Annotated in this window: 48 protein-coding genes and 1 pseudogene (1 of these 49 cut by a window edge); 28 read left to right on the top strand and 21 right to left on the bottom strand. The window is 67.0% G+C overall.

The window, feature by feature from the left end:
* Positions 1–2206: the 5' portion of a hybrid sensor histidine kinase/response regulator gene (locus AC1RQC_RS01490; protein ID WP_492882316.1), read on the bottom strand. The gene continues 1097 nt to the left of window position 1, outside the view; only the first 2206 of its 3303 coding nucleotides appear in the window; the start codon lies at positions 2204–2206; the stop codon falls past the left edge of the window.
* Positions 2207–2702: 496 nt separating this feature from the next.
* Here AC1RQC_RS01490 and AC1RQC_RS01485 point away from each other — a divergent pair, with 496 nt between their 5' ends.
* Complete coding sequence (locus AC1RQC_RS01485; protein ID WP_492371663.1) at positions 2703–3071, top strand: hypothetical protein; 369 nt, start codon at positions 2703–2705, stop codon at positions 3069–3071.
* Between the two features lie 180 nt (positions 3072–3251).
* Here AC1RQC_RS01485 and AC1RQC_RS01480 read toward each other — a convergent pair whose 3' ends face one another.
* The 8 genes and pseudogenes from AC1RQC_RS01480 to AC1RQC_RS01445 all read right to left on the bottom strand — a co-directional run bounded on the left by AC1RQC_RS01480 (position 3252) and on the right by AC1RQC_RS01445 (position 11819).
* Positions 3252–4724, bottom strand: coding sequence for a SidA/IucD/PvdA family monooxygenase (locus AC1RQC_RS01480; protein ID WP_492882315.1), 1473 nt, complete (start codon positions 4722–4724; stop codon positions 3252–3254).
* Positions 4721–6097 carry an LLM class flavin-dependent oxidoreductase gene (locus AC1RQC_RS01475; RefSeq protein WP_492882314.1) on the bottom strand — a complete coding sequence of 459 codons (1377 nt, stop codon included), beginning with the start codon at positions 6095–6097 and terminating at the stop codon, positions 4721–4723. Before AC1RQC_RS01475 ends, AC1RQC_RS01480 begins: the two co-directional genes overlap by 4 nt.
* 37 nt (positions 6098–6134) lie before the next feature.
* Entirely contained in the window at positions 6135–7487 is a 1353-nt protein-coding gene (locus tag AC1RQC_RS01470) for an LLM class flavin-dependent oxidoreductase (RefSeq protein ID WP_492882313.1), read from the bottom strand.
* Complete coding sequence (locus AC1RQC_RS01465; RefSeq protein WP_492808630.1) at positions 7484–8731, bottom strand: acyl-CoA dehydrogenase family protein; 1248 nt, start codon at positions 8729–8731, stop codon at positions 7484–7486. Before AC1RQC_RS01465 ends, AC1RQC_RS01470 begins: the two co-directional genes overlap by 4 nt.
* A 33-nt stretch (positions 8732–8764) precedes the next feature.
* A complete protein-coding gene (locus tag AC1RQC_RS01460; protein ID WP_492371668.1) occupies positions 8765–9109 on the bottom strand; it encodes a DUF3088 domain-containing protein in 345 nt (114 codons plus the stop codon).
* Between the two features lie 32 nt (positions 9110–9141).
* Positions 9142–10329, bottom strand: a complete 1188-nt coding sequence (locus tag AC1RQC_RS01455) for an acyl-CoA dehydrogenase family protein (RefSeq protein ID WP_492371669.1) — start codon at positions 10327–10329, stop codon at positions 9142–9144.
* 165 nt (positions 10330–10494) lie between these two features.
* The gene (locus AC1RQC_RS01450) at positions 10495–10938 is read right to left on the bottom strand and encodes a VOC family protein (protein WP_492371670.1); all 444 of its coding nucleotides are present in this window, start codon (positions 10936–10938) and stop codon (positions 10495–10497) included.
* A gap of 164 nt (positions 10939–11102) precedes the next feature.
* Positions 11103–11819, bottom strand: a pseudogene (locus tag AC1RQC_RS01445) (SGNH/GDSL hydrolase family protein).
* A gap of 81 nt (positions 11820–11900) precedes the next feature.
* Here AC1RQC_RS01445 and AC1RQC_RS01440 point away from each other — a divergent pair.
* Positions 11901–12371 carry an SRPBCC family protein gene (locus AC1RQC_RS01440; RefSeq protein ID WP_492371672.1) on the top strand — a complete coding sequence of 157 codons (471 nt, stop codon included), beginning with the start codon at positions 11901–11903 and terminating at the stop codon, positions 12369–12371.
* Positions 12368–13837, top strand: a complete 1470-nt coding sequence (locus AC1RQC_RS01435; RefSeq protein ID WP_492882312.1) for a DHA2 family efflux MFS transporter permease subunit — start codon at positions 12368–12370, stop codon at positions 13835–13837. Before AC1RQC_RS01440 ends, AC1RQC_RS01435 begins: the two co-directional genes overlap by 4 nt.
* 45 nt (positions 13838–13882) lie before the next feature.
* Here AC1RQC_RS01435 and AC1RQC_RS01430 read toward each other — a convergent pair whose 3' ends face one another.
* Positions 13883–14152: an acyl-CoA-binding protein gene (locus tag AC1RQC_RS01430; protein WP_150983548.1), complete on the bottom strand. Its 270-nt coding sequence runs from the start codon at positions 14150–14152 to the stop codon at positions 13883–13885.
* Positions 14153–14352: 200 nt separating this feature from the next.
* Here AC1RQC_RS01430 and tsaB point away from each other — a divergent pair, with 200 nt between their 5' ends.
* From tsaB to AC1RQC_RS01410, 4 genes are all read left to right on the top strand, one after another.
* Positions 14353–15120 (top strand): tRNA (adenosine(37)-N6)-threonylcarbamoyltransferase complex dimerization subunit type 1 TsaB, encoded by a 768-nt coding sequence (tsaB, locus tag AC1RQC_RS01425; protein WP_492808625.1) that lies wholly within the window; start codon positions 14353–14355, stop codon positions 15118–15120.
* Positions 15121–15221: 101 nt separating this feature from the next.
* Entirely contained in the window at positions 15222–15707 is a 486-nt protein-coding gene (rimI, locus tag AC1RQC_RS01420; RefSeq protein ID WP_416050501.1) for a ribosomal protein S18-alanine N-acetyltransferase, read from the top strand.
* Positions 15704–16675: a uracil-DNA glycosylase gene (locus AC1RQC_RS01415; RefSeq protein ID WP_492882311.1), complete on the top strand. Its 972-nt coding sequence runs from the start codon at positions 15704–15706 to the stop codon at positions 16673–16675. Before rimI ends, AC1RQC_RS01415 begins: the two co-directional genes overlap by 4 nt.
* Entirely contained in the window at positions 16650–17816 is a 1167-nt protein-coding gene (locus AC1RQC_RS01410) for a DUF1853 family protein (RefSeq protein WP_492808622.1), read from the top strand. Before AC1RQC_RS01415 ends, AC1RQC_RS01410 begins: the two co-directional genes overlap by 26 nt.
* 140 nt (positions 17817–17956) lie before the next feature.
* Here the strand turns inward: AC1RQC_RS01410 and lplT are convergent, their stop codons facing one another.
* Positions 17957–19276 (bottom strand): lysophospholipid transporter LplT, encoded by a 1320-nt coding sequence (lplT, locus tag AC1RQC_RS01405; protein ID WP_492371677.1) that lies wholly within the window; start codon positions 19274–19276, stop codon positions 17957–17959.
* Positions 19277–19737: 461 nt separating this feature from the next.
* Between lplT and alr the strand changes: the two genes are divergently transcribed.
* From alr to AC1RQC_RS01380, 5 genes are all read left to right on the top strand, one after another.
* A complete protein-coding gene (gene alr / locus AC1RQC_RS01400) occupies positions 19738–20853 on the top strand; it encodes an alanine racemase (RefSeq protein WP_492371678.1) in 1116 nt (371 codons plus the stop codon).
* Between the two features lie 120 nt (positions 20854–20973).
* On the top strand, positions 20974–22335 hold the full coding sequence (gene radA / locus AC1RQC_RS01395) for a DNA repair protein RadA (RefSeq protein ID WP_006161974.1): 1362 nt from the start codon (positions 20974–20976) through the stop codon (positions 22333–22335).
* Between the two features lie 76 nt (positions 22336–22411).
* Positions 22412–22993 carry a hypothetical protein gene (locus AC1RQC_RS01390; protein ID WP_492371679.1) on the top strand — a complete coding sequence of 194 codons (582 nt, stop codon included), beginning with the start codon at positions 22412–22414 and terminating at the stop codon, positions 22991–22993.
* Positions 22994–23018: 25 nt separating this feature from the next.
* Positions 23019–23672, top strand: a complete 654-nt coding sequence (locus tag AC1RQC_RS01385) for a GNAT family N-acetyltransferase (protein WP_492371680.1) — start codon at positions 23019–23021, stop codon at positions 23670–23672.
* 59 nt (positions 23673–23731) lie between these two features.
* On the top strand, positions 23732–24217 hold the full coding sequence (locus AC1RQC_RS01380) for a disulfide bond formation protein B (protein ID WP_006161979.1): 486 nt from the start codon (positions 23732–23734) through the stop codon (positions 24215–24217).
* 81 nt (positions 24218–24298) lie between these two features.
* Here AC1RQC_RS01380 and AC1RQC_RS01375 read toward each other — a convergent pair whose 3' ends face one another.
* Positions 24299–26245 (bottom strand): ATP-binding cassette domain-containing protein, encoded by a 1947-nt coding sequence (locus AC1RQC_RS01375; protein WP_492371681.1) that lies wholly within the window; start codon positions 26243–26245, stop codon positions 24299–24301.
* 256 nt (positions 26246–26501) lie between these two features.
* On the opposite strand from AC1RQC_RS01375, the gene AC1RQC_RS01370 reads away from it, so the two are divergent.
* The 10 genes from AC1RQC_RS01370 to AC1RQC_RS01325 all read left to right on the top strand — a co-directional run bounded on the left by AC1RQC_RS01370 (position 26502) and on the right by AC1RQC_RS01325 (position 38178).
* Positions 26502–27596 carry a MurR/RpiR family transcriptional regulator gene (locus AC1RQC_RS01370; protein WP_492371682.1) on the top strand — a complete coding sequence of 365 codons (1095 nt, stop codon included), beginning with the start codon at positions 26502–26504 and terminating at the stop codon, positions 27594–27596.
* 5 nt (positions 27597–27601) lie between these two features.
* Positions 27602–28555 (top strand): isoaspartyl peptidase/L-asparaginase family protein, encoded by a 954-nt coding sequence (locus tag AC1RQC_RS01365; protein WP_492371683.1) that lies wholly within the window; start codon positions 27602–27604, stop codon positions 28553–28555.
* A 93-nt stretch (positions 28556–28648) separates the two neighbouring features.
* Positions 28649–30538 (top strand): dipeptide ABC transporter ATP-binding protein, encoded by a 1890-nt coding sequence (locus AC1RQC_RS01360; protein WP_253928213.1) that lies wholly within the window; start codon positions 28649–28651, stop codon positions 30536–30538.
* A 23-nt stretch (positions 30539–30561) separates the two neighbouring features.
* A complete protein-coding gene (gene gsiB, locus AC1RQC_RS01355; protein WP_492808616.1) occupies positions 30562–32109 on the top strand; it encodes a glutathione ABC transporter substrate-binding protein GsiB in 1548 nt (515 codons plus the stop codon).
* 154 nt (positions 32110–32263) lie between these two features.
* Entirely contained in the window at positions 32264–33184 is a 921-nt protein-coding gene (gene gsiC / locus AC1RQC_RS01350; RefSeq protein ID WP_416048798.1) for a glutathione ABC transporter permease GsiC, read from the top strand.
* A gap of 11 nt (positions 33185–33195) precedes the next feature.
* Entirely contained in the window at positions 33196–34113 is a 918-nt protein-coding gene (gene gsiD / locus AC1RQC_RS01345) for a glutathione ABC transporter permease GsiD (RefSeq protein WP_183031225.1), read from the top strand.
* 13 nt (positions 34114–34126) lie between these two features.
* Positions 34127–35194 carry a DmpA family aminopeptidase gene (locus AC1RQC_RS01340; protein ID WP_492826373.1) on the top strand — a complete coding sequence of 356 codons (1068 nt, stop codon included), beginning with the start codon at positions 34127–34129 and terminating at the stop codon, positions 35192–35194.
* Between the two features lie 13 nt (positions 35195–35207).
* A complete protein-coding gene (locus AC1RQC_RS01335) occupies positions 35208–36020 on the top strand; it encodes a M55 family metallopeptidase (protein WP_492882310.1) in 813 nt (270 codons plus the stop codon).
* Between the two features lie 137 nt (positions 36021–36157).
* On the top strand, positions 36158–37003 hold the full coding sequence (locus AC1RQC_RS01330) for a hypothetical protein (protein ID WP_492882309.1): 846 nt from the start codon (positions 36158–36160) through the stop codon (positions 37001–37003).
* Positions 37004–37098: 95 nt separating this feature from the next.
* Positions 37099–38178, top strand: a complete 1080-nt coding sequence (locus AC1RQC_RS01325; protein ID WP_492808610.1) for a M14 family metallopeptidase — start codon at positions 37099–37101, stop codon at positions 38176–38178.
* Between the two features lie 91 nt (positions 38179–38269).
* On the opposite strand, the gene prmB is transcribed toward AC1RQC_RS01325, so the two are convergent.
* The 6 genes from prmB to dapC all read right to left on the bottom strand — a co-directional run bounded on the left by prmB (position 38270) and on the right by dapC (position 43495).
* Entirely contained in the window at positions 38270–39163 is an 894-nt protein-coding gene (gene prmB / locus AC1RQC_RS01320; protein WP_183031221.1) for a 50S ribosomal protein L3 N(5)-glutamine methyltransferase, read from the bottom strand.
* Between the two features lie 25 nt (positions 39164–39188).
* Positions 39189–40340 (bottom strand): succinyl-diaminopimelate desuccinylase, encoded by a 1152-nt coding sequence (gene dapE, locus AC1RQC_RS01315; protein WP_492882308.1) that lies wholly within the window; start codon positions 40338–40340, stop codon positions 39189–39191.
* Between the two features lie 98 nt (positions 40341–40438).
* Positions 40439–40786, bottom strand: a complete 348-nt coding sequence (locus AC1RQC_RS01310; protein ID WP_150983508.1) for an ArsC family reductase — start codon at positions 40784–40786, stop codon at positions 40439–40441.
* 23 nt (positions 40787–40809) lie between these two features.
* Positions 40810–41169: a hypothetical protein gene (locus tag AC1RQC_RS01305; RefSeq protein WP_492371689.1), complete on the bottom strand. Its 360-nt coding sequence runs from the start codon at positions 41167–41169 to the stop codon at positions 40810–40812.
* A gap of 197 nt (positions 41170–41366) precedes the next feature.
* Positions 41367–42194 carry a 2,3,4,5-tetrahydropyridine-2,6-dicarboxylate N-succinyltransferase gene (dapD, locus tag AC1RQC_RS01300; protein WP_043346976.1) on the bottom strand — a complete coding sequence of 276 codons (828 nt, stop codon included), beginning with the start codon at positions 42192–42194 and terminating at the stop codon, positions 41367–41369.
* 83 nt (positions 42195–42277) lie between these two features.
* Positions 42278–43495 carry a succinyldiaminopimelate transaminase gene (gene dapC / locus AC1RQC_RS01295; protein ID WP_492808685.1) on the bottom strand — a complete coding sequence of 406 codons (1218 nt, stop codon included), beginning with the start codon at positions 43493–43495 and terminating at the stop codon, positions 42278–42280.
* A gap of 213 nt (positions 43496–43708) precedes the next feature.
* Between dapC and AC1RQC_RS01290 the strand changes: the two genes are divergently transcribed.
* The gene (locus AC1RQC_RS01290; RefSeq protein ID WP_492371690.1) at positions 43709–44689 is read left to right on the top strand and encodes a DMT family transporter; all 981 of its coding nucleotides are present in this window, start codon (positions 43709–43711) and stop codon (positions 44687–44689) included.
* 13 nt (positions 44690–44702) lie between these two features.
* Here AC1RQC_RS01290 and AC1RQC_RS01285 read toward each other — a convergent pair whose 3' ends face one another.
* Entirely contained in the window at positions 44703–45578 is an 876-nt protein-coding gene (locus AC1RQC_RS01285; RefSeq protein ID WP_492808604.1) for a ferritin-like domain-containing protein, read from the bottom strand.
* A gap of 451 nt (positions 45579–46029) precedes the next feature.
* Between AC1RQC_RS01285 and smc the strand changes: the two genes are divergently transcribed.
* The 4 genes from smc to def are packed head-to-tail and all read left to right on the top strand — an operon-like array spanning position 46030 to position 53639.
* On the top strand, positions 46030–49545 hold the full coding sequence (gene smc, locus AC1RQC_RS01280) for a chromosome segregation protein SMC (RefSeq protein WP_492882307.1): 3516 nt from the start codon (positions 46030–46032) through the stop codon (positions 49543–49545).
* Positions 49542–50930, top strand: coding sequence for a cell division protein ZipA C-terminal FtsZ-binding domain-containing protein (locus AC1RQC_RS01275; RefSeq protein ID WP_492371693.1), 1389 nt, complete (start codon positions 49542–49544; stop codon positions 50928–50930). The genes smc and AC1RQC_RS01275 overlap by 4 nt, the downstream gene beginning before the upstream one ends.
* A gap of 52 nt (positions 50931–50982) precedes the next feature.
* Positions 50983–53109: an NAD-dependent DNA ligase LigA gene (gene ligA / locus AC1RQC_RS01270; protein ID WP_492882306.1), complete on the top strand. Its 2127-nt coding sequence runs from the start codon at positions 50983–50985 to the stop codon at positions 53107–53109.
* Complete coding sequence (gene def / locus AC1RQC_RS01265; protein WP_492371695.1) at positions 53106–53639, top strand: peptide deformylase; 534 nt, start codon at positions 53106–53108, stop codon at positions 53637–53639. The genes ligA and def overlap by 4 nt, the downstream gene beginning before the upstream one ends.
* Positions 53640–53667: 28 nt before the next feature.
* Here the strand turns inward: def and AC1RQC_RS01260 are convergent, their stop codons facing one another.
* Complete coding sequence (locus tag AC1RQC_RS01260; protein WP_492826360.1) at positions 53668–54612, bottom strand: LysR family transcriptional regulator; 945 nt, start codon at positions 54610–54612, stop codon at positions 53668–53670.
* A gap of 170 nt (positions 54613–54782) precedes the next feature.
* Here AC1RQC_RS01260 and AC1RQC_RS01255 point away from each other — a divergent pair, with 170 nt between their 5' ends.
* Positions 54783–55934 carry a hypothetical protein gene (locus AC1RQC_RS01255; protein WP_492808595.1) on the top strand — a complete coding sequence of 384 codons (1152 nt, stop codon included), beginning with the start codon at positions 54783–54785 and terminating at the stop codon, positions 55932–55934.
* Between the two features lie 235 nt (positions 55935–56169).
* Here the strand turns inward: AC1RQC_RS01255 and AC1RQC_RS01250 are convergent.
* Positions 56170–57427 (bottom strand): pseudouridine synthase (locus AC1RQC_RS01250; RefSeq protein ID WP_492882305.1); only part of this gene is annotated, 1258 nt, incomplete at its 5' end.

The raw sequence follows: 57427 nt of genomic DNA, 5'->3' as shown, positions 1-57427 counted from the left end.
CGCTGCTTCCCAGGCCAGGATCGCTGAACACCCGGATGTCCCCATGCATCAGCCTTGCCAGGCGCATGCAGATGGACAAGCCCAATCCGGCGCCGCTTACCGTATGCATATTGCTGTCGATCCGGTAGAACGGGGTGAAGAGTTCCGCTTGACGTTCCCGCGCGATCCCGACCCCCGTGTCCACCACCTGGAACACGAGCGTCACGCCATCGCGCTCTGCTGAATCTTGCCGGACGCGGAGAATCACGTGACCGGTTTCGGTAAATTTGATGGCGTTGCTCAGGAGATGGTTCAGTATTTGCTGAATCCGCATGGTGTCGCCACGCAGGTGCTCAGGCAGATCGGGCGCAACGCAGGCGTACAGGAGCAGGCCCTTTTGCCGGGCGCTGGCGGCAAAGCGGCTGACGCTAGCCTCCACCAGCGATAGCAGGCAGAAGTCGTCCGCCTCGACTGACAGCTGCCGCGCTTCGATCTTGGCGATATCCAGGACGTCGCTGATGATTTGCATCAGTATTTCCGACGAGTTACGGATCGTCTGGACATACTGCCTCTGCGTGTTGCCGAGGCCGGTGAGATCCAGGAGTTCCAACGCGCCCATTACGCCATACAGCGGCGTCCGGATTTCGTGGCTCATCGAGGCCAGGAAGGTGGTCTTGGCCTCGCTCGCGTTGTCGGCGTCCTGCTTTCCCTTGGCCGGGGCGCGTTCGATTTCCTTGCGTGCGCTGATATCGGCAAACGCGCACAGCAGCACGGCTTGACCACGGTAGCGGGTCGGCGCGAAAGCCAGGGAGAGCGGCCTGCTGCCATCGCCCCGGATTTCCTCGATCGCGCCGGGCAGGGTAGCAGCAAGCACTTGCGTGGCCTGGGAGGCATTGTCGAGAACGCACTGCAGGTCCTGGTGCGTATCCAGGTCCGGATCCAGGTCCGGATCCAGGTCCGGATCCAGGTCCGGATCCAGGTCCGGATCCAGGCCCGGGTCCAGGTTCAGCCATTGCTTTGCCAGATGGTTGCCGAACAGCGCCGTTCCGTCCGCCCGGTTGTATAAGCACAGCGCCACAGGCGCGGTCTCGATGAGCGCGTGGATGAATGAGTCGGTTTCCGCCAGCCGCTCGTGCGCCCGGCGCGCTGGCACTACCACGCGCCGGTTGTGCCAGCGGACGAAGGACAAACCGCCGCCCAGCCCGAATAGCACCAGCATTGCGAGGATGACTGGCAGGCCCTTGTTATGGCGGAAGAAGGTCGGATAGCTGATGCGATATAGCGCGTGCCACGAGCCGCTCGGGTCCTTTAGCCGGAAGTACAGTCCATCGGCGGCAAAGCTAACGCCATCCGCCTTCGATGCGGGCATCGGCGCCTTGCCTGCAAAGGCGGTGCGGGCCTTGTCTTCCAGCCAGAAATCGTCGTAGCCGGGTGTTTCCAGAGAACCCCGAACACTGCCAATGCTATCCAGGTTCAACAGCGCGGCAGCGTAGAGCGTATCGTTCCCGGATTGCGTCTCTCGCGGTATGGCCGCCGCGGCATCAAGAGGCAGGACGGCGAGCATCTTGCCTGCCCCCCCGGCCGCCGGATCTGCGCGGAGCCAGCTGACAGCCTCCGATGCAACGTCGCGCCCGCCTGCGTGCGTGCCGGCATGCTGCGAGCCCATCGAGAACACCACGCCGTACTCCTCGGACCTGTTGTCCGAATTGGAGCGGAACGCCTGCATGCCGACACTGGTATCGGCGTGCGTCGCGATCAGGAAGACATCTGCCGGAGGATGTTGGGATGCTGCCCAGTACGCGCTGTAGTAATCGAAAAAAAATGTGCCAAACCGGAGCACGGATCTGTCTTGCGGAGGACAGTCCGCCGTGCCCCTGCAGGCAATGCTGAACATGACCGACGTGCGCGGAACCCGCGCCTCGAACAGCATCACGCCGCCATGGACGCTCGAATCGATGCGCCGCAGCTTGACATCGCCCGTGTAATCATCGGGATGCAAGCTCTGGACTCGCGTGCGCAGGCGTATCAGGAAGGCCTCCTGCTCCCGGATATAGCCAGTGAGTCTGGAAAAATGGATGGCGATCCGTTCTTCCTGATCCTCCACAACGCGGAACATGCCCCAGCCAAGCGTGCCGGCCAACATCAGCGCCAACGGAATGACGACGAACAGGACGAGACTCAGTTGCCTCTGCATGCGGGCAAGGTGGCGGATCGGACTGCTTTCCATTAGCGCGGCAGGTGGTGAAAGGCATCGTGTCTGCGATGGATACCCGGGGAAATTGGAAACCTCTACGGCAGCACCACGCTGCAGCCCGGTGTGGCCGGCATCGCGCACACGCCAAAGGACGGAGAATGGCCTGCTCTGCCCCGAGCAATACATAAGCGTCACTGGACGTGTCACTGAAAGTGGGGCAACTCGATGTGTACACCAGATCCGACGATTGCTCAATAGCCCCGGATCATATCCCGGCATGCAGGAAGGGCCCGGACGATGCCAGTTGACGGCAGATCGTGATGGCGGCAGCGGGGCTCCGGCTGACTTGCGTGGCAGATCGGCAAGGTGACTGTGGTGACTGCTGCGCTGGCGAGGACCTGTGCTGAGCTTGCAGCCTTCTTTCTCTGCTGATCTTGGAGCCTATCCACGGGACTCCCTGCAGAATTTACGCCAAGTCCTTGGCGTGCTAGATTGGCGCCTTGATGTCTTGCCATCACGGAGCCGACCCATGCGAACGCCAACAAGGCAGCAAGCCTATGACGAGGCGAAGCGATTTATCGAGACCATCGGCCTGCGAGATGCGCAGGCGCTACGGCACAAGTTTGGCATTTCCAGCGCAGTGGCCGAAGAGATTTTCGAGTGCATCGATGAATACTTCGATGAGGGGGTGATCCTATCCATTGCGCCACTGGAGGTGGCCTTTGATTCGCGTACGCAGAAAAGGCCATGCATTGATGTCTATGAAACCAATGAAAAGGCATTAGGAATGGAGTGTGTACTCTTTGAAAATGGCAGGCCCGGTGAGGCTATTCTCCATATTGAAGTTTCAGAAGACAACGAAAAACTGGATCTGTACTACAAGTACATTGGATCTTGATGGGATTTCTGGCTTGATCTCTTCAAGTTCTCGACGCTTCGGGCAAGCCGCTATCCAAGCAGTGGCGCATCGACCTCTACCTGCCGTTCGAAAGCTACAACCCGCCATATGGGCGCACGCGGCATCCGCTTGACGCGGCACGCACCCCAGGCGGGTCGTCCGATGGCGCTGACAGCCGCCTCAAGCCGCAGCGAGCGCTGCGCCCGCGGGCTTCCAGACCGCGCCAGCATAAAACTCCGCGCCAAAATCCGCCGGCACGTCTCCACGAATCCGCTGCTCGTGCAGCGCCAGGTCGGCCAGCAGCAGATCCCGGCTGATGCGGGCGACCGAGGCCGGAATATCGCGCCGCATGCTGGGCACATCGCCCAGCGGCACGCCGACGCTGGCAAAGCCTGCTGGGTTATGCACGTGGAGATTGCGTAGCCACGGCGCGGCACCCGGTGTTTTCTCAAGGTACTCAAGGCCGCTGCCCAGATAAGGCGACGCGGCGAGTTCGTCGTCGCGCGCATCGGCCGGAGGCTGGTAGCGGTCGCGCCAGCGCAGGATATGCGGCGCAATGTCGGCCAGTTCCGCCCGCGCCGACGGATCCACCAGGTAGCCCGTGCCGGCAATCGCAAAGTCGAAGCGAAGGGTCTGCCCTTGCACCTCGGTGACGATGCGGCCGGACTCCACTTCGGCGGCGCACAGCGAGGTGCTCAGGTGCAAATGGAACTGCGGGAATTTGAGCGCCCGCTCCACCGAGTCGGCCGGTGGCGTGGATCCGGCGCGCCGATAGCGGATGGCTTGCTCCCAGCGCGTGGCATCGGGCAGGGCGTGGTAATTGTCGTAAAGGCCGGGGTAGGCGCGCACGCGCGATACCGGCGTGGCGGCGATATGGTCGCGGCGCGCGAACAGGTGCACGGCGGCCGCGCCGGATTCCAGCGCCACGGCGGCGGCGTCGAAGGCGGAGGCCGCCGCGCCCAGCACGGCTACCGTCTTGCCACGCAGCGCGCCGAAGTCGATGGCATCGGCCGTATGCGCGGCCAGCCCGGCGGCCACGGCCTGCGACAACACAGCGGGCACGAACGGCGCGCCATTGCCGGCCACGCCATTGGCCAGGATGACCTTGCGCGCAGTCTCGACGCGCGGCTGCCCATTCACGTCAAGATGCAGCCGGAAGTGCTGCAGCGCGGCGCCGGTTACGGGCTCGATGCGTACCACACGCGTGGCGTAGCGCACCGGCACGCCGAGGAAGTTGCGGTACCAGTCCAGGTAATCGGCCCAGTCCAGGCGCGCAATGCGGTCGATGGCGGCATAGGCCTCGGCGCCGTGCCGCGCTTCATACCAGGCCTGGAAGCCCAGCGTCGGCAGGCCGAGCTCCGGCCCGACCAGGTTCTTGGGCGTGCGCAGCTTCTGCATGCGGGCGCGCGTGCGCCAGACGCCGGCCAGCGCACCGTCTGGCGCGGCGTCGAGCACCGTCACGCGGCCGATGCCCGCGCGGCGCAGCGCGAAGGCATAGGCGCTGCCGCTCTGGCCGCCACCAACGATGGCCACGTTGTGGTCGATGCCGGCATGGTCCGGCACCCAGTTGTCGGGCGCGGGGCCGAGCAGGCGCAGCGTTTCGCGCGCGAGGAAATCGGGATCGGAGCCGGGGAAGGAAGAGGTTGTCGTCATGCTGCAGCGGCAAGGGTTGAGGCGGCGGGCCTGGAGGAAGCGGCTGGATGCGCGGGGCGCTTGAGCCCAAGGTGCTCGCGCAGCGTGCGGCCGTCGTACTCCGCGCGGAACAGGCCGCGGCGGCGCAGCTCAGGCAGCACCAGCGCGATGAAATCGGTGAGTCCGCCCGGCAGCACCGGCGACATGATGTTGTAGCCGTCGGCGCCGTATTTGCGGAAGCGCTCCTCGAGCTGGTCGACGATCTGCCCGGGCGTGCCGATCACCTGCCAGTGGCCGCGCGCACCCGCAACGCGCTGGTAAAGCTGGCGGATGGTCAGGTTCTCGCGCCGCGCAAGGTCGATCACCAGGCGCTGGCGGCTCTTGCTGGCATTGGTCTCGGGCAACTCGGGAATCGGGCCGTCGAGCGGATAGCCTGACAGGTCGAAGCCGCCCGTCAGGCCAGACACCAGTGCCAGGCCGACCACCGGGTCGATCAGCGCTTGCAGTTGCTCGAATTTCTCTTTGGCTTCGCTTTCACTCTGGCCCACCACCGGGAATACGCCGGGCAGGATCTTCAGGTCATCCGGCTCGCGCCCGTAGCGGGCGAGCCGGCCTTTGACGTCAGCGTAGAACGCCACGGCATCCTCCACCGTCTGCTGCGCCGTGAACACGGCTTCGCCCGTGCGTGCGGCCAGTTCCTTGCCGGCTTCGGAGGAGCCGGCTTGCACCACGACCGGATGGCCCTGCGGCGTGCGCGACACGTTGAGCGGCCCCTGCACCGAGAAATGCTTCCCCTTATGGCCCAGCACATGGCGCCTGGCGGGCTCGTAGTAGCGGCCGCTGGCCTTGTCGCGCAGGAAGGCATCGTCCTCCCAGCTGTTCCACAGCCCGGTGACCACATCGGCGAACTCCGCCGCGCGCTCGTAGCGCTCGGCGTGGGCGAAATGGTGGTCGCGGTTGAAGTTGCGCGCTTCGTGCTCGTTGGATGAGGTGACCAGGTTCCAGCCGGCTCGCCCGCCCGAGATATGGTCCAGCGAGGCGAACTTGCGCGCCACGTGATACGGCTCGTTGAAGCTCGTCGAGGCGGTGCCGACCAGGCCGATGCGCTGCGTCACCGCAGCCAGCGCGGACAGCAGCGTAATAGGCTCGAACTGCGCCTGGTAGCTGTGCGCGGTACGGCTGAGGAACTCGACATCGTCGCCGCGCGTGCCTACGCCGTCGGCCAGGAAGACCAGATCGAACTTCGCCGCCTCGGCGGCCTGGGCGAGCGCGATGTAGTGCTTGAAGTCGATGCCCGCGTCGGCCTTGGCATCGGGATGGCGCCAGGCGGCGATATGGTGGCCGCTGGGGTAAAGGAAGGCGCCCAGGCTGAGGAAACCGCTACGTTGAGCCATGATTGCTTATCGATTGCTTATCGGTTGTTGAGGGATATCAGGCGGCTATGCGTGTGCCTTGCCGGCCCTGCGGCCGTGCCAGCCCCAGGTGCTCGCGCAGCGTGCTGCCTTCGTACTGCGTGCGGAAAATGCCGCGCCGCTGCAGGATCGGCACCACGCCGTCGACAAAGTCCTGCAGCCCGTCGGGCAGCGCATCGGGCATCAGGTTGAAGCCATCGGCCGCGCCGTGGCGGAACCAGTGCTCGATGTCGTCGGCAATCTGCTCGGGCGTGCCCACGATCACGCGGTGGCCGCCGCCGCCCGCCAGCTCGCGGATCAGTTCGCGCACGGTGTAGCCATGGCGCCGCGCCAGCGCGAGCGTGGCGTTGAAGAAGGTGTGGTTGCCATTGCCGTTGGCGGGCAGGGCGAGGTCGTCCGGCAGCCGCTGGTCCAGCTTCAGGCGGTCCGGCGTGATGCCGAGCGTGCCAGCCAGCCGCGCCAGGCTGTAGTCCCAGGGGATCAGGTCGATCAGCTCGTCGCGCCGCCGGCGGGCCTGGGCTTCGGTGGCGCCGATGATGGTGGTCAGGCCGGCCAGCACCTGCACGGCATCGGGCCCGCGCCCAAGCGCTTGTGCGCGCGCCTTGAGCTCGCGCCCGTAGGCCAGCGATTCCTCGAACGATTGGGATGCCGAGAACACAGCCTCGGCATGGCGTGCGGCCAGCTCGCGCCCGTCGGCGGAGCCGCCGGCCTGCACCACCACCGGATGGCCTTGCGGCGAGCGCGGCAGGTTGAGTGGCCCCTGCACGCTGAAATGCTCGCCCTGGTGCGCAATCGGCTGCACCTTGGCGGTGTCGACGAAGCGGCCCGATGCCTTGTCGCCGATAAAGGCGTCGTCCTCCCAGCTGTCCCACAGGGCCTTGACCACGGACGTGAATTCGGCCGCCCGCGCATAGCGCTGCGCGTGGTCCGGCGCCGCATCGCGCCCGAAATTGCGCGCCGACGGCACATCGGCCGTGGTGACCACGTTCCAGCCGGCGCGCCCCGCGCTCACATGGTCTAGCGTGGCGAAGCGCCGCGCGATGTTGTAGGGCTCGTTGTAGCTGGTGGACGCCGTGCCGATCAGGCCGATATGCGTGGTCGCTGCCGCGATGCTGGCCAGCAGCACCGTGGGTTCCAGCGCCGGGATCGGGCGGAAATGAATCTGGTCGACGATAGCGGCGTTGTCCGCCAGGAACACCGCGTCGAGCCTGCCGGCTTCGGCGATCTGCGCCACGCGGATGTAGTGCCGCACGTCGGTAAAGGCGGCGGGATCGCTGTCGGGCAGCCGCCACGCCGAGGGCACGAAGCCCGAGTGCAGGATGTTGATGTTGAGGTGGAGCTGGCGCTGGCGCGCCCCGTTCGATGCACTCATTGGTAGGTCCCCGGTTCCGGATGGCCTTCGCCCAGCACCCAGCGGCCGACATTGCGGGTCTTGTACTCGGACGGGTTGTGCAGGGTATGGATGCGCACGTTGCGCCAGAAGCGGTCCAGGCCGGTCTTGCGCACCGCCGAGCGCGCGCCCGTGACCTCGAAGATCTCGCTGGAGACCTGCAGCGCGACCTCGCCGGCCAGCACGTTGGCCGCCGCAATGGCCACGGCTGCTTCGCCGCGCTCCTCGGCGCTGAGCGCTTCGCCGCGTGCGATCACGGCGTCGAGCGCGAGCAGCGCGCGGTCGGCCAGCGCGGTGGCGGCCTGGGTCTTGACCCAGAGCTCGCCGTATTGCCGGCGCACCCACGGGTCGTCCACATGGCGCTCCACGCCAGAGTGAATCCATGGGCGCGACTGATGCACCGTGTATTCACGCCCGGCGCGCAGCGCGCCTTGCGCCGTGCCGATGAACACATTGAGCAGCACGCTTTGCTGCTGCAGCGGCGTGACCGTGCGGTAGGGCTCGGCCGGCGCGCCGGTGGGGTTCAAGGGCACCGGCTGCCCGAGCACTTCGCTCTCGTGCACGCGCACACCCTGGTAGGTGACGCGGCCACTGCCGGTCTGGCGCTGGCCGATGCCGTCCCAGTCGTCCTCGATCACGATGCCTGCGCGGTCCGCGGGAATCGCGGCAAAGCGGCGTTCGCCGCTGTCGGCGTCTTCCCAGGCAATCGCCAGGAAGTCGGCCACGTGCGAGCCGGAGGTGAAGGGGCGATAGCCGTCCAGCACGAACCACTCGCCATCGCGCCGTCCAAACAGGCTCCTGGAAAAGCTGTTCGCCGTGTTGCCCCAGAACCAGTTGCCTTCGGCCGAGCGGCGCCACAGGCTGGCGGCCTTCTCCGGTGCGTTGCGCAAGCGCGGGCTCAGCAGGCTGCTGTAGTGATAGCCGAACAGATGGCCGAGCGAGCCGTCCACCTGCGCGAACAGGCGCGTGATGCGCAGCACGGTCGACCAGGTTTCGCCCTGGCCGCCGACTTCGCGCGGCAGCAGCAGCGTAAGCAGGCCGTGTTCCTTGAGCAAGCGGATCTGCTCGGCGGGTTTCCCGCCGGCCTGGTCGCGGGCGATGGCGTCGTCGGCGAAGCGCTCGCGCAGCGAGACCGCGCGGGCGATGAAGGGGTTGCCGGTGTCCGGCTCGAACAGCGCGGGCGCTGGTTCGCCCGGCGTGTGAAGAAAGGCGACGTTGGCGGTCATGTTGGGTCTCGGTCGGTAGCCGTCATCGAAGGCTCAATGCACCTTGGCAAAGCCATGGCGCTCCGCCAGCAAGGCAAGGATGCGGCGGGTATCGGTGACGAAGCGCAGTCCGCCATGCCGCTGGGCGTCGGCAGGTGCCGGCGCGGCGTCGCCCAGGATCAGCACCGGCAGGCCCTGGTGCGCCTCGCCCAGCAGGGCGGCCACCGCCTCGCGCGGTCGCGCAAACGGCTCGCGTGAAATGTCCAGGCGCGCTGCCAGTGCGGGCGCGCTGGCCAGCAGGCCTTCGATCGGCAGGCAGTCCGGGCAGACGAAGTGTTCGCCGGGATGCTTGGGGTCGGTAAATCCGGGTTGCAGCAGGAACAGTCGGTCGCGGCTCATGATGTTTGGTGGGGTCGGCAGGTTCGGCGGGGTCAGCGATAGATGGCAGGCGAGGGGAACTCGCCCGTGAGCAACCACGTGCCCACCGTGCGCTTCTTGTACTCGGCCGGGTTGTGCAGCGTGTGGGTGCGCACGTTGCGCCAGAAACGGTCGAAGCCGTTGGCGTTGGTGGCCGAACGCGCGCCCATCACCTCGAAGATCTCGTTCGATACGGCCAGGCCGGTTTCCCCTGCGTACAGGTTCGCGGTAGCCAGCGCGATGGCTACCGGCCCGCGCTGCTCCAGCGTCAGCGCCTGTCCGTAGCCGTAAATGGCATCCAGGCTGCGCGCCGCCTGGTCGGCCAGCTCGGTTGCCGCCAAGGTGCGGATGGCAAGCTCGCCGTATTTGCGCTGGACCCACGGATCATCGACATGGCGCTCCACGCCCGAGTGGATCCATGGGCGCGACTGCGTGGCGGTATAGGCGCGGCCTTCGTCGAGCGCGCCCTGTGCCGTGCCGACAAACACGTTGAGCAGCACGCTTTGCTGCAGCAGCGTGGTCAGCGATGCGAAAGGGGTGAGCGGATCGTCGGGTTTGCCGAGCAGTTCATCGTCGCGTACCAGCACGCTGTTGAACGTCACGGTGCCGCTGCCGGTCTGGCGCTGGCCGATGCCATCCCAGTCATCCTCGATCACGATGCCCGCGCGATCGGCGGGCACCACGCCCATCAGGCGTTGGCCCAGCGCGTTCTCCCATGCCAGCTGGATCACGTCGGCCACATGGCTGCCGCTGGAGAAGGGCCGGAAACCGGTGACCACCCAGCCCTCGTTGCCGGGGGCGCGCTGTGCACTGGACGTCTTCGACAGCGCATTGCCCGAGTTGCTCCACAGCCATTGCGCCTTGGCGGCGGCGCGCAGCCAGCGCTCCTGCTGCGCCGGCGTGCCGCGCGCCTGCACGGCGTGCACGGGCAGATGGTGGTAGCCGAAGAGGTGGGCCAGCGAGCCATCGGTACGTGCGAATTCGCGCACCACGCGCAGCAGTGAAAGCCACGAAGCACCGCCCCCGCCGTAGGCCGTGGGAATGCCCGCTGAAAGCAGGCCGCTTTCCTTGAGCAAGCGGATTTGCTCGGTAGGCCGGCCGCCAGCCTTGTCGCGGGCGACGGCATCGGTATGGAAGGTCTCGCGCAGCACCACCGCGCGGGCGACGAAGGGATCGTTCAGATCCGGGTCGAAGTTGGACATGCCGCGTTGTCTTCTCGAAGTTGCACCCGAGAGACGATAGAGCAAGGTTTGCGCGCCACCAACGAAGCAAACCGCGCTTGCATATCCACTTTTGTGGACGGCCTTGCGCCGCGAGCCGGCGTACTTCCTTTGGCCGGGCCGCGCGGGCATGGCCGGGCTATGGCGCTATTGATCCTGCAACGCCGGCACCCTGGCTTCCTTTCCCGTTTCGGCGGCGCTATAACCGTCACCCTTCCACTCGATAAGGCAGAGCCCGTGGCCAAAAGGGTCGGACAGCATCGCCTGCCGCCCCCAGGCGAAATCCTGCGGCCAGTCCTCCAGCTCGGCGCCGGCTTCCAGCGCACGCTCCACCGCGCTTTCCAGGTCCGCCACCACGAAATCGAGATGCGCCGGCGTCCAGTGCCGGCGATCGTCGCGCCGGCCGTCGGCGCGCGTGCTGGGCCTGGTGCCCGGTGCCTTGGCCAGCAGGTAGATCGGCGCGCCGCCGCCCAGCATTTCCGCCACGGAGCCGTCGAACAGCTTGCGCGCCAGGCGCAGGCCAAGGCCGTGCTGGTAGAAGCGGATGCCGTGCGCGAGGTCGTCGACGTCGATATTGATCAGCAATTGCATCGCGGTCTCCTGCTTGGAATGGGGGGCGCGGCCCGCAAGGAAGCACTTCGCCCGAAGATCAGGATTGTGCGCCGGCACTCCTGACACGTACTGTCAGGAGTGTTCTACTCGGCGCCTGTGACGCGCAAGGCTGAGAGCGGCCCCGGGAGGGCCCCCGGAGGGCCTCAGGCGCGCATTGGCGCCAGCAGGGCATCGACCACGGGTGCCAGCGCATCGCCCAGTGCGATGTGGTCGGCGGCGTCCAGGTGCACGCCGTCGACTTCGCTGCTATGGATGACCGTGCCGGTGTCGAATCAGTCGCAGCCGCGCGCGCGGCAGACTTCCTGGAAGGCTTGCGCCAGCCCCGCGCATTTGTGCTCGCCGCCGGCAAACTTCGGCGCCAGCGGCCCGCGCGGCGTGGTGATGGGCGGGGGCACCAGCACCAGCACCGGTGGCACGGGCATGCCCGGCTCGATGGGTGCGCCGCGGATGGTGTCGAGCAGGGCGCCGATGCCTTGCGCGGCGTGCCAGGCGTTATGCGGGTGCATGGACTGGAAATCGTTGCTGCCGAGCATCAGGATCACCAGCGCCAGTGGCGCGTGCATCTCCATGCGCTGCGCCAGGCCCTGGATGCCGTTGCGGCCCGGCTTGAAGGGATCGTCCCAGACCGTGCGGCGGCCGTTGAGGCAGTCTTCCAGTATCCGCACGGGGCGCTGCCCGCCGGCCTTGGCACCGTTCAGTGCAAGCTCCAGCCGGCCGGGCCAGCGCACCGGCCAGGGCAGGCGCTGCCGCGTGCCCGGCACGATGCCCCACGATAGCGAGTCGGCGTAGACCAGTACCTGCAGCGGATCGATGGCGCTAAGGACATCGGTTCGTGTGTCGGGAGACGGCAGGGCGCTCATGGGTGGGCTCCGGGAAGTTTTGCTGCGGACCTTGGCACAGACCTTCATAATATCGGCTAACTATAGATCGGGAGAGTTAAGTTGCGTTTCGAGCACCTGGTGGAGATCAACGATCCACAAAATATCCAGTTGGACACGCTCACGCCGGAGCAGCTCTGGCAAGGGCTGGTGCTGCGCAGTGCCGAGCCCGAGCTGTTTGTCATGGGGCTGGACCGCGCGGAGATCGTGGAGCGCGGCGACGACTGGGTCGAGCGCAAGCTGCATTTCGGCAAGGCCACGATTCGCGACCGCGTCGTCTTCGAGCCGCGCCGCGTCGTGCGCTATGAAACCGCCCCTACCGACGAGCACGCCGGCGGCACCCTGACCATGGCGATCGAGACGCCGGGCCCTGGCGCCTTGCTGCTGCGCTTTGTCTACGAGACCACCATGCCCGCGGTGGACGACAGCGGCGACGATCGTTTCGCCGAAATCGTCAAGTCGGCTTATCACGAGGCCGACCTCGACACCGTGCGCAAAATCCGCGAACTGGCCGCCCTCGGACGGCTGGGGTGAGCGAGCAGCCCTCGTCGCCCGCCTCCCGCGGGCAGCCGGGCGGCCCGACCCGGGAATCGCTGCGGGCACGCTATGGCAGCCAGCTGCGCTGGCTGGTGCTGCTGACGCTGATGCTGGGCACGGTCTCCTCGATCGTGTCGTCGACCATCGTCAATGTAGCCATTCCTGACCTGAGCCGGCATTTCGTGCTGGGGCAGGACAGCGCGCAATGGGTGGCGGCCAGCTTCATGATTGCCATGACGCTGTCGATGCTGCTCACACCCTGGCTGCTTAACCGCTACGGCTTGCGCCGCACGTTCATTGGCAGCTTGCTGCTGCTCGGCATGGGCGGGCTGGTCGGCGGATTCTCGCCCACCTATGGCGTGATGATCGCCATGCGGGTGGCCGAGGGCATTGCGGCGGGGATCCTGCAGCCGTTGCCCAATATCCTGATCCTGCGGGTGTTCGAGGAGCGCGAGCAGGGCAAGGCGATCAGCATGTTTGGCTTTGGGGTGGTGCTGGCGCCGGCGCTCGGCCCCAGCGTGGGCGGCTTCCTGGTGGAGGCCTTCGGCTGGCGCTCGATCTTCTTCGTGGTGGTGCCGCTGACGCTGATCGGGCTGTGGATGGCGCGCCGCTTCATGGCGGTGGACTCGGCCATGATGGGCGAGCGCAAGCCGCTCGACTGGCAGGGCCTGGGCCTGGCCGGCATTGCCACCGTGAGCCTGCTCAACGGGCTGGTGCAGATGCGCGAGAGCGTGCCTGCCGGCATGGCGCTGGCAGGCTTTGGCGTGCTGATGCTGGTGGTGTTCGTGCTGTGGCAGTTGCGCGCGGAGAACCCGCTGATGAACATGCGCCTGTACAGCTACCGGCAGTTTTCGGCCGGGGCGGTGGTGGCGTTCATCTATGGCGCGGGGCTGTTCGGATCGACCTACCTGCTGCCCGTCTACATGCAGATGGCGCTGGCCTATACGCCGTCGCGCGCCGGGCTGGTGCTGCTGCCGGCCGGCATCGCGCTGGCCCTGACCATTGCCGCGGCGGGGCGGCTGACTCATCGCATCCCGCCACACCTGCAGGTGTCGTTCGGGCTCGCGCTGCTGTCGGCTTCGTTCCTGCTGATGGCGATGGGGTCCCAGGCCACGCCTTACTTGCTGCTGGTGGGGTTTGCGGTGCTGGGGCGGATCGGGCTTGGCTGCATCCTGCCGTCGCTGACGCTGGGCTCGATGCGGGGCGTGGATTATTCGCTGATTGCGCAGGGTTCCAGTTGCATCAACTTCATCCGGCAACTGGGCGGTGCGATCGGGGTAAGCCTGGCCGGTGTCGGCCTGCAATGGCGGCTGGCCGCGCAGGGTGCGGTGCTCGGTACCGACGGCGACCCGGCCGCGCGCATTCGCGCCTTCGACGAGACCTTCCTGGCGGTTGGCCTTGTCATTGCCACCGCCCTCCTGGCAGCCTGGCGGATACGGCCTAGGCCGCTGGCCGAGGCCTGAAGGGTTAGCCGGCCGAGCGCCGGCTAACCCATATGGCATATGGCTTCAGGCGGTGGCGCCGCTGCGCAGTTCTTCCACCAGCGCGATGTATTTTTCCTGCGCGTCTTCCTGGGCGGTGCCCTTGAGCGTTTCCCAGGCTTCGAACTTGTAGCGGCCGACGAAATCGGTCATGCCCGGCTTGTCGCCATGGGCGTCACCCTCGCTGCCTTGCTTGAACAGCGCGTAGAGGCGCAGCAGGGTCATGTTGCTGGGGCGCTCGGTCAATTGCTTGACGTCGATCTGGGCTTGGGCAAAGCGTGCCTGCAGGTCGCTCATGGGGTTCTCCTGGCTGGATGGGGGGGATGCGTTTTGGGTTCGGTGTTCGGGAAAAACCCGGTAGCCGCGATGATAGCGCCCGCCACCGCGCGTTTGAGCCGAAAGAAACCGAAGAACGCTTCAGTCCGGCGCACCCCGGGCGAGGCGTGCGCACCGCGCGCTAGTTCAGCTTTTGGGGCCGCTCCGGATACAATCTCGCCATGTCCTGGATTCTTGCAGTTGAAACCTCCACCGAGTGGTGTTCCGTCGCGCTCGGGCGCATTGCCGATGGCGGCGCCCTGGAGTGCCTGGTTCGTCATGAACACACCGGCCCGCGCTCGTCTTCGCGCGTGCTGCCGGCCGCCGGCGAGTTGCTGGCCGAAGCCGGCATTGCCCTGTCGGACTGTGCCGCCATCGCCTTTGGCGCCGGGCCGGGCTCCTTCACGGGCCTGCGCACCGCCTGCGGCGTGGCCCAGGGCCTGGCCTTTGGCGCCGATCTGCCTGTGATTCCCGTCAATTCGCTGATGGCTTGCGCCGAACGCGTGCGCCTGGGCGGGGAAGGGATGCCGGCGCTGCCGCTCGACGTATCCGTGCTGGTGGCGCTGGACGCCCGCATGGACGAAGCCTACGCAGGCGCGTTTCGCTGGGATGGCGCCGCGCAGGCGTGGCAGGCGGCGACCGACATGCAGGTGTGCCCGCCGGAGGCCGTCAGCCTGCCCACCGGGCCGTTCTGGCTCGCGGGCAGTGCCGCTGCCGTGTTTGGCGAGCGCCTCAAGGCCACGGCGCTGGCGCTGCACAGCGTGCCCGAGGCCTTGCCCGCCGCGCCGGCCCTGGTATCGATTGCCTTGCGCGCGCTGGCCCGCAACGAAACCGTTGCGCCGTCCGATGCCATGCCGATCTATCTGCGCGACAAGGTCGCCCAGACCATCGCCGAGCGCCAGGCCGTGGCGGCGCAGCGCGCTGCGCTGGCGGCGGGAGACCAGCCGTGAGCGTGGAGCGCAACCCGCCACCGGACGCCGGCTCGGCCAATCCCGGCCAGGGCGCGCATGCAGCGTGCGGCAGCGGGTACGCATGGCCCGAGGTGCCGGTGATGCCAAGCGTGCCGGCGGGCTGGAGCATTGGCCGCATGACGGCGCTGGATGTGGAAGCCGTGGCGCAGATCGAAGCCCGGGCCTACACCCACCCATGGACCCGTGCCAATTTCGAGAATTCCGTCAAGGCCGGTCACATCGGCCTGACCTTGCGGGATAACGGGGGCGTGCTGGTCGCCTACACGGTGCTGATGCCGGTTGTCGACGAGATGCACCTGCTCAATATCACCGTGGACCCGGCGCGCCAGCGCGGCGGCCTTGGCCGGCTGCTGCTGGCCGCTGCCATGGCTACCTCGCACGCGCATCATCTGCACACCATGCTGCTCGAAGTGCGTCCCTCCAATGTGGGTGCCATCGAGCTGTACCGTCAGGCAGGCTTTGCCGAGATCGGCCGGCGCAAGGGCTATTACCCCGCAGCCGGCCAGACGCGCGAGGATGCGCTTGTGCTGCGCCGCGCGTGGGCGCCCACGGAGGCCGTGCCATGAGCCGCCGCGCCAGGTTCCTCGAAGTGCTCGGCATTGCCGATGAATGGGTGCTGCGCCGCGCGCCAGCCCTGCCGGAGGCGGTCGAGCCATCCGCCATGGCGGGGCTCGCCGACCCGAGCGCCGAAGATCCCGTCGTCAATGACGACACGGCCTCGCGCGAAGCGGCCCAGGCCGCCGTGACGCTCGCCGCTGTGGCCGACGCTGGCGTGGACGAAGCCCAGCCCGAAGCGCAGGACGAAGGGGATGCCAAAGCGCAGGCCGAAGCAGCGCCTTGCGCATGGTCGGCACAAGCCGATATGGACGCGGGAGTGTCGGCCACGGCCGAAGCCGCCGTCGCGCGCATGCCGCCAGAGCCTGCGGCGGCGGTGGCAGATACCGGCACGCGCGAAGCCGTGATTGCGCGCCTGGACTGGGCCGCGCTTGCGCAGCGGGTCTCCGGCTGCACCGATTGCCAGTTGTGCGATGGCCGCACCCAGACCGTGTTCGGCGTGGGCGACCGCCAGGCCGAATGGATGCTGGTCGGCGAAGCCCCCGGCGAAAACGAGGACCTGCAAGGCGAGCCCTTCGTGGGCCAGGCCGGCAAGCTGCTCGACAATATGCTGGCGGCGGTCGGCCTGGCGCGCGGGCGCAACGTGTTTATCGCCAACGTGCTGAAGTGCCGCCCGCCCGGCAACCGCAATCCCGAGTCGGAGGAGGTCGCCCAGTGCGAGCCTTACCTGCGCCGGCAGATCGCGCTGATCCAGCCCAAGCTGATCGTGGTGCTGGGGCGCTTTGCCGCCCAGTCCCTGCTGCGCACCACCACGCCGATCGGCAAGCTGCGTGGCACCGTCCATAGCTACGAAGGCATTCCGGTGGTGGTGACCTACCACCCGGCCTACCTGTTGCGCACCTTGTCCGACAAGGCGCGTGCCTGGGAAGACCTGTGCCTGGCCCGCGAGGTACATGCCCGTGCGGGAGCCAAGGCCTGAGTTCTCGCTGAGCCCTGGCGGCGCCATCGAGATGGCGCCGCTCTGGCGCCATGCCGTCTCGCAGCGCCTGCGCGAGCTCGCCTGGTGCTCGCTGTCGCCTCCGCTGCTGGCATTCCTGCCGACGGACGACGCAGGCAACGCCATCATCAATGGCAACGCCCCCGGGCATTCGCCAGCGGCGCTCGCGCGCTGGCCGGAAGGCGCGCTGGCCGCCTGGCAGCGTTGGCTGCCCGCCGCCGACCCCGCCGCGCTGCCTCCCACCATTGCCGAACTTGCTGCGGGCCTGGAGCAGCAACGCGTGCGCGGCCCGTCGCCCGCGCCCAGCCTGCGGCTGGGCCGGCATGCCGAGCGCCTGCTGCAATTCACACTGGAACACGCCGAGGGGCTGGAGCTGCTTGCGGCGAACCTGCCGGTGCGCCGTGCCGGCGCGCATGGCGTGCAGACGCTGGGCGAGCTCGATTTTGTCTGGCGCGACGTGGCCAGCGGCGCCACCGTGCACTGGGAGATGGCGGCCAAGTTCTACTTGCTGGTCGAGCCTGCGGCGCACGGCGCGCCGCGCGGCGGCGGGCCCGGCGCTGCCGTGCTGGACCGCCATTGCTTCGTCGGCCCCAACCTGGTGGACCGCCTGGGTGACAAGCTCGAACATATTGTGCGCAGGCAACTGCCGCTGTCACGCACCCCCGAGGCCCTGGCACTGCTGGGCCGCCCTGTCGACCGCAGCGAGGTCTACCTGCTCGGCTGGCTCTTCTACCGGGACGGCGTGGTGCCGCTATCCATCGACAGCCTGGGCATAGCGCCGGATCACCTGCACGGATGGTGGTCCACCTTGCCGGACTGGCTGGCCTGGGCTGGCCAGCGCGAAGGCTCGCGCTGGTACCGGCTGCCGCGCTCGGCGTGGATGGCGCCGGCCAGGGTGGCGCAAGCGCACACGGAAACCGCCGAGGCGATTCATGAGGCACTGGCACTGCGTTTTGCGGAGACGCATCACGAGAAGAACTGGCGCCGGGAAGCGCCGGTGATGCTGTGCGAGGTAGAGCCGGCGGGGCAGCCCGGGGTGTGGCGCGAGCGTACCCGTGGGTTTGTGGTGCCGCCGGGCTGGGAGGAGCGGGCGCGCGAGCGCATCGCCAGGCCGGTGGGCTGAACCGGCCCGCGGCGCAAGCGACGCTTAGAGGCCGTTTCAAAAAGATGCTGGCGTCGTTGCGCGGCCTTGGCCGATCCACTTGTACTGTCTGCGGCCGCGCGCCTAGCCAGAACCGCTTCGCTTCATTTTGAAACAGCCTCTTAGTGGTGCTTGTCCTCGCCGATCATGGCGAGTGAATTGAAGTTGCGCACGTTGTAGCGGTGCTGGCGCATCACCAGCAGCATGGTGGCGCATACGAAGATGCCGAAGGCCACGATGACAATGCCGATCGGCACATTGAGCTTGATCAGCAGCGCGTACAGGCACAGCATCAGCAGCACCGAGACGTTCTCGTTGAAGTTCTGCACGGCGATCGAATGGCCGGCCGACAGCAGGACGTGCCCGCGGTGTTGCAGCAGCGCGTTCATCGGCACCACGAAGTAGCCGGACATGCCTCCCACCAGCATCAGGAAGACGTAGGCGATCGCCATGTACAGCGGCATGTGCATGCCAAGCACATCCAGCGAAATTTCGGGCAGGCTGTTCTTGGTGTAGAAGGCCATCAGCATCACCACCACGCCCATCGCCACGCCAAACGGCAGCACCGACAGCGACTTGCGCAAGGGGATGCGCATGGCCGCCATGATCGCGCCTACCGCCACGCCCACCGCCACCACCGCTTGCAGCAGGGCGCCTTGCGACAGGTTCAGGCCGAGCGATTTTTCCGCCCATTTCAGCACGATGAATTGCAGGGTGGCGCCGGCACCCCAGAACAGCGTGGTCACGGCCAGCGAGATCTGGCCGAGCTTGTCGCGCCACAGGGCGGTAAAGCAATCAGCGAACTCGGCGATCAGCTTGATCGGGTTCTTTTCCTGCTGCGGGTAGCGGGCGCCCGTCTCGGGGATGAACAGGTTGAACACGGCTGCGATCACGTAGAACAGCATGATCACCACCATGGCTGCCTCGGCCGGGGTGTTGATGCCCGTGTTGACGTAGGGAACGTCGATGCCGAGCAGAAGATGCGAGATGTGCACCGAGATCAGTGCCCCGCCCACCACCGTGCCCAGGATGATCGAGCACACCGTCAGGCCTTCAATCCAGCCGTTGGCGGCGACCAGTTTCTCGGGCGGCAGCAACTCGGTGAGGATGCCGTACTTGGCGGGCGAGTATGCCGCTGCGCCGAACCCGACGATGCCGTAGGCCAGCAGCGGGTGCAACCCGAACATCATGATGGCGCACCCCGCTATCTTGATGGTGTTGGTGATGAACATCACCTTGCCCTTGGGCATCGAGTCGGCGAAGGCGCCCACGAAGGCGGCCAGCACGACGTAGGACAGCACGAAGAACAATTTGAGCAGCGGCGTCATCCACTGTGGGGAGTGCAGCTCGGTCAGAAGGGCGATAGCGGCGATGAGGAGCGCATTGTCGGCCAGCGAGGAGAAGAACTGCGCGGCCATGATGGTATAAAAACCCTTCTTCATACTTTGGACTCTATCTCCATCGCTATCACCGTACATGTCAGGCAGCAGCGCGCCGCTGGGTGCTGTTGTTGCCTGTAGGGAACCTGGGCCCGCGTCGTTGTCAAAGTGATGCCCGGGCCAGCCGTGGGATCGCTGCGCAGTTTGCCTGACCGTGTTCGACATATTGCATCACTTTTAAAACATGGCCGGAACGTCCGGCTTTATAACACGAAAATAAGGCGATTCCGAGCTTCCACGGGCCGCCGGTTGGACAGCGCAAGCGCGCGGCGATTCCCTAAATGTTTGCCCTAATGTGTTCAAATAACGTCTGTGCGACGCGCTGCGCGTACCGGGTCTTCCCGGATATGGTGCATCCACCCGGCGGAAGTGATCCGGCCAGACAGCCAGGATCCCCGCCGATCCGCCGCGCCGCAAGCCACTAGAAGCAGTAGAAAGCACTAGAAAGCACTAGAAGCGATCCCATGCCAAGACCCATTCACGCCGTCATTCATCAACCGGCCCTGGCCAACAACCTGGACGTAGTGCGCCGTTGCGCACCCCAGTCGCGCGTCTGGGCTGTGATCAAGGCCAACGCCTATGGCCACGGCATCCGCCGGGCATTCGCCGGCCTGCGCGCTGCCGACGGCTTCGGCCTGCTTGACCTGAACGAAGCCGTGCTGCTGCGCGAGCTGGGCTGGCAAGGCCCGATCCTGCTGCTAGAGGGTTTCTTCCAGCCGCAGGACGTGCCCTTGCTGGAGCAGTACCGTCTCACCACCGCGGTGCATTGCGAGGAACAACTGCGCATGCTGGAAGTGGCGCGTCCCAAGGGGCCGCTGGGCATCCAGCTCAAGCTCAACACCGGCATGAACCGGCTGGGCTTCCGCCCGGAGCAGTACCGCACAGCCTGGGAGCGTGCGCGAACCCTGCCATGCGTAGGCAGCATTGTGCACATGACCCATTTCTCGGACGCCGACAGCGCGCGCGGCGTCGCGCACCAGTTGGAAGTCTTCGACGCCACCACCGCCAACCTGCCGGGCGAGGCCAGCTTGTCCAACTCGGCCGCCACGCTGTGGCATCCCCAGGCCCATCGCGCATGGGTCCGTCCCGGGGTGGTGCTGTACGGTGCCTCGCCCTCGGGCGTCGCGGCCGATGTGGCCAGCTTTGGGCTGCAGCCGGCCATGTCGCTGCACAGCGAGCTGATTTCGGTGCAGGACCTGCAGCCGGGCGATACCGTAGGCTATGGCTCGCTGTTCACGGCCGAGCGGCCGATGCGCATCGGCGTGGTGGCCTGCGGCTATGCCGACGGCTATCCGCGCCACGCCGCAGGCTGGGGCGACAAGCCGGCGCCGGTGCTGGTCGACGGCGTGCGCACCCATCTGGTGGGCCGGGTCTCCATGGACATGATCTGCGTCGACCTGACGCCTTGTCCGAAAGCCAAGGTGGGCAGCGCCGTGACCCTGTGGGGCCAGGGCTTGCCGATCGACGACGTCGCCGTGGCCAGCGGCACCGTGGGCTACGAACTGATGTGCGCGCTGGCGCCCCGGGTGCCCGTCACCGTGGCGACCCTGACCGCGCCGGAGCAGCCTGCGCTGACCTGAGCGGCCCATGCAGGGCAGGGGCCGGGGCTTTCGTCCCGGCCCAGGCGACCGATCCCGAGCCCCCGCCATTTCCTTGCGCATCCTTTTCAGCATCCCCTTCAGCATCCCCTAGGACCTCAGTTGGCCAAGCCCAAGAACGTCTATACCTGCACCGAGTGCGGCGGCACCTCGCCGCGCTGGCAAGGCCAGTGCCCGCAGTGCCAGCAATGGAACACGCTGGTGGAGAGCGTGGCGGAAACCCCTTCGACCAAGCGCTTCCAGCCGCTGGCGGCCTCGGCCATGGTGCAGCGCCTGTCGGAGATCGACGCCGCCGACGTGCCGCGCTTTTCCAGCGGCATCGAGGAGTTCGACCGCGTGCTCGGCGGTGGTCTGGTGTCGGGTGGGGTGGTGCTGATCGGCGGCGATCCCGGCATCGGCAAGTCCACCTTGCTGCTGCAAGCCCTGGCCAACCTGTCCGCGCAGCGCCGCGTGCTGTACGTCAGCGGCGAGGAGTCCGGCGCGCAGATCGCACTGCGGGCGCAGCGCCTGGGCGTGGACAGCCCGCACCTGGCGCTGCTGGCCGAGATCCAGCTCGAGAAGATCCAGGCCACGCTGGAGGTGGAAAAGCCCGAGGTCGCGGTGATCGATTCGATCCAGACCTTGTTCTCGGATGCGCTGACCTCGGCCCCAGGCTCGGTCGCCCAGGTGCGCGAGTGCGCGGCCCAGCTGACCCGGATTGCCAAGAGCACCGGCACCACCATCATCCTGGTCGGCCACGTGACCAAGGACGGCAGCCTGGCCGGCCCGCGCGTGCTGGAGCACATCGTCGATACCGTGCTGTATTTCGAGGGCGACACGCATTCCTCGCACCGCCTGATCCGTGCCTTCAAGAACCGTTTTGGCGCGGTCAACGAGCTGGGCGTGTTCGCCATGACCGAGCGCGGCCTGCGCGGGGTCAGCAACCCGTCAGCACTGTTCCTGTCGCAGCATGAGCAGGTGGTGCCCGGCTCCTGCGTGCTGGTGACGCAGGAGGGCACGCGCCCGCTGCTGGTGGAGGTGCAGGCGCTGGTCGATACGGCTAACGTGCCGAACCCGCGGCGCCTGGCGGTGGGTCTGGAGCAGAACCGGCTGGCCATGCTGCTGGCGGTGCTGCACCGCCATGCCGGCATTGCCTGCTTTGACCAGGACGTCTTCCTCAACGCCGTGGGCGGGGTCAAGATCACCGAGCCGGCGGCCGACCTGGCGGTGCTGCTGGCCATTCACTCCTCCATGCGCAACAAGCCGCTGCCACGCGGCCTGGTGGTGTTTGGCGAAATCGGCCTGGCCGGTGAGATCCGGCCCAGCCCGCGCGGGCAGGACCGCTTGCGCGAGGCGGCCAAGCTGGGCTTCTCGATCGCGGTGATCCCCAAGGCCAACGCGCCCAAGCAGAAGATCGAGGGCCTGGAAGTGATCGCGGTGGAGCGGCTGGAGCAGGCGATCGACCGGGTTCGGCATATGGAGTGAGGCTTTCGGCCCATTCCTGCCCTTTTTCCAGCAACTTTGGGTATATTCCGAAGCACTTTTTAATCGGAGTTCATCCATGCTCACTTTCAACGTCCGACGCCACGCCGGCCTGCTAGCCGCGATCGGCTGCGGCGCCACGCTGCTCTCGGTGTCCGGCGCCGCCGCCGCGGCCGATGCCAGCAAGGCGTTCTTTGACGCAGCGCTGTGCAAGCCGCCCTACACGACGAAATCCGCCACCGCGCTTTATGAGGCCGCCGAGAAGCTCGCCAAGCCAGATCTGTCCAGGCTGGGCGCGGCCATCTACAAGCTGCCGCAGCCCATCGGGCAGGACGGTTTCCAAAGTGATGAAGTGGTATTCGCCGGTACGTCGGCGGGTGTGCTGGTGCAAGGCCTGCAGGCTGAGGCGCTGGCCGCGCGCTACAAGCTCAAGCAGGAGCCTTCGACGTTGCTCGGCACCGCCACCAAGGGCTTTGCCCGCGCTCTGCCGGCCGCTCAGCAGCCCCTGCCCGATCTCGGCACCGTTTCCATCGTGGCGCGCGAAAGCGCCGCGCTGCCTGGCAAGACGTTGCTGCTCTGCGAGCTTGTCAGCCACGCGGATGCGCGGGCGCTCAAAGCCTACGAGCGCAGCCGGGCGGAGCAGGGCGCCGCTGCGCGCTGACACTGGCCCAGGAGAAGTTGCCACCATGCCCGATCAATGCCCTTCGGCGCCAGGCACGGCTGGCCATGAGCCGGTCGTGCTGGAAACCGCGCGGCTGCGCCTGCGCCAGTGGCGTGAGGCGGATTTCGCACCCTTTGCCGCGCTCAATGCCGATCCTGTGGTGATGGCGTGTTTCCCCGCGCCGCTAGACCGCGCGGCCAGCGACGCGATGGCGCTGCGCTGCCAGGCGCTGATCGCGCAGCGGGGCTGGGGCTTTTGGGCGGTCGAGCGCAAGGCCGATGGCGCATTCATCGGCTTTGTCGGCCTGCACGAGCCTGCCGCTGCGTTGCCGTTTTCGCCCTGTGTGGAAATCGGCTGGCGCCTGGCGCAGGCGTACTGGGGGCAGGGCTATGCCTCTGAGGCGGCGCAGGCCGCGCTGCGCTTGGGCTTCGAGCAACTGGCGCTGGCGGAAATCGTCTCGTTCACCGCGCTGCCCAACGTCCGTTCGCGGGCCGTGATGGAGCGCCTGGGCATGGTGGCGGACGGCACCTTCGAGCACCCGGCGGTCGCGCCGGACAGCCCGTTGCGCAAGCATTGGCTCTACCGCTTGCCGTTGGCGCGCTGGCATGCGTCAATCCGCCGCAAGCAGCGCCTTGCCCATCGCAACGGATTGGGCGGGCGCGGTCCGCAAAATCGGTAATAATGTGCCTCGTATTGCGCGCCGGCGCATGTCGCCCGGCCCTTTTCTGCTAGTGAGCCATGCAAGCCAATTCCCGTAGTTTCTTTTTGCTGATCGCCGCGATTTCGTTCGGCCTGGTCGGCTATGCCCTCTACCTGCAGCATGTGGAGGGCTACCAGCCTTGCCCGCTTTGCGTGATGCAGCGTTTTGCCTTCGTCGGCATCGGCCTGTTCTCGCTGCTGGCCGCCATTGCGCAGAACACGCGCAGCCTGTGGCAGGGCCTGGGCATGTTGTCCGGCGTGGCCGGCATCGCGGTGGCGGGCTATCACGTGTCGCTGCTGCTCAACCCCAAGGCCAGCTGCGGCATCGATCCGCTGGAGAACTGGGTCAACCAGTTGCCCACGGCCAAGATCTTGCCGCAGGTGTTCTACTCGGATGGCATGTGCACCACGCCGCTGCCCCCGATCTTCGGCCTGTCGATCCCGGCATGGTCGCTGATCTGGCTGTTCATCCTGTCCGCCACGCTGGCGGTCGGCATGATCCGGCGCGAGAAGAACTACCGCTGATCTGCCTGGCGCGCACCGGCGGCTGCCGGCGCGCGCATCCCGGGGGCTGCCGCCCCCGGCACCCCTCGCACGATCCAACGATCAAACGATCAGCTCGATCTGCTCCTGCAGCTCCAGCCAGCGCTCTTCCAGCGTGTCCAGCTCGCCGCCGACCTCGCCCTGGCGCTTGAGCATTTCCAGCAGCTTTGCCTTGTTGGCCTCCGCGTAGCTGGCTTCGTCGGCCATGAAGGTGTCGATCTCGCTCTTGGCCTGCTGCAGCACGGCCATGCGCTTTTCCACCTTTTCCAGCTCCTTGGCCAGCGGCTTGCGCAATTGCGTCAGGCGCTGGCGCTCGTCGGCCTCGGCGCGGCGCTGGTCGCGGCGGTTGGCGGTGGAGGCCGCTGGTGCTTCGCCGTCTTCCTGCGCGTGCGCGGCGGTGGCCGCGTTGCGCTTGGCCGCGGCTTGCTTGAGCAGCCAGTCGCGGTAATCGTCCAGGTCACCATCGAAGGGCTGGATGGTGCCGTCGGCCACCAGCAGAAACTGGTCGGTGGTGGCGCGCAGCAGGTGTCGGTCGTGGGAGACCACGATCAGCGTGCCTTCGAACTGCGCCAGCGCCATGGTGAGGGCCTCGCGGGTGTCGAGGTCCAGGTGGTTGGTTGGCTCATCCAGCAGCAACAGGTTGGGCTTTTGCCAGACGATCAGCGATAGCGCCAGGCGCGCCTTCTCGCCGCCGGAGAACGGCTCGATCGACGCGGTGGCCATTTCGCCGCGGAAATTGAAGCTGCCGAGGAAGTCGCGCAGTTCCTGCTCGCGGGTGTCCGGCGCGAGCCGGGCCAAGTGCTGCAGCGGCGACTCGTGATCGCGCAGCGTTTCCAGCTGGTGCTGGGCAAAGTAGCCGATCTGCAGGCCCTTGCCCTGGCGCAGCGTGCCGGCCAGTGCTTCCTGCGAGGCGGCCAGCGTCTTGACAAGGGTTGATTTGCCCTGGCCGTTGGCGCCCAGCAGGCCGATGCGCTGGCCGGTCTGGATCGACAGCGTGAGGTTGTGCAGGATGGTCACGGGCGGCGCGTCCGGCGCGGGAGCGGGATAGCCGCAGTCCACGCCTTCGAGCACCATCATCGGGTTGGGCGCCGAATCCGGCTCGCGGAACTCGAACGCAAAGCCCGCAGCGATATGCACCGGCGCCAGCCGTTCCATCTTCTCCAGTGCCTTGACCCGGCTCTGCGCCTGGCGTGCCTTGCTGGCCTTGGCCTTGAAGCGGGTGATGAAGGATTCGAGGTGGGCGATTTCCTTTTGCTGGCGCGAGTAGGCGGATTGCTGCAAGGCCATCTGCTGCAGGCGCAGCGTCTCGAACTGGCTGTAGTTGCCGCCATAGCGGCGCAATTGCTGGTTCTCGATGTGCACGGTGACATTGCAGATCGCATCGAGGAATTCGCGATCGTGGGAAATCATCACCAGCGTGCCCGGATAGCGCGCCAGCCAGTCTTCCAGCCAGACGATGGCGTCCAGGTCCAGGTGGTTGGTGGGCTCATCGAGCAGCAGCAGGTCGGACGGGCACATCAGCGCCTGCGCCAGGTTCAGCCGCATGCGCCAGCCGCCGGAGAACGAGGCCACCGGTTGCGACACCTGCGCCAGCGTAAAGCCCAGCCCCAGCAGCAGGGCCTCCGCACGTGCCGGCGCGGTGTAGCCGTCGGCATCGGCAAAGGCGGCGTGGGCTTCGCCCTCTGCGCTGCCATCGCCGCTGGCCTGGGCCGCGGCGATGCGCGCTTCGATGTCGCGCAGCCGGGTATCGCCGTCGATCGTGTAATCCACTGCACTGCGCATGACCGCGGGGGTTTCCTGCGCAACGTGGGCAGTACGCCACTGCGGCGGGATGGCCACGTCGCCGCCGTCCGCCTGCAATTCGCCGCGCAGCATGGCGAACAGGGTCGACTTGCCGCTGCCGTTGGCACCGACAAGGCCGACGCGCTCGCCGGGGTTCAGCGTCACGCTGGTGTGGTCGAACAGCACCTTGGTGCCGCGCTGGAGGACTAGCTGGTCGATTCGGATCACGGGAGGGGAAAGGCTGAAGAAGGCTGCGGGTCTGGGGCGGTTGCCCTTGTAGCTCGAAATCTAACCTGCCCCGGCATGGCACGGGGCAACCCGGCATTGTAGCCGCTTCGTATGGCGGCGCCCCCGCAACGCTCGGCGCATGGCGTATGGCCGTCTTCGTTTTCGATGTTCCTAGGTGAAAACCCTTGGGCTGGTAAAACTCTATTTTCATGGCATGGGGTTTGCGTGTAAATTTATTTACATAGATCCGCGCTGGATGAAAACGCTGTTTCCCGCCGCGCGCATCTCCGACCAACCCAATGCACGCGCCATGACCAACGGTAACGGTACCCACGGCTCTGCCGGAAAAAACGGCAGTAACGGCAGTAACGGCAGCGCTTCGATCGCGGAGCGCATCGCCCGCGCCTTGCCCACGCTCACGCCAGCGCACCAGCGCATGGCGGAGTACGTGCTGGGCAACCCGTTCCGCGCCGCCACCATGCGCATCGACGAATTTGCCGATGCCGTGGCGGTGTCGGTGGCCACCGCGAACCGCTTCGCGCACGCGCTGGGCTTCGAAGGCTTCCCGCAGTTCCGCGCCGAACTGGTGCGCGGTTTCGAGGCAACGCTTGCACCAGTTGAGAAATTGCGCACCGAACTGGCGCGTCCCGCCACGGTGGCCGAAGTGTTTGCCGCGTCGCTGGAGGAGGATGTGCGCAACCTCGAAGCCTCGCGGCGCGCGCTCGATGCCGAGACCTGCGAGCGCGCGGTGGCGGCCATCCTGGCGGCGGAGCGCATCTTCGTGGTGGGCTTCGGCGCCAGCGGCTTCCTGGCAGGGCTGTTGCAGCATGGGCTGGATATGTCCTGCCGCACCGTGATCTCGGTCTCGGGCGCGGGCGGCGCGTCCACCGCGGCGCGCCAGTTGTTCAAGTTGCAGCCGCGCGACCTGCTGATCGTGATCGGCTTCCCGCGCTATGTGTATGACACCGTGGCCATCGCCAAGCGTGCACGCTCGCATGGCGCCCATATCCTGGCGCTGACCGACGGGCCCACTTCGCCGCTGGCGCCGCTGGCCGACATCGCGCTGTACGCCCAGACCGGGCGCCAGCTTTCCGCCAATTCGGATGCGGCTGTGCTGGCCTTTATCGAGGCGCTGTGCGGCGCGGTGGCGTATCGCGCCGCGCATGCCGTCAAGGCCGCCGCCGAGATGACCGACTTCCTGCTGCCGTGGCTGCACGGCGCGCCCCCCGGGCAAGGGCGGGATGGGCGCGAGCCGCGTGACCAACGCGAACAACGCCACGACGAAGCGGCCGAAGGCCGCGCCAAGGCGGCCACGGCACGCCGCAAAAAGACTTCCCCGAACGCATCGTGAACCTCATGAACACCCCAGTCATTGCTATCCACGGCGGCGCCGGCACCATCACCCGTGCCGCCATGAGCCCCGCCAAGGAAGCCGAATACACCGCCGCGCTGAGCGCTGTGCTTGAGGCCGGCCAGCGCGTGCTGGCCGATGGCGGTAGCGCGCTCGACGCTGTCACCGAGGCCGTGCGCCTGCTGGAAGATTGCCCGTTGTTCAATGCCGGGCGCGGCTCGGTGCTGACCCACGCCGGCACCTATGAGCTGGACGCCGCGATCATGGACGGCGCCACGCTGGGCGCCGGCGCGGTGGCCTGCGTCAAGCACCTGCGCAACCCGGTGCTGGCCGCGCGCGCTGTGATGGAGAAGAGCCAGCACGTGCTGTTCGCCGGCGAGGGCGCCGAGGCCTTCGCGCAAGCGCAGGGCCTGGAACTGGTGACACCGGACTATTACTTCACGCAGGCGCGCACCGATCAGTGGGCGCGCGCCCGCGCCGCCAGTGGCACGACCCTGCTGGACCACGACGCCGCCACGCTGGCTGCGGAACCCATTGACCCGGACACCAAGTTCGGCACGGTCGGCGCGGTGGCGTTCGATGCGCAGGGGCGCCTGGCCGCAGCGACTTCCACCGGCGGCGTGACCAACAAGCAGGTAGGCCGGGTGGGCGATACGCCCATCGTCGGCGCCGGCTGCTTTGCCGACGATGTGGCGGCGGTGTCCGCCACCGGCACCGGTGAAATGTTCATCCGCACCGTGGCCGCGTACGACGTGGCGGCGCAGATGCGCTACGCGGGCGTGCCGCTGGAAGAAGCCGCACGCCGCGTGGTGATGGAAAAGCTGCCTGCCATCGAAGGGCGCGGCGGCCTCATCGCCGTGGACCGTGACGGCAACGTCACGCTGCCGTTCAATACCGAAGGCATGTACCGCGGCTTCGCCCGGGTTGGCGAGCCGGTCAATGTGTGGATCTACGGCTGAGCGTGCGCGAGTACGGCAGCGGCACCCGCATGGCAAGCAACGCACCAAGCAAAGCACCAACAAAGCATCAACCTAGGCACTAAAGGGGGCCCAGTGGCTGCATCCTCTTCCCAGTCGACCATCGTCCTGCCAGCGCAACGCGTGGTAGCCGTCAACGATCTCACCGTGCGTTTCTCCACCTCGGAGCGCACGGTGCAAGCCGTGCGCAACCTGTCTTTCCACGTCGATCGTGGCGAGACGCTGGCCGTGGTGGGCGAGTCGGGCTCGGGCAAGTCGGTGACCTCGCTCGCGCTGATGCGCCTGGTGGAACACGGCGGCGGCAAGATCGCCACCGGCAGCATGGCGCTGCGACGGCGCAATGGCCAGGTGCTCGATCTCGCCACCGCCGATGGCGCTGCCATGCGCCGCGTGCGTGGCAGCGACGTGGCGATGATTTTCCAGGAGCCGATGACCTCGCTCAACCCGGTATTTCCGGTGGGCGAGCAGATTGCCGAATCGATCCGCCTGCACCAGGGCAAGAGCCGCGCCGAGGCGCGCGCCGAAGCCCTGCGCATGCTGGAGATCGTGCGCATTCCCGAGGCGCGCCGCGTGCTGGACCGCTTCCCGCACCAGCTCTCCGGCGGCATGCGCCAGCGCGTGATGATCGCCATGGCGCTGTCGTGCAAGCCGGCGCTGCTGATCGCCGACGAGCCCACCACGGCGCTCGACGTCACCATCCAGGCCGAGATCCTGCAACTGATCCGCAACCTGCAGTCCGAGATGGACATGGCCGTGGTCTTCATCACCCACGACATGGGCGTGGTGGCCGAGGTGGCCGACCGCGTGCTGGTGATGTACCGCGGCGAGAAGGTGGAGGAGGGCACCTCCGAGCAAGTCTTCGGCAAGCCCGCGCATCCCTACACCCGTGCGCTGCTGTCCGCGGTGCCCAAGCTGGGCGCCATGCGCGGCACCGACTGGCCGGCCAAGTTCCCGCTGGTGCAGCTGGACCAGGGCGAGCCGGTGGCGCCGGTGCCGCAGGATACGGTGGCGGTGGACGCCTCGCCGATCCTGCGCGTGCGCGACCTGGTGACCCGCTTCGACGTGCCGGGTGGCCTGCTGGGCCGCGTGGCGCGCCGCGTGCACGCGGTGGAGCGCGTGAGCTTTGACCTCTACCCCGGCGAGACCCTGGCGCTGGTGGGCGAGTCCGGCTGTGGCAAGTCCACCACCGGCCGCTCGCTGCTGCGCCTGGTCGACAGCCAGAGTGGCACCATCGAGTTCAACGGGCAGGACATCAGCCAGATGCGCGGCGGCGCCCTGCAGACCCTGCGCCGCAATATCCAGTTCATCTTCCAGGACCCGTTCGCCTCGCTCGACCCGCGCGTGCCGGTGGGCTACTCCATCATGGAGCCGCTGCTGGTGCACAAGGTGGCCAGCGGCAAGGAGGCCGAGCAGCGCGTGGCCTGGCTGCTGGAAAAGGTGGGCCTGTCGGCCGCGCACGCCTCGCGCTACCCGCACGAGTTCTCGGGCGGCCAGCGCCAGCGCATCTGCATTGCGCGCGCGCTCGCCTTGAACCCGAAGGTGGTGGTCGCCGACGAATCGGTCTCTGCGCTCGACGTTTCCATCCAGGCGCAGATCGTCAACCTGATGCTGGACCTGCAGCGCGAGATGGGCATTGCGTTCCTCTTCATTTCGCATGACATGGCCGTGGTGGAGCGCGTGAGCCACCGCGTGGCGGTGATGTACCTGGGCCAGATCGTCGAGATCGGCCCGCGCCGCGCCATTTTTGAAAACCCGCAGCACCCGTACACCAGGAAGCTGATGTCGGCGGTGCCGATCGCCGATCCGGCGCGCCGTCACCTCAAGCGCGAGCCGCTCTCGGACGAAATGCCCAGCCCGATCCGCGCGCTTGGCGACGAGCCGGTGGTGCAACCGCTCGTAGCAGTTGGCGGCAACGCCGCATCCCATCATTTTGTAGCCCGGCACGCCATCGGCGGCGCCTACTGAACTGACGAAACCAAGGAGAATCGATGATGACCCGTTTGGCCCCTTCCAAGTTGATCGCCGGTGGCCTGGCCCTGGCCGCGTTCGGCGCAGGTCCCGCCTTTGCCGCCAAGGATGCCGTGATGGCGGTGTACTCCACCTTCACCACGCTCGATCCGTACGACGCCAACGACACGCTGTCGCAAGCCGCCGCCAAGTCCTTCTACCAAGGCCTGTTCGGCTTTGACAAGGACATGAAGCTGATCAACGTGCTGGCCGAGAGCTATGAAGCCAGCAAGGACGGCCTGACGTACACCATCAAGCTGAAGAAGAACGTGAAGTTCCACGACGGCACAGCCTTCGATGCCGCCGCCGTCAAGGCCAACTTCGACCGTGTCACCAACCCGGCCAACAAGCTCAAGCGCTACACGCTGTTCAACCGCGTGGCCAAGACGGAAGTGGTCGACGCCAACACCGTCAAGGTCACGCTGAAGGAGCCGTTCTCGCCGTTCATCAATGTGCTGGCCCACCCGTCCGCCGTGATGATCTCGCCCGCAGCGCTGCAGAAGTACGGCAAGGACATCGCCTTCCATCCGGTCGGCACCGGCCCGTTCGAGTTCGTCGAGTGGAAGCAGCCCGATCACCTGAAGGGCAAGAAATTCGCCGGTTTCTGGAAGACCGGCTATCCCAAGATCGATTCCATCACCTGGAAGCCGGTGGTGGACAACAACACGCGTGCCGCCATCATGCAGACCGGCGAAGCGGACTTTGCCTTCAGCATTCCGTTCGAACAGGCGGCCGTGCTCAAGGGCAGTGCCAAGGTGGACCTGATCGCCTCGTCCTCGATCATCCAGCGCTACCTGAGCATGAACACCATGGTCAAGCCGTTCAACGACCCCAAGGTGCGCCAGGCCATCAACTACGCCATCAACAAGGACGCGCTGGCCAAGGTAGCCTTCGCCGGTTACGCCACGCCGATGGACGGCGTGGTGCCCGCGGGCGTGGACTACGCCGAGAAGCTGGGCCCGTGGCCGTATGACCCGGCCAAGGCACGCGCGCTGCTCAAGGAAGCCGGCTACCCGAACGGCTTCGAGACCACGCTGTGGTCCGCGTACAACCACACCACCGCGCAGAAGGTGATCCAGTTCGTGCAGCAGCAACTGCAGCAAGTCGGCATCAAGGCGACCGTGCAAGCGCTTGAGGCCGGCCAGCGCGTCGAGAAGGTGGAGAGCGTGCAGAAGCCGGAAGATGCCGGCGTGCGCATGTACTACGTAGGCTGGTCGTCATCGACCGGCGAGTCCGACTGGGCGCTGCGTCCGCTGCTGGCCTCGGAATCGATGCCGCCCAAGCTGCTGAACACCGCGTACTACAAGAACGACCAGGTCGACGCCGACATCGCCGGCGCCCTGCGTACCACCGACCGTGGCGAGAAGGCCCGTCTGTACAAGGATGCGCAGGAACACATCTGGAAGGATGCGCCCTGGGCGTTCCTGGTGACTGAAAAGGTGCTGTATGCGCGCAGCAAGCGCCTGACGGGCGCCTACGTGACGCCGGACGGCTCGTTCAGCTTCGACGAGATCGACATCAAGCAGTAAGCGCATTGGCTTGACGCGTGGCGCGTCCCATCAGCGCGGTGCCACGTGCTCAGTCATCGCTTAGCGGTACAGCGCAGTAAGCCGTGCACGGCCGCCTGCCCACAGTCGCGGGGGCAGGGCGGGCGGCCCGCGGTCTTTAATCATCCGGTGCATCATGCTGAATTACTTTCTCAAACGATTCCTGGGCGTGATCCCCACATTGCTGATCGTGGCAGTGCTGGTGTTCCTGTTCGTCCACCTGTTGCCCGGCGATCCCGCCCGGCTCGCGGCCGGCCCCGAGGCCGACCAGGCCACGGTGGAACTGGTGCGCCGCGATCTCGGCCTGGACAAGCCGCTGCCCGAGCAGTTCGTGCAATTCTTCTCGAACGCCGTGCGCTGGGAGTTTGGCAATTCGCTGCGCACCAAGCGGCCGGTCAGCGAGGAAATCGGCGACCGCTTCATGCCGACCCTGTACCTGACGCTGGCCTCGATGGTTTGGGCGGTGATCTTCGGCATGGTGATCGGGATCAGCTCGGCCGTCTGGCGCAACCGCTGGCCCGACCGCTTCGGCATGACGCTCGCCGTGTCCGGCATTTCGTTTCCCGCTTTCGCGCTGGGCATGCTGCTGATGGAGGTGTTCTCGGTGCAGCTGGGCTGGCTACCGTCGATCGGCGCCGATACCTGGAAGCACTACATCCTGCCGTCGATCACGCTGGGCGCCGCGGTGGCCGCCGTGATGGCACGTTTTACCCGCGCCTCCTTTGTCGAGGTGCTGAATGAAGATTTCGTGCGGACCGCGCGCGCCAAGGGCGTGGGCGAGTTCCTGGTGGTGGCCAAGCACTGCCTGCGCAACGCCATGATTCCCGTGGTGACCATGATGGGCCTGCAGTTCGGCTTCCTGCTGGGCGGCTCGATCGTGGTGGAAAAGGTGTTCAACTGGCCTGGCCTCGGACGCCTGCTGGTGGACGCGGTCGAGATGCGCGACTACCCGGTCATCCAGGCCGAGGTGCTGCTGTTCTCGCTCGAGTTCATCCTGATCAACCTGGTGGTCGACGTGCTGTACACCGTCATCAACCCCGCAATTCGTTACAAGTAAGTGAGGCCGGCATGACCCAGCTATCCACGCCCGCCAACGGCGAGCCCGCCGTTCCGGCCGCAGCCGCCACGCAAGAAGCCGTGCGCACGCCCTGGACCGAGTTCTGGCGCAAATTCCGCAAGCAGCACCTGGCGCTCGGCGCCGGCGTGTTCGTGCTGCTGCTGGTGGCGGTGGCGGTCCTCGCCCCGCACCTGGTGCCTTACGATCCGGAGAATTTCTTCGACTACGACGCGCTCAATGCCGGCCCCTCCGCCGCGCACTGGTTTGGCGTCGATTCGCTGGGGCGTGACATCTTCAGCCGCATCCTGGCCGGTGCCCGCATCTCGCTGGCGGCGGGCTTCTTCTCGGTGATCATCGGCGCCATCGTGGGCACCGTGCTCGGCCTGCTGGCCGGCTACTACGAAGGCTGGTGGGACCGCATCGTGATGCGTATCTCCGATGTGCTGTTCGCCTTCCCCGGCATCCTGCTGGCGATCGGCATCGTCGCCATCCTCGGCAACGGCATGACCAACGTGATCTTCGCGGTGGCGGTGTTCAGCATCCCGGCGTTCGCCCGCCTGGTGCGCGGCAATACGCTGATGCTCAAGCGCCTGACGTATGTGGAAGCCGCGCGCAGCATCGGCGCGTCCGACTTCACCATCCTGATGCGCCACATCCTGCCGGGCACCATCTCGTCCATCGTGGTGTATTTCTCGATGCGTATCGGCACCTCGATCATCACCGCGGCCAGCCTGTCTTTCCTGGGCCTCGGCGCGCAGCCGCCCACGCCGGAGTGGGGCGCGATGCTCAACGAAGCCCGCGCCGACATGGTGACCGCGCCGCATGTGGCGATTTTCCCCAGCCTGGCCATCTTCCTGACCGTGCTGGCGTTCAACCTGCTGGGCGACGGCCTGCGCGACGCGCTGGACCCGAAGATCGACCGGCGCTAAGGAGCGCACGCGGATGTCCGGATCCATGCCGCATATCGGCGCGTTGCCAGCCGGCGCGCGCAACAGCATCACCGACGTGCCGGGCGTGGCGGTTGGCCAATGCACGCTGGCCGACGGCGCCTGCCAGACCGGTGTGACGGTGGTGCTGCCGCACGGCGGCAACCTGTTCACCGACAAGGTGCCGGCCGCCGCGACCGTGCTCAATGGCTTTGGCAAGAGCGTGGGCCTGGTGCAGGTGGAAGAGCTCGGCGTGCTGGAGACGCCCATCGCGCTGAGCAACACCTTTGCCGTGGGCGCGCTGTCGCAGGCGCAGATCCGGCAGGCCATCGCGGCCAACCCGGAGATCGGCCGCGCCTGGCCCACGGTCAACCCGCTGGTGTTCGAGTGCAACGATGGCTACCTGAACGACATACAGGCGATGGCCGTGCAGGAGGCGCACTATGCGCAAGCCTGCGCCGCGGCCAGCGTGGATTTCGCGCAGGGCGCTGTCGGCGCAGGGCGCGGCATGTCGTCGTTCGGACTGAAAGGCGGCATCGGCTCCGCCTCCCGCCAGGTGGGCGAATACCATGTGGGCGTGCTGGTGCAGGCGAACTTCGGCACCTTGCCCAGCTTTACCGTGGCCGGCGCACGCCTTGGCGGCTTGCTGGCCGAACGGCTCCAGGCGCATACGCAAACGCCGGCGGAGTCAGGGCCGGAGAAAGGCTCGATCATCATGATCCTGGCCACCGACGCGCCGCTCGACGCCCGCCAGCTGCGCCGCCTGTCGCTACGCGCGGGGGCGGGCCTGGCGCGCACCGGCTCGGTATTCGGCCACGGCTCGGGCGACATCGCGCTCGCTTTTTCCACCGCCTACACCGTGCCGCAACAAGCCGGCGCGCCCATGCCGGCGCTGGCCATGCTGCATGAAACCCGGCTCGATGCGCTGTTCCATGCCGCCGCCGACAGCATTGAGCAGGCCATCCTGCATGCGCTGTGGCAGGCCGAAACCGTACGTGGCCGTGATGGGCACCAGCGTGTCGCGCTGCGCGAACTGATGCCCGAGCTGCCGCAATGGCTGCTGCGCGCGGCACCGACGAACTGAATTTCCACAAGCCATGAAGATCCTGATTTCCACCGACATCGAAGGCGTAGCCGGGGTATTCCATCCCGAGCAGACCCGCGCCGGCAACGGCGAGTACGAACGCGCCCGCGCCTGGATGACGGCCGAAGCCAATGCCGCCGTGCAGGGCGCCTTCGCGGGCGGCGCGGCCGAAGTGCTGGTCAACGACTCCCACGGCGGCTTTCGCAACCTGCTGCCGGATCAGCTCGACCCGCGCGCGCGCCTGGTGCTGGGCAAGCCGCGCTACCTTGGCATGATGGCCGGGGTGCACGGCTGCGACGGCGTCTTCATGATCGGCTACCACGGCCGCGCGCAAAGCCGCGGGATCCTCGCCCACACCATCAACAGCAGCGCGTTCGCCCGCATCTGGCTCGACGGCCAGGAGCTGGGCGAGGCCGGGATCTACGGCGCCCTGGCGGGCGAATTCGGCGTGCCGGTGCTGATGGCCAGCGGTGACGATATCTTCGTGGAAGAGACCCGACCGCTGATGCCCTGGGTGCGCTACGTACAGACCAAGGAGGCCGGCGGGCAGGGCAGCGGCACCACGCTGTCGCTGGCCGCCTCGCGCCAGGCCATCGCTGCTGCCGCCGAAGTGGCGGTGCGCAATGCGGACGGGCGCCCCCTGAAGATCGACGGCCCGATCCGTTGCCGCCTGCAGACCCAGAGCCCGGCGTTCGCCGACCTGTTCTGCCAGTGGCCCACGCTGGAGCGCGTGGACGGCGTCACGCTGGTATTCGACGCCGCCTCGGTGCAGGCGGCCGTGCGCATGCTGAACTGCCTGTCGGCGATGTCGTTCATGCTGAAGTAGGCTGCGCCCTGGCCTGTTGTGCCCGGTTGTGCCGCTGCTGGCCGCATGGTGGACAATGGCGGGTGGCAGCCGCCGGCGGCGCCCCGCAAGCCATAAGCCACTTTGCAGCACTCATCACGGCAGGTACAAGCAGATTCATGATCGCAGTCAACGACGGGAGCTGGACTCCCGTACGCAAGGATTTTGTCGAGCCCGGCACGCGCTGCCGGCAGCAGGTCGGCCGTGGGCGGCACCACGGCTTCGGTAACGGCCAGGCCTTTATCCTGCGCGACGGGCAAGGCCACGAGTACCCCTTTGGCGAGGCCTGCGCGCGGGCCGTGCTTGCTGAGCCAGACCTGTTGTACCTGGTGCCAGACTACACCGAGCGGGACGCCGGCCAGCCCGTGCCCGAAGCGACCGCGCCGGACAACGACGAGTTCGAGGCCACCGGTCCGGCCGCTGCGCGTTCCCGCGGCGCGGCGGGCGGCGGCCGCCAAGGCAAGGCCAGCGACGCCGCGCTGCGGCGTACAGCCGCCATTCGTTACCTCGTGTTGCGCATGGAAAAGGTGGCCGGCGTGCCGCGCGTGCAACCCACCGTGCGTTTTCCTGCGCTCGAAGCGGTGTATCAGTCCTTCCTTGAGACCGGCGAGCTGCCGGATGCCCAGGTCAAGCGCATTCTCGCCATCGAGCGCAGCGCAACCACGCCGCCCAAGCTCAAGACCATCAACCTGCTCGATGTCTACACCGCGCACGTCAAGCTGGAGCGCGTGATCCAGGAGTCCAACCGCGTCGAGCAGCGCCGGTTCCTGCGCAGCATCCATGACTGGCTGGCGCGCCACCTGGTGCTGTCCGCCGCCCAGATCGCCGCGGCAGGCATCCAGATGCATCCGCATGCGTTCCGCTCCCTGTTGCTGCGTGAGGCGGTGCCGGCGGATGCCGCCAAGGGCGAGAAGGGCGATTTGGGTGCCAAGAACGAGAAGGGCGCCAAGGGCGGCAAAGGCTAGCTGCCCGGCTTCGGGCGGCTTCGGATGGCAATGCCGGCCAAGTTGGCGTTTAATAGCGGCACCCCCACTCCTCGCCAAGCGCGAAATCTGCTGTCATGTCCTTGCACACCAGCTTTTCCCGCAGTTATGTCGAAGCCCGGCAGAAATTCCGTGACGCGGCCCAGGCTGCCGGCGGCACCCTGACCGATTTTCCCCATCCCACCAAGCGCGGCTGCGCCGACGAGGAACTCGCCATGGATGTCGCCTGGGTGGGCGGCGCCGAGGCCGGGCGCGTGCTCATGGTGACTTCAGGCATGCACGGCGTGGAAGGCTTCTGCGGCTCCGGGGCGCAGGTCGCCATGCTGGGCGACGCGGATCTGCTGCAGGCGTGCGCCGGCGCGGGCGTGGCGCTGCTGCTGGTGCATGCGGTCAATCCCTACGGCTTCTCGCATATGCGCCGGGTCAACGAAGACAACGTTGATCTCAACCGCAATTTCATGGATTTCACCCAGCCGCTGCCCGACAACGCGCCGTATGCCGAGGTGGCGCCCATGCTGCTGCCCGAGCACTGGCCGCCCTCCGAGACCGACCAGGCCGCGCTGATGAAGGCGGTGGCCGAGAAAGGCCTGCCCTGGTACCAGGCGGCGGTGAGCGCGGGCCAGTATCAGGCGCCCGAAGGGCTGTTCTTCGGCGGCAACAAGGCGACCTGGAGCAATTACACGCTGCGCCGCATCCTGGCGCGCTTCGGCGCCGGGCGCGAAGCCCTGCGCTGGATCGACCTGCATACCGGCCTGGGGCCTTGGGGCTACGGTGAGCCGATTTACATGGGGCCGGACCGCGAAGAGGCAATCGGCAAGGTGCGCGCTATCTGGGGCAGCAATGTCACCTCGATCTACGATGGCTCGTCGGCATCGGCCAATCTCAACGGCATGGCCTGGGTGGCCGCGCCGCAGACGTTGCCGACGCTGGCGTATAGCGGCATCGCGCTGGAGTTCGGCACCTTGCCTGTTACCGAGGTGTTGGAGGCATTACGTGGCGATCATTGGCTGCACCTGCACCCGGAGGCGGATGAAGGCCAGCGGAATTTGATTCGGCAGGCGATGTGGCATGCCTTTTATGGGGATGCGGACGACTGGCGGGCGAGCGTGGTGGAGCAGGTCAGGGAGGCGGTGGTGAAGGGGCTGGCGGGATGGTGAGGGACTGAGCGAACTATCCGGCCGTCGCGGCTGGCATCCATTGCGAAGAAAGACGGCCGCAGGAATCTGCGGCCGTGTCTTGTGCACGCCTTCAACCTGGCAGTGCTTCGTAAGTCAGCAGGAACACCTGTTCCTCGCCAGCGCTGACCGGCAGCCAGACGATCTCCAGTCCGGGGAACGCGGCCTCCACATTGGCGTGCTCGTTGCCGATCTCCACCACCAGCGCGCCGCCCGGGTTCAGGTGCGCTTTGGCGCCAGCGATGATGCGCCGTACCACGTCCATGCCGTCGTCGCCGCCAGCCAGTGCGATGCGCGGCTCGGCCTGGTATTCGGCCGGCAGCGCTTGCATGGAGGTTTCGTTGACGTAGGGCGGGTTGGTGAGGATCACATCGTACTTGGCGCCTGCGGGCAGCGGTGCGTACAGGTCGCCCTCATACAGGCTGATGCGGTCTTCCATCTTGTAGTCCGCCACATTGCGGCGGGCCACAGCCAGCGCATCCGGCGAGATGTCGACCGCATCGATGCGGGCCTTCGGCCAGACATGCGCGGCGATGATGGGCAGGCAGCCCGAGCCGGTGCACAGCTCCAGCACCGGGCCGATTTCGGCGCTGTCGCCTACCCACGGTTCCAGTCCTTCATGCAGCAGTTCGCCAACGAAGCTGCGCGGCACGATCACGCGCGAGTCCACGTAGAAGCGCAGGCCGTGCATGAAGGCCTCGTTGGTGATATAGGCCGCGGGCACGCGCTCGGTCACGCGGCGCTCGATGACCTGCAGCACGGCGTCGACTTCTTCGGGCAGCAGGCGCGCGTCGAGGAACGGGTCGAGCGTGTCCAGCGGCAGGTGCAGCGTATGCAGCGTCAGGTACGCGGCTTCGTCGTAGGCATTGGCGCTGCCGTGGCCAAAGGACAGCTTGGCCTGGGTGAAGCGCGATACCGCGAAGCGCAGCAGGTCGCGCACGGTGAGCAGGGGGGAGGAGGTTGCCATAACGTCTTTTTCTGGTCCGCGGCGATCAGGCGATCAGGCGTTCCAGCACGCCACGGTAAATGTTCTTGAGGGGTTCGATAAATCGCACTTCCACGTGCTCGTCAATCTTGTGGATGCTTGCATTGGGCGGCCCGAACTCGATCACCTGCGGGCAGATCTTGGCGATAAAGCGGCCATCCGAGGTGCCGCCGGTGGTGGACAGCTCGGTCTTGATGCCCGTTTCCGCCGCGATGGCGCCAGCCAGCGCTTCGGAAAGGTCGCCGCGCGCGGTCAGGAAGGGCTCGCCGCCCAGGGTCCAGTCCAGGTCGTAGTCGAGCTGGTGGCGGTCCAGGATGGCATGCACGCGCGCCTTCAGGCCGTCGGGCGTGCTGGCGGTGGAGAAGCGGAAATTGAAATCGACGGTGACATGGCCGGGGATCACGTTGGTGGCGCCGGTGCCGCCGTGGATATTCGACATCTGCCAGCTGGTGGCGGGGAAGTACTCGTTGCCTTCGTCCCAGCGCTCGTTCACCAGGTCGGTCAATGCGGGCACGGCCAGGTGGATGGGGTTCTTGGCCAGATGCGGGTAGGCGATATGGCCTTGCACGCCCTTGACGCTGAGCTTGCCCGAGAGCGAGCCGCGCCGGCCGTTCTTGACCATGTCGCCGAGCGTGTCGACCGAGGTGGGCTCGCCGATCACGCAGTAATCGAGTCGCTCGCCGCGCGCCTTCAGCGCTTCGACCACCTTGACGGTGCCATCGTGCGCGGGGCCTTCCTCGTCGCTGGTGATCAGCAAGGCGATGGAGCCGGCGTGGTCCGGGTGGGCCTGCACGAATTCTTCGATAGCTACCACGAAGCCAGCGATGGAGGTCTTCATGTCGGCGGCGCCGCGGCCGTACAGCTTGCCGTCGCGGTGGCTGGGCAGGAAGGGGTCGGAGCCCCATTGCTCCAGCGGGCCGGTGGGTACCACGTCGGTGTGGCCGGCAAAGGCCAGCAGCTTGCCGTCCTGGCCGCGCGTGCCGCGCTTGACGGCCCACAGGTTGGTCACGCGGAAGTCGTCCGGGCCGCTGACGATGGCTTCGCAGGCGAAGCCCAGCGCCTTCAGGCGGGTTTCCAGCACGGCCTGGCAGCCTTCATCGGCGGGCGTGACGGAGCGGCGGCGGATCAGGTCTTCGGTGAGGGCGAGGGTGGGGTTCATGGTGGCAGCGAGGAGGCGCGTGGCGCCGGAGTCCGGCGGGGTGCATGGTTCGAGTCTTGCGTCCTGGCAGCGCGCATGTCCTGGCGCTGCCATCGGGCTTAAAAAAGGCTGGCGTAATTATCCGGTGAAAACCCCACGCTGACGCTGCCCTTGTGGGCCAGCACCGGCCGCTTGATCAGCGACGGGCTTTGCTGCATCAGCGCAATCGCGCCGGCTTCCTGTTCTGCAAGCGCCTTGTCCGCGTCGGACAGCGCGCGCCAGGTGGTGCCTTTGCGGTTGAGCAGGGTGGCGAGCGGCACATGCGCGAGCCAGCCGCGCAGCATGGCTTCGTCCACGCCTTGCTTCTTGAAGTCGTGGAAGGTGTAATCCACACCGTTGGATTCCAGCCAGGTGCGGGCTTTCTTGACGGTATCGCAGTTGGGAATGCCGTAGAGCAGGACAGTCATGGCGAATTCGGGGCCAGCCGGGGCTAGCGCAGCAAGAGGTTGAGGGCGACCACCAGGCCGGCGAGGCCCAGCGCGAAACCAGCCATGGCCACCGCCGTCATCAGGCGCAGCCGGCGGTCCAGCCGTGCGGCTTCGCGGCGCAGGGCCTCGATGGTGATGGCGTGTTGCTCGGCCAGCAGCTTGACGGCCTCGGCCTGCTGCATGGCGGCGTTTTCCAGCTCCGCAATGCGCGCGGCAGGGTCACGCGCGTCCTGGCCGGGCATGTCGGCGCTGCCATCGCGGCGCTTGCCTTTCTTGATCTTCTCGATGGTCTTGTTGGCCTGTTCGAGGATCGTGGGCAGCAGCGAGAGAACGGTGGTGACAGTGGTCGGGTCCAGGGCCATGAGTCGCTTGCGAAGGGCGGGCCAGCGGCGGCCGGCGGCGGTATCCATTGAGCGGGAACCGTTGGAGAGCGGGAAAAGGGAAAAGGAAAAAGGGGTGAGGGGAGCGTTAGCGTTCTGAACCGGCATTCCGGTTCAGGCCGGCCGTGCACGCGCACGTTTGCGGGCCAGGGGCGCTCCCCTCGATGCAGCGGGCGAGATCAGTCGCCGCGCAGCAGGTCGTTCAGGCTGGTCTTGGCGCGGGTTTGCGCGTCCACCTTCTTGACGATCACGGCGCAGTACAGGCTGTACTTGCCATCCTTGGAGGGCAGGTTGCCCGCCACCACCACCGAGCCAGCCGGCACGCGGCCGTAGTGGATCTCGCCGGTTTCGCGGTCATAGATCTTGGTCGACTGGCCGAGGTACACGCCCATCGAGATCACCGAGTTTTCTTCCACGATCACGCCTTCGACCACTTCCGAGCGCGCGCCGATGAAGCAGTTGTCTTCGATGATGACCGGGTTGGCCTGCAGCGGCTCGAGCACGCCGCCGATGCCGACGCCGCCGGACAGGTGGACGTTCTTGCCGATCTGGGCGCACGAGCCGACGGTGGCCCAGGTGTCGACCATGGTGCCTTCATCGACGTAGGCGCCGATGTTGACGTACGAGGGCATCAGCACGGCGTTCTTGGCGATGAACGAGCCACGGCGGGCGACCGCCGGGGGCACCACGCGGAAGCCGCCCTTGGCGAAGTCGTCAGCGGTCCAGTTGGCGAACTTGGTCGGCACCTTGTCGTAGAACTGGGCGAAGCCGCCAGCGGACATCGGCGCGTTGTCTTCCAGGCGGAACGACAGCAGCACGGCCTTCTTGATCCACTGGTTGACGATCCATTCCTTGCCTTGCTTCTCGGCTACGCGCAGGGCGCCGGTGTCGAGCTGGCCGATCACGTTGGCCACGGCTTCGCGGATGTCGTTGGGGGCGGACTTGGGCGAGAGGCTTGCGCGGTCTTCCCATGCCTGGTCGATCAGGGCTTGCAGTGCTTGCGTCATATGCGTGTTTTCAGTGGTTGATCGTTGTCTACAACAAAATACGGTGTGTGCGGCGCGGTGCACTTTGCCCGCATCCGCTGGTTTCAGCCCAGCGACTTGCAGAAGGCGACGATGCGGCGCGCGCCTTCCAGGCACTCCTCGGGCGTGGCCACCAGCGCCATGCGCACGCGGTTGGCGCCCGGGTTGATGCCGTCGGCCTCGCGCGCCAGGTAGCTGCCCGGCAGCACGGTAACGTTCTGCTCGGCCAGCAGCCGCGCGGCAAACTCGGTGTCGGACAGGCCGGTGCGCGAGACATCCGCCCACAGGTAGAAGCCGGCATCGGGCAAGGCCACGTCCAGCACCTCGGCCAGCATCGGCGTGACCTCGGCAAACTTGCGTACGTAGGCGGCGCGATTGTCGCGCACATGGGCCTCGTCGTTCCAGGCCGCCACGCTGGCGGTCTGCACCGCCGGGTTCATGGCGCCGCCGTGATAGGTACGGTATAGCAGGAATTTCTTCAGCAGGGCGGCATCGCCGGCCACGAAGCCCGAGCGCAGGCCCGGTACGTTGGAGCGCTTGGACAGGCTGGAGAACATCACCAGGCGCTCGAAGGGATGGGCGCCTTCGGCACGGCCCAGCTTGTGCGCGGCTTCCAGCGCGCCCAGCGGCGGCTCGCCTTCCTTGAAGTAGATCTCGGAGTAGCACTCGTCCGAGGCGATCACGAAGCCATGGCGGTCGGACAGCGCGAACAGCTCGCGCCAGTCTTCCAGCGACAGCACGGCACCGGTCGGGTTGCCCGGAGAGCACACAAAGACCAGCTGCACCTTGGCCCAGGTCTCGGCGCTAATGCGGTCGAAAGCGGGCGCGAAGTTGCGCGCCGGATCGCTGTTTGCAAATACCGGCGTGGCACCGGCCAGCAGGGCCGCGCCTTCATAGATCTGATAGAACGGGTTGGGGCACAGCACCAGCGCGCCGGGCTGGCTGGCGTCGACCACGGTCTGGGCGAAGGCGAACAAGGCCTCGCGCGAGCCGGTGACCGGCAGCACCTGGGTGGCGGCATTGACCGCCGGCAGGTTGTAGCGGCGCTGGATCCACGTGGCCATGCACTGTCGTAGTGCATCCGATCCGGCCGTTGTGGGATAATTCGCCAGCCCTTGCAGCGCGTTTGACAGCGCTGTCTTGATGAATTCGGGCGTGGGGTGCTTGGGTTCGCCGATGCCGAAGCTGATCGCGGGCAGCGCGCCGTTTGGCTTGACGTCAGCCAGCAGCGCGCGCAGTTTCTCGAACGGATAGGGCTGGAGCAGGTCGAGGCGGGGATTCACGATCGGGTTCAGGCCGGTAGGGCCAAGCTCAAAGCCGGTCATTATAAAGGATTGCCGCGCATTCCCGCGTGCCGGCAAGGCCTTGCCGGCACGCCGCGCCGGCTTGTCCCTGCCTATCCCCGGCCGTCCGCGACCGGCCCCGGTCGCGCCGCGGTGCTTTTCCGATACCGAATGCTGACTGGCTGCCCAAGTGGCAGCCTTAACCGTTTTCCCATGAGCAATCTGCCCGCCACTTCCACCGCTTCGGCCCCGGCCGACCCGCATGCCTTCAAATCCACCTTGTCCATCCTGCTGGGCGCCTCGGTCTGGGGCATCGCCTGGTTCCCCTACCGGCTGCTCGCCGGCTGGGGGCTGGGTGGCATGACGGCAGCCGCGCTGGTGAGCGCCATGGCCGCGCTGATCGCCCTGGTGGCCTTCGCCCGCCACCTGGGCGGCCTGCGCTGGTCGTGGCTGTTCGTGGCGATCGGGCTGGCGGCGGGTGTGACCAACGCCGGCTTTGTATGGGGCAGCGTCAACGGCCATGTGATGCGGGTGTTGCTGCTGTTCTACCTGACGCCGGTATGGACGGCCTTGTTTGCCCGCGTCTTCCTGGGCGAGAAACTGTCGGCATCCGGCTTGCTGCTGGTGGTGCTGGCGCTGTTTGGCGCGGGGCTGATGCTGTGGACGCCGGAAGTGGGCCTGCCGCTGCCAACGCACGCGGCGGAATGGTCCGGCCTGATCGGCGGCATGGGTTTTGCCGTCAACAATGTGCTGTCGCGCCGGGCCGGGCAGCTTTACCCGGAGATGGATGCGCGCCTGCGCACCGTGATGGTCTACGTGGGCTGCACCGCGGTCGGCCTGCCGTGCGCGCTGTTGCTGGAGCCGGGCGGTGTGGCGCTGGCGCCGGTGATCGGCTGGGGCGGCGTGGCGCTGATGCTGGGCCTCGCCGCCACGCTGGTGCTGAGCAATTCGGTGGTCCAGTACGGACTGCAGCGCCTGCCGGCCAACCGGGTATCGCTGCTGATGCTGTTCGAGATCGTGATCGCGGCGGTGTCGTCGTGGTGGCTGGCGACCGAGACGCTGAGCTGGAAGGAGGCCGCCGGCGGCCTGTGCATCGTGGCGGCTGGCGCCTTGTCGGGGCTGGTGCACCGCACCAAGGCGCGTCGCGGCAACGATGCCGCCGGTGCGGCGGACCAGGCGCTACAGCCGCAATAGCTGGCGCCGCGCCTCAATAAAGCATCGCCCGCGACACCACCGCCACCAGCGGCTTGCGGATGGCGCGTTCCACGCCGGCATGCAGGTGCAGCGGGCGGAGCAGCATCTTGACCGTCATCTCGATCGGCAGGTTGCGCCGGATCACGGCGCTCACCCGGGAGTTGAGCTTGCGCACGTCCCGTTGCGGGATATCCTCGGTGCCGCGCTCGATGCGCAGCACATTGCGCAGCGCGATCTCCGCGTCTTCGTTCTTGATTTCCAGCAAGCGGCGCACCAAGGCGCCCAGTACGCGCAGGCGGCCGAGCCGTTCCACGCCGTTGAAGGTGTTGAAGTAGCGGTAGAAGTGCTTGTAGTGGCGCACCTCGTCGTCAGCGATGCGCCGCGTCAGGTTGCGCAGCACCGGCTCGTCGCTGGCTTGCTCCAGAGAGCGGTAGAGGGCTGCGGTGCCCGTCTCGACCACGCAGCGCGCTGCCATCTCAAGGGCTTTCGTGGGTTCGAAATTGTCGATCGAGCAGGTATGGCGGTATTCGTCGAAGAACCGCGCATAGCCGCGCTCCCAGTCGAACTCGGGCCAGACATGTTCCACGTAGCGCCGCAGGGCCAGGCCGTGCTGCAGCTCCTCCGCCTCCCAGTGTTCGGACAGCCAGCCGGAGGCCTCGGGATTGGCGGCGTAGTAGTTGGCCAGGTTGCCGGCGTACGTGTCCGAGCCGCTTTCGACAAAGGACGCCGACACCAGCAGGTAGAACAACTCCCGATCGGGCCGGACAAGGGCGGTGTCGATGGCCTGGAAATCGATGTCGCCCAAGGACCATTGTGGCGTTTTGGGCACATTCACGGCATCTTGGCCGGGCAAGCTGCTGTCGGATATCGCCGGTAAGAAGGCGGTCATGCTGGACACTCCCAGAAGGGTCGCGAAGCCGGGTTCCGTGTTGGCCGGAGGCAGCCATTGCGCCGGGAACGGGGCGGCAGGTGCAATGGGCCTCAAGGATCACGCTGACAATAAGAGACTAGCACTAACCCTTGGAAGTTTCCCGCCGGTGCCAAGAAGTGCGACGACGTTAAGCGCAGGGTGGTGGCCTTTAGCCGCATGGCAGCATCGCCGCAAGTGTGGGGCGTGAACCGCACGGGGTGTATCGGAAGCGGCCCAAACTCCCTTGGGGAAATGGCTTGCGCTTAGCCCGGAAAGCGCCCGGACGCCGAAGGCGCGATGGTATGATTAGCGCCATCTATCGGGCACAAGAGAGAAGGCATGGGGCGCAACCGGCACGCGTCGGCCCCGCTTCTCGTTGGGGCCCGGCTCTCCTGAACGCTGCATTACGCTAGATACCCCACGACCAACCGTGCGACTGTCCTCGATCAAGCTGGCGGGCTTCAAGTCCTTCGTCGATCCCACCAATTTTCAAGTGCCCGGCCAACTGGTCGGCATCGTCGGTCCCAACGGCTGCGGCAAATCGAACATCATCGATGCGGTGCGCTGGGTGCTGGGCGAGTCGCGCGCCTCCGAGCTGCGCGGCGAGTCCATGCAGGACGTGATCTTCAATGGCTCCACCGCGCGCAAACAGGCTGGCCGCGCCAGCGTCGAACTGGTGTTCGACAACCCTGAGGGGCGCGCCGGCGGGCAATGGAGCCAATACGCCGAAATCGCCGTCAAGCGGGTGCTGACCCGCGACGGCACGTCCTCCTACTACATCAATAACCAGGCCGTGCGCCGCCGCGATATCCAGGACATCTTCCTGGGCACCGGCCTGGGGCCGCGCGCCTACGCCATCATCGGGCAGGGCATGATCTCGCGCATCATCGAGGCCAAGCCCGATGACATGCGGATCTTCCTGGAAGAAGCCGCAGGAGTGTCCAAGTACAAGGAACGCCGCCGCGAAACCGAAAACCGCCTGTCCGACACGCGCGAGAACCTGACCCGCGTGGAAGACATCCTGCGCGAGCTCGGCACCAACCTGGACAAGCTCGAAGGGCAGGCCGAAGTGGCCCAGCGCTTCAAGACCTTGCAGTCCGACGGCGAGGAAAAGCAGCACCTGCTGTGGCTGCTGCGCAAGCGCGAGGCCCAGGCCGAGCAGGAGCGGCACACGCGTGCCATCGAGCAGGCACAGATCGACCTGGAAGCGCAAACCGCGCAACTGCGTCACGTCGAGGCCGAGCTCGAGACCATGCGCGCAGCGCATTACGCCGCCTCTGACAATATGCACACCGCGCAGGGCGGCTTGTACGAGGCCAATGCCGAGGTCAGCAAGCTCGAGGCCGAGATCCGCTATGTGGTGGAGTCGCGCAATCGCGTGCAGGCGCAGATCGCCGCACTGACGGCGCAGCGCGAGCAGTGGCAAGGCAAGGCCGAGCAGGCTACCGATGCCCTGGCGCAGGCCGAGGAAGAGCTGGCGGTGGCCGAAGGCCGCACCATCGAAGCCCAGGAGGCCGTGGCGCACAAGACCGATGAGCTGCCCACGCTGGAAGCCCAGTGGCGCGATGCCCAGGTGCTGTCCAACGAGCAGCGCGCCAGCATCATGCAGGCTGAGCAGGCGCTCAAGCTGGAGGCCGCGCAGCAGCGCAGCGCCGACCAGATGCTGCAGCAGCTGGAGCAACGCCGCGAGCGCTTGTCCGGGGAAGAAAAGGGGCTGGACCGCCCCGATGAAACCCGCCTGGAAGAGCAACGCGCCGAGCTGGCCGAACAGGAAGCCGTGCTGGAAGAGGCGCAGGCCATCCTGGCTGACTCCGCCGACAGCGTGCCGCGCCTGGACGGCGAGCGCCGCAGCGCGCAGGAACGCGTGCAGCGCGAGGCCGCCGCGATCGGGGCGCTGGAAGCGCGCCTGGCCGCGCTAAAGCAGTTGCAGGAAAACGTGCAGACCGAAGGCAAGGTGCAGCCCTGGCTGGCCAAGCACGGCCTGGCCGAACTGCCGCGCCTGTGGAAGAAGCTCCATATCGAGCCGGGCTGGGAAAGCGCGCTGGAATCCGTGCTGCGCGAAAAGCTCGGCGCGCTCGAAGTCTCCAACCTGGACTGGATCAAGTCCTTCCTGTCCGACGCGCCGCCCGCCAAGCTGGCCTTCTACTCGCCGCCGCCGGCCGCGCGCCCGCAGGAAACCCCCGCCGGCATGCGTCCGCTGATGGCGCTGGTGCAGATCACCGAGCCCGGCATCCGGGCCGTGATGCAGGACTGGCTGGCCGATATCTACATCGCCACCGACATGGCGTCGGCGCTGGCCCAGCGTGCCACGCTGCCCGAAGGCGCGTCGTTCGTCGTGGCCGAGGGCCATCTGGTGGGCCGCAGCTCGGTCCACCTCTATGCGGCCGATTCCGAACAGGCCGGCATGCTGGCCCGCGAGCAGGAAATCGAAAACCTGCAGAAGCAGGCGCGCGCCCAGCTGCTGCTGTCCGACGAAGCCAAGAGCCAGGCGGTTCGCGCCGAGGCTGCCTACACCCAGGCCAGCGCCGCGCTCACCGAGGCCCGCGGACGCAGCGAGCAGGCCACACGCCGCGTGCACGCGCTGCAGATGGATGTGCTCAAGCTGTCGCAGGCCATGGAGCGCTACGCCGCGCGCAGCGGCCAGATCCGTGAGGAACTGGCCGAAATCGCCGCGCAGATCGAAGAGCAGCGCGCCATCCGCGCCGAGTCCGAAGCCAGCTTCGAGCAGCACGACGCCGCGCTGGCGGAGATGCAGTCCACGCACGAAGACCACCAGATGGCCTTCGAGGCGCTGGACAGCAAGCTGTCATCGGCGCGGCACCAGCTGCGCGACTTCGAGCGCGCGGCGCAGGAAGCGCTGTTCGCCGAGCGCAACCTGGCTAACCGCATCGACGAGCTGCGCCGCAATATCCAGACCGCGGGCGACCAGTCGGAGCGTCTTGCCCAGTCGCTGGAAGATGCCCGCGTCGAGCTGGAAACCATCAATGAGCAGACCGCCCACACTGGCCTGCAGGATGCGCTGGAGCGCCGTGCCGAGAAGGAAGAAAAACTCCAGCTCGCCCGCACCGAGCTCGATGCGCTGTCGGCGCAGTTGCGCCAGTACGACGACCAGCGCCTGGCCGCCGAGCGTAGCCTGCAGCCGCTGCGCGACCGCATCACCGAGTACCAGTTGAAGGAACAGGCCGCGCGCCTGAACCAGGAGCAGTTCAGCGAGCAACTGACGACCGCCGAGGTGGACGAGGCAGTGCTGGCCGAGAAGCTCACGCCCGATCTCAAGCCCTCCTACCTGCAGGGTGAGGTCACGCGCCTGAACAACGCCATCAACGCGCTCGGGCCGGTGAACATGGCCGCGCTGGACGAACTGGCGGCGGCGCGCGAGCGCAAGACTTTCCTCGATGCGCAGTCGGCCGACCTGATCGACGCCATCACCACGCTGGAAGACGCGATCCACAAGATCGACCAGGAAACCCGCGCGATGCTGCAAGGGACCTTCGACCAGGTCAACCATCACTTCGGCGAGCTGTTCCCGTCGCTCTTCGGTGGCGGGCAAGCCAAGCTGATCATGACCGGCGACGAAATCCTCGACGCCGGCGTGCAGGTGATGGCGCAGCCGCCAGGCAAGAAGAACTCGACCATCCACCTGCTGTCGGGCGGTGAGAAGGCCCTGACGGCCATCGCGCTGGTGTTCGCCATGTTCCAGCTCAACCCGGCGCCGTTCTGCCTGCTCGACGAGGTGGACGCGCCGCTGGACGATGCCAATACGGAGCGCTACGCCAATATGGTGGCGCGCATGTCGGACAAGACCCAGTTCGTCTTCATTTCCCACAATAAAATCGCAATGGAAATGGCACACCAGTTGATTGGCGTGACGATGCAAGAGCAAGGTGTATCGCGTATCGTCGCCGTGGATATGGACGCAGCGCTCTCGATGGCGGAGGCAGCATGACGCTCCAGACCGCCCTGATCGTTGCAGGCATTGTCCTGCTGCTGCTGGTAGTCGCCTACAACCAGTGGCAGATCCGCAAGGCGCGCCGCCCGCGCGCGCTGCAGCCCGAAGACGACCTGCCGCCGATGCGCGAGCCGGTGGTAAGCCCGGTGGTCAAGCCGGAAGTCAGCGCCAAGCTGCACGAGCCATTGCCCGAGCATCAGGTCGAGCGGCGCGAGCCCACGTTGTCGGCTTCGCCGCTGGACGCCGCCGCCGTGGCGGCTGGCATGGCCGCCAGCTCAGCCGATGCCGACGAAGCCCTGGCGGATGAAGTCGCCGTTGCCGCGGCGCCGTCGTCGGTCCATGCGCCCCATGCGGCTGCCGGCAAGCCCGTGCATGCCGAGGAGGCGGGAGAGTCTGCCGGGCCCGCCGAATCGCATGACGTTGCAGACCATGAAGAATACGCAGAACATGCGGAGCACGCGGAACGAACCGAACAGATAAAGCCCAAGCAAGAGGCCGCGCCTGCCAAGGCAGCGCAGCTGGAGCCCGTTGCGCTCGATGGCCAGCCCACACCGGCCGTCATCGATCCGCTGATCGACTGCATCGTGCCGCTGCACCTGGAGCGCAAAAGCTCGGGCGATCGCATCCTGCCGCTCACCGGCCGCCTGCGCCGTGCGGGGACCAAGCAGGTGCACATCGAAGGCCTACGCAGCGAAGCCAATGCCTGGGAGCCGGTCACCGCCGGCCATCAGTACGAAGACCTGCAGGTAGCGGTGCAGCTTGCCAACCGCGGCGGCGCGCTCAATGCGCTCGAGTTTTCGGAGTTCGTCAATGCGGTGGAAGCGCTGGCAGAAGCGCTCGACGCCTCGGCCGATCTGCCCGACATGACCGAGACGGTCGCCAACGGCCGCGAGCTGGATGCGTTTGCCGCCAGTTGCGATGTGCAGCTTGGCGTCAACGTGATCTCCGACGGCGCGCCGTGGTCGGCCGCTTATGTGCAGACGGTGGCGACCCAGGACGGGCTGGTCCTGTCGCGCGACGGCACTCGCTTCACGCGCTATCAGGCCAACGCCGAGGGCGTGCAGCGGGCGCTGTTTACGCTGCAGTTCGGCGATACCAACTTCCTGCGCGATGACCTCACGGCCAAGGCCGGCCGCCAGATCACGCTGCTGCTCGATGTGCCGTCCGCGGCGCAGGCGACCAAGCCGTTCAAGACCGTGTGCGAGTACGGCTACAGCCTGGCGCAGCGCATGGGCGCGCAACTGGTCGACGACAATATGCGGCCGTTGAGCGAATCGTCCTTCGTCGCCATCTTCGGCCAGCTTCAAACACTCTACGACAAGCTGGAAGCCCGCGGCATGCCCGCGGGCTCGCCGGTGACGCTACGTTTGTTCAGTCTCTGATACGCCAGTTCGGCATCGACGATAACGACGACAACGGATTCAGTCCTTCAGCATGAGCACCAAACCAGAAGGTGCGGCGGCGCAAGCCCCCGCGCCTGTCAGCGATTCTCCCGCCGCGCGCGCCGACTGGCTGCGCGCCGAGCTGGAGCGCCACAATTACCAGTACTACGTCCTCGATGCGCCGTCGGTGCCCGATGCCGAGTACGACGCGCTGTTCCGCGAATTGCAGGACATCGAGACCAGGCATCCCGAATTGCTGACACCTGAGTCGCCCACGCAGCGCGTGGGCGGCCAGCCGCTGTCGGCCTTCGATACGGTGCGCCACGCCATCCCGATGCTGTCGCTCAACAACGGCTTCGAGGATGAGGATGTGCTGGCCTTCGACCGTCGTTGCGCGCAGGGGCTGGGGCGTGCCGCCCCAGCCGAGGGCGCGGCCGACCTGTTCAGCGCCGCCGAGGCGGTGGAGTATGCCTGCGAGCTGAAGTTCGATGGCCTGGCCATGTCCTTGCGCTACGAGGCCGGCCGGCTGGTGCAGGCCGCCACCCGCGGCGACGGCGAAACCGGCGAGGACGTGACCGTCAACGTGCGCACCATCAAGGCGATTCCGCTGCGCTTGCGCGGGGAAGCTGAGGCCTTGCCGGCGGTGCTGGAAGTGCGCGGGGAAGTCTTCATGTATCGCCGCGAATTCGACAAGCTCAATGCGCGGCAGGCCGAGGCCGGGGAAAAGACCTTCGTCAATCCGCGCAATGCCGCCGCCGGCAGCCTGCGCCAGCTGGATCCACGCATCACCGCCAAGCGTCCGTTGTCGTTCTTTGCCTACGGGCTGGGCGAGCTGCAAGGCGCGCCGCGTCCCGAGACGCACAGCGCCATGCTCGACTGGTTCGCCGGGTTTGGCATGCCGGTCTGCACGGAGCGCGAAGTCGTGCGGGGCGCGGACGGCTTGCTGAGCTTTTATCGCGGAGTGGGCGAGCGGCGCGCGGTGTTGCCCTACGACATCGACGGCGTGGTGTACAAGGTCAATGCGCTGGCCGAGCAGGAGCGCCTTGGCTTCGTGTCGCGCGCGCCGCGCTTCGCGCTGGCGCACAAGTTCCCGGCCCAGGAAATGACCACGGTGGTTGAAGACATCGAGGTGCAGGTTGGCCGCACCGGCGCCATCACGCCGGTAGCGCGGTTGGCGCCGGTGTTCGTGGGCGGCGTGACGGTGACCAATGCCACGTTGCACAACGAGGACGAAATCCGCCGCAAGGACGTGCATATCGGCGATACCGTGATTGTGCGGCGCGCGGGCGACGTGATTCCCGAAGTGGTGGCGGTGGTGCCGGAGCGCCGGCCCGCCGACGCACGCGCCTTCGTCATGCCCACCGCATGCCCGGTGTGCGGATCGCACATCGAGAAGCTGGAAGGCGAGGTGATCGCGCGCTGCACTGGTGGGCTGATCTGCGCGGCTCAGCGCAAGCAGGCGCTGCTGCATTTCGCGCAGCGCCGCGCCATGGATATCGAAGGCCTGGGCGACAAGGTGGTCGAGCAACTGGTCGACATGGCTATCGTGCACACGCCGGCCGATCTCTACAAGCTCGGCGTCGCCAAGCTGGCCGCGCTGGACCGGATGGCCGACAAGTCGGCCACCAACCTGGTGGCAGCCATCGAGGCGTCGCGCGAGACCACGTTCAACCGCTTTATCTTCTCGCTTGGCATCCGCCATGTGGGCGAAGCGACGGCCAAGGACCTGGCCAAGCATTTCGGCAAGCTCGATGGGCTGCTGGCAGCCGACGAGGCCGCCTTGCTGGAGGTCAACGACGTGGGGCCGGTGGTGGCGCAGTCCATCGCCAACTTCCTGGCCGAGCCGCACAATGTGGAAGTCATCGAGCAACTGCGTGCAGCCGGCGTGCACTGGCCGGAAAGCGAGCCGGCGGAGCGCGCCGCGCCCGCGCCGCTGGCCGGCAAGACGTTCGTGCTGACTGGCACGCTGCCCACGCTGTCGCGCGAAGACGCCAAGGAAAAGCTGGAAGCGGCCGGCGCCAAGGTGGCCGGCTCGGTGTCGAAGAAGACCGACTATGTGGTGGCTGGCGCGGAAGCCGGCAGCAAACTGGAAAAGGCCGAGGCGCTCGGCGTGCCCGTGCTGGACGAGGCCGCCTTGCTGGCTTTGCTGGCCGAGCTTAATACCGGAGATCAAGCATGATCCGTGACATTCTCAAGATGGGCGACCCGCGCCTGCTGCAGGTAGCGCGCCCTGTCACGCGCTTCAACACGCCCGAGTTGCGCATCCTGATCGACGATATGTTCGACACCATGGATCACGCCAATGGTGCTGGCCTGGCCGCGCCGCAGATCGGCGTGGACCTGCAGGTGGTGATCTTCGGCTTCGACCGCAATCCGCGCTATCCCGACGCCCCCACCGTGCCCAAGACCGTACTGATCAATCCCGAGCTGACGCCGCTTGGCGAGGAGCAGGATGAAGCCTGGGAAGGCTGCCTGTCGGTGCCGGGGCTGCGCGGGGTGGTGCCGCGTTTCACGCGCCTGAAGTACACCGGCTTTGACTTGATGGGCGGGCGCATCGAGCGCGTGGCCGAGGATTTCCACGCGCGCGTGGTGCAGCATGAATGCGACCACCTGCAGGGCATCCTCTATCCCATGCGGGTGACGGACTTCACGCGCTTCGGATTTACCGATGTGCTGTTCCCCGACCTGCCTCCGAATAGCGATGACTGACTGGCGACGACTGACCCGCGACGACTGATCAGCGATTGCCCTGGCGGCGATGGCGTGCCGCGATGCGGTGGGTCAGGGCGACCAGCGCCGCGCAGGCGGGATTGTCGTCGCGCTCCCGGTAAGCCAGGGTCAGCGGCGCGCGCAGCTGGTCGGCTTCTTCCATGCGGCGATAAGCCACGCCGTGCGGGTTGAGCCCGGCCATCGAGGCTGGCACCACGGTCACGCCGGCGCCGGCGGCTACCAGGTTCAGGTTGCTCAGCATGCGCTCGACTTCAGCGCCCACGCGCGGCGTGAAGCCCAGCCGCTCGCACACCTTCAGCAGATCGCCATACATGCCCGGCGCGCCCGGGCGCCGCACCAGGATGAACGCATCGTCTGCCAGCGCGCGCAGCGAGATGGCTTCCTGGGCCGCTGCGTGGGCCGGCGCGCCGCGCTTGCGCAGCAGCGGATGGTCCAGCGGCAGCGCGATCACCATTTCCTCTTCCAGCAGCAACTCGAAACGCAGGCCTTCGGGGCGTCCCACCGGCGCGCGCAGCAGTGCGACATCGAGCGTGCCCGCGGTGAGTTGCTCGATGACCTCGGCGGCGTTGTTCTCGCTGAGCTTGAGCGCGATGCCGGGAAAGCGGCGGCGGCAGGCGCGCAGTACCTCGGGCGTCAGCTTATGCGCGGCTGCCGAGCTGGTGAATCCGACCGATAGCATGCCTTGCTCGCCGCGCGCCATGCGTTGCATGCGCTGGCGCATCTGGTCCAGGCGCGCGAAGATGTCTAGCGCGTCGGTACGCAGCGCGTGCCCGGCGGCGGTGAGCGCCACACCGCGCGGCTGGCGCTCGAACAGGATCACGCCTAGCTCCGTCTCGAGCGCCTTCAACTGTTGCGACAGCGGAGGTTGCTGGATGCCGAGCTGCTCGGCGGCGCGCGTGATGTGGCCGGTTTCGGCTACCGCGAGAAAGTAGCGAAGGTGTCTCAGTTCCATGGTGTCTTTGCGGGCCGGGCGCTGTAGAAGGCATATCTTTTCGATATGTATTTCCACTGTGGCATATATTTTACATCCAGGTCGCGGGAGCCTAGGATGACACGGCTTTACGAACGAAAACACGGGCGCGCGCCAGGCGGCGCGCCGCATCGAGCACCGGGAGACAGGACATGAAAACACTTCGCCTTGCGCATTGCGCATCGATTGCACTGATTGCGCTAGCCGCGGCGGCCCAGTTTGGCTGCGCCGCCCCGGGCGTGGACAGTGCCGCGAGCGCGAAGCAGGCCGCACCGGCGCCCGGCACGGCGGCGCAAGCTGCCGCGCCCCAATGGCAGCGGGTCAGGCTCGGCGCGGGCGCTGGCGCCTACGATTTTCCGGTCTACGCCAACCATCCGCTGGACGCGGACCTGCGCGGCATCCGCGAGGTGATCTTCGTCCAGCACGGGCTGCAGCGTAACGGCGACGACTACTTCGCGGCCGGCGCGGCGCTGCTCAAGCAAACCGGGCGCAATCCCGACGAGGTGCTGCTCATCGCGCCGAACTTCCCCGGCACGCCGGATGCGGCCAAGGGCAAGCATTTCGACGGCATGCCGATATGGAGCGTGCAGGGCTGGATGAGCGGGGAGGATGCGGTCAACCCGCCGTTCTCGGTCAGCTCGCTGCAGGTGCTGGACGATCTCGTCGGCATGGTGACCAACAAGGCCCGTTTTCCGGCGGTGACCCGCGTGACGGTGGCCGGCCACTCCGGTGGCGCGCAACTGGTGCATCGCTATGCGGTGCTGAACAATGTCGACGAGCGTATCCGCGCGGGCGGCATCGATCTGCGCTACGTAGTGGCGAATCCTTCGTCGTATCTGTATTTCACGCCGGAGCGCCCACGCGGCAAGGGCTTTGCGCCCTATGACACGGCCATTTGCGCGGACTACGACAAATACCGCTACGGCATGCGCGACATGGTGCCCTATGCGCGCGGTGCGACCGGCGATGCGCTGTTCCGCCGCTATCTCCAGCGCCAGGTGACCTACCTTGTGGGCTCGGAAGATAACGACCCCAACCACCGCGTGCTCGACAAGGCCTGCGGCGCCGAGGCCGAAGGCCCGACCCGGCTGGAGCGCGCGCGCGGCTACCTGCGCTACGCGCAGTACCTTGCTGCGCCGATGGGCAGCCAGCGCCCGCCGGTGCGCCACCAGGCGTTCGAGGTGGTAGGCGTCGGGCACAACCAGCACCGGATGCTTGGCTCGCAATGCGGCGCCAAGGCAGTGTTCGGGCTGGCGGAGACGGCCAATGCGGACGGCGCGGCTTGCCGTGCGCCGCGGCTGTGAAGCGATTGGCGCAGGGCAGGGCGCCCGCTTGCGGCATGGCTTGAGGCATTGGCTATGCGAGGCCGCTGGGTTTGTCCCGGCGGCCAGACCGGGCAAGCGATGCTAGGGTGTCGAGTGCCACGTGCCTGGCAATGGCACGGCGCGTGGCATCATGCGATCGAGCCGGTGAGTATGCGGCTCGGCAGATGCGCGCTGGTGGCCATGGCGGCCGCCAGCTTGCTTTTTCGCCTGGCGCTCAGAACTTCTCGAAGGCGCCGAGGAAGCGCCACTGGCCCACCGGCAGGTCGCCCAGCACGATGCGGCCCATGCGCACGCGCTTCAGTCCCACGACCCGCAGGCCAACCTGTTCGCACATGCGGCGGATCTGGCGCTTCTTGCCTTCGCGCAGGACGAAGCGCAATTGCTCCTCGTTCTGCCAGCTCACCTTGGCCGGCTTGAGCGCTTCGCCATCCAGCGACAGGCCGTGGCGCAGCTTCTCGATCAGTTCCACCGGGAACACGTGCGAGATGTCGCGCTCGACCAGGCCTTCCGGCGAATCCCAGCTCACCCGCACCAGGTATTCCTTCTCGACGGTCGAATCCTCGCCGATCAGGTGGCGCGCAACGCGGCCGTCCTGGGTCAGCACCAGCAGGCCGGTGGAGTCGATGTCGAGCCGGCCGGCAGGTGCCAGGCTCTTGCGCTGCCACGGGGCAAAGCGCTTGCGGGTGGGGTCCAGCTCCCACTGGTTTTCCGGCGCGAACAGCACGGCGGCGGGCTCATAGCCATCTTCGGCCTGGCCCGACACGTAACCGACCGGCTTGTGCAGCAGCACGGTCACGCGTTCGCCTTGCTCGGAGCGTGCAGCCTGGTTGATCTCGATATTGGCGTCCGGGCTGATGCGCGAGCCCAGTTCGGTGACGGGCTGCCCGTCGACCAGTACCCAGCCGCGCGGAATCCATTCATCGGCTTCGCGGCGCGAGCACAGGCCGAGTTCCGACATCCGCTTGGACAGGCGTACCAGGCCATCCGAGCTGGGCTGGGGCGCGTTCTGTACGGGTGCGGCACGTTCCGTACGTTCCGCACGGGCGCCCTGGTAGTCACGCTGGCCGGCATCGCCGGCGCGGCGCGGACGGTCATTGTCGCCACCGTGAGCGGGACGGCGAGGGCGGTCGTCGCCCTGGCCCGCAAAGCGGCGCGGACGGTCCTGGCCTTCGCCGGGGCTGAAGCGGCGTGGACGATCGTTGCCTTCGCCTGGGCCGAAATTGCGTGGACGATCATTGCCTTCACCGGCAAAGCGGCGGGGACGGTCCTGGCCTTCGCCTGGGGCGAAACGCCGCGGACGGTCATTGCCTTCGCCAGCAAAGCGGCGGGGGCGATCCTGGCCTTCGCCAGGGGTGAAACGGCGCGGACGGTCCTGGCCTTCGCCGGAGCCGAAACTGCGCGGGCGGTCGTTGCCTTCGCCAGCAAAGCGGCGAGGCCGATCCTGGCCTTCGCCCGGGGTGAAACGGCGCGGA

The sequence above is a fragment of the Cupriavidus sp. GW822-FHT03E04 genome (assembly GCF_058801495.1).
This window is presented reverse-complemented; position numbering and strand designations above follow the sequence as displayed.

Coding starts and splice junctions, on each gene's coding strand:
- AC1RQC_RS01275 (WP_492371693.1), top strand. CDS start 49,542: ATGACGCTCCAGACCGCCCTGATCGTTGCAGGCATTGTCCTGCTGCTG.
- AC1RQC_RS01260 (WP_492826360.1), bottom strand. CDS start 54,612: ATGGAACTGAGACACCTTCGCTACTTTCTCGCGGTAGCCGAAACCGGC.
- AC1RQC_RS01325 (WP_492808610.1), top strand. CDS start 37,099: ATGTCCTTGCACACCAGCTTTTCCCGCAGTTATGTCGAAGCCCGGCAG.
- AC1RQC_RS01310 (WP_150983508.1), bottom strand. CDS start 40,786: ATGACTGTCCTGCTCTACGGCATTCCCAACTGCGATACCGTCAAGAAA.
- AC1RQC_RS01415 (WP_492882311.1), top strand. CDS start 15,704: ATGAGCCGCCGCGCCAGGTTCCTCGAAGTGCTCGGCATTGCCGATGAA.
- AC1RQC_RS01330 (WP_492882309.1), top strand. CDS start 36,158: ATGATCGCAGTCAACGACGGGAGCTGGACTCCCGTACGCAAGGATTTT.
- rimI (WP_416050501.1), top strand. CDS start 15,222: ATGCCAAGCGTGCCGGCGGGCTGGAGCATTGGCCGCATGACGGCGCTG.
- AC1RQC_RS01385 (WP_492371680.1), top strand. CDS start 23,019: ATGCCCGATCAATGCCCTTCGGCGCCAGGCACGGCTGGCCATGAGCCG.
- AC1RQC_RS01340 (WP_492826373.1), top strand. CDS start 34,127: ATGTCCGGATCCATGCCGCATATCGGCGCGTTGCCAGCCGGCGCGCGC.
- AC1RQC_RS01465 (WP_492808630.1), bottom strand. CDS start 8,731: ATGACCGCCAACGTCGCCTTTCTTCACACGCCGGGCGAACCAGCGCCC.
- prmB (WP_183031221.1), bottom strand. CDS start 39,163: ATGGCAACCTCCTCCCCCCTGCTCACCGTGCGCGACCTGCTGCGCTTC.
- lplT (WP_492371677.1), bottom strand. CDS start 19,276: ATGAAGAAGGGTTTTTATACCATCATGGCCGCGCAGTTCTTCTCCTCG.
- AC1RQC_RS01430 (WP_150983548.1), bottom strand. CDS start 14,152: ATGAGCGACCTGCAGGCACGCTTTGCCCAAGCCCAGATCGACGTCAAG.
- AC1RQC_RS01460 (WP_492371668.1), bottom strand. CDS start 9,109: ATGAGCCGCGACCGACTGTTCCTGCTGCAACCCGGATTTACCGACCCC.
- gsiB (WP_492808616.1), top strand. CDS start 30,562: ATGATGACCCGTTTGGCCCCTTCCAAGTTGATCGCCGGTGGCCTGGCC.
- AC1RQC_RS01470 (WP_492882313.1), bottom strand. CDS start 7,487: ATGAGTGCATCGAACGGGGCGCGCCAGCGCCAGCTCCACCTCAACATC.
- AC1RQC_RS01455 (WP_492371669.1), bottom strand. CDS start 10,329: ATGTCCAACTTCGACCCGGATCTGAACGATCCCTTCGTCGCCCGCGCG.
- AC1RQC_RS01390 (WP_492371679.1), top strand. CDS start 22,412: ATGCTCACTTTCAACGTCCGACGCCACGCCGGCCTGCTAGCCGCGATC.
- AC1RQC_RS01365 (WP_492371683.1), top strand. CDS start 27,602: ATGAACACCCCAGTCATTGCTATCCACGGCGGCGCCGGCACCATCACC.
- dapE (WP_492882308.1), bottom strand. CDS start 40,340: ATGAACCCCACCCTCGCCCTCACCGAAGACCTGATCCGCCGCCGCTCC.
- AC1RQC_RS01380 (WP_006161979.1), top strand. CDS start 23,732: ATGCAAGCCAATTCCCGTAGTTTCTTTTTGCTGATCGCCGCGATTTCG.
- def (WP_492371695.1), top strand. CDS start 53,106: ATGATCCGTGACATTCTCAAGATGGGCGACCCGCGCCTGCTGCAGGTA.
- gsiD (WP_183031225.1), top strand. CDS start 33,196: ATGACCCAGCTATCCACGCCCGCCAACGGCGAGCCCGCCGTTCCGGCC.
- ligA (WP_492882306.1), top strand. CDS start 50,983: ATGAGCACCAAACCAGAAGGTGCGGCGGCGCAAGCCCCCGCGCCTGTC.
- dapD (WP_043346976.1), bottom strand. CDS start 42,194: ATGACGCAAGCACTGCAAGCCCTGATCGACCAGGCATGGGAAGACCGC.
- AC1RQC_RS01285 (WP_492808604.1), bottom strand. CDS start 45,578: ATGACCGCCTTCTTACCGGCGATATCCGACAGCAGCTTGCCCGGCCAA.
- AC1RQC_RS01485 (WP_492371663.1), top strand. CDS start 2,703: ATGCGAACGCCAACAAGGCAGCAAGCCTATGACGAGGCGAAGCGATTT.
- AC1RQC_RS01290 (WP_492371690.1), top strand. CDS start 43,709: ATGAGCAATCTGCCCGCCACTTCCACCGCTTCGGCCCCGGCCGACCCG.
- tsaB (WP_492808625.1), top strand. CDS start 14,353: ATGTCCTGGATTCTTGCAGTTGAAACCTCCACCGAGTGGTGTTCCGTC.
- AC1RQC_RS01450 (WP_492371670.1), bottom strand. CDS start 10,938: ATGCAATTGCTGATCAATATCGACGTCGACGACCTCGCGCACGGCATC.
- AC1RQC_RS01305 (WP_492371689.1), bottom strand. CDS start 41,169: ATGGCCCTGGACCCGACCACTGTCACCACCGTTCTCTCGCTGCTGCCC.
- AC1RQC_RS01255 (WP_492808595.1), top strand. CDS start 54,783: ATGAAAACACTTCGCCTTGCGCATTGCGCATCGATTGCACTGATTGCG.
- AC1RQC_RS01410 (WP_492808622.1), top strand. CDS start 16,650: ATGCCCGTGCGGGAGCCAAGGCCTGAGTTCTCGCTGAGCCCTGGCGGC.
- AC1RQC_RS01335 (WP_492882310.1), top strand. CDS start 35,208: ATGAAGATCCTGATTTCCACCGACATCGAAGGCGTAGCCGGGGTATTC.
- gsiC (WP_416048798.1), top strand. CDS start 32,264: ATGCTGAATTACTTTCTCAAACGATTCCTGGGCGTGATCCCCACATTG.
- AC1RQC_RS01475 (WP_492882314.1), bottom strand. CDS start 6,097: ATGGCTCAACGTAGCGGTTTCCTCAGCCTGGGCGCCTTCCTTTACCCC.
- AC1RQC_RS01370 (WP_492371682.1), top strand. CDS start 26,502: ATGAAAACGCTGTTTCCCGCCGCGCGCATCTCCGACCAACCCAATGCA.
- alr (WP_492371678.1), top strand. CDS start 19,738: ATGCCAAGACCCATTCACGCCGTCATTCATCAACCGGCCCTGGCCAAC.
- AC1RQC_RS01480 (WP_492882315.1), bottom strand. CDS start 4,724: ATGACGACAACCTCTTCCTTCCCCGGCTCCGATCCCGATTTCCTCGCG.